This is a genomic window from Aeromonas bivalvium (genome assembly GCF_000819765.1).
Lineage (GTDB): Bacteria > Pseudomonadota > Gammaproteobacteria > Enterobacterales > Aeromonadaceae > Aeromonas > Aeromonas bivalvium.
This window is the reverse complement of record NZ_CDBT01000015.1, coordinates 1-48499: the sequence shown is the minus strand read 5'-3', so window position 1 is coordinate 48499 and position 48499 is coordinate 1. Positions and strand designations below refer to the sequence as shown.

Here is a 48499-nt window from a genome sequence, read left to right as displayed (position 1 = left end):
TGCCGGCGATCTCGCTGACGGTGGCACCCATCTCGTGGATGGCGGTGGCGACCTGGACGGTGCGATCCCGCTGGGCGGTGCAGTTGTGCTGGGTGAGCTGGGCCTGCTCGGCGACCTGGGCCGCTGTGCTGGCCAGCTGGCGGGAGTTGCTGGCCACCTGCTCGATGGCACCGTGGATGCGGGCCACGAACTGATTGAAGCTGCGGGCTATCTCGGCCAGCTCATCCTTGCCCTCGATCTGGGCCCGGCTGTCCAGGGCCAGATGGGTCGCCGCTTCGCCGATATGGTGCTGCAGGAAGCTGACCCTGCGTCGCAGGCTGGTGAGGATCTGGCTGGAGACCAGCAGGGAGATGAGGATGGCGGCCACTATGATGGCGATCATCTGGTTGCGGCCGCTGCCGTAACTCTCCTCGCTCAGCTCGTTCCTGTGCCTGGCCTGGGCGATGAGGCCGTCGAGCAGGGCATTGGCCCCCTTGCGCATCTCGCCATAGGTCTGGCTGTAACGGTCGCGATAGAGGGTGCGGGCCACCTCCATCTGATTGTTCTCCAGGGCCTGCAGCATGGGGGTCAGCTCGTCACGCTCCATCCGCTCGAACTGGCCGAGCAGGCGTTCTGCCTCGGCCCGGGCGGCGGGATCGACCTGGGCCGTCACCGCCTGCTGCATGGCCTGGCGCATCTCGGGAATGTCTTCCTCGCGGGTCTCCTTGACCCGGGTCAGCACCCCCTTCTCATCCCGCAGCGAGGTGTCTTGCAGCAGCATCATGTCGATGCCGACCCGCATGCGCGGGATGCGGGAGGCGACCTCCGCCATGGCGCGCATGGGGGTGGCCGTGTTCTGGTAGAGCTCATCGGCCTGCAACTTGATGTGGCCCATGCTGCGCAGGCTGGCGCCGCCGACCAGCAAGAGGGCGACGCAAGGCACTGTGACGGCCAGGATGAGCTGGGATTTCAGGGTGATCTTTCCTGCAAGCATGATGGCTCCTTGATGTGTTGCTATGTCGCTAATGTAGCGGCTTGTCATGACGATTTGCCGTCATGGCCGGACCGACACTCCTTGCCTGTCCGGTCGAAAAAGAGCGCCGAAGCGCTCAGTCACGTCACAGCCGGAAGTTGCCCACCAGCTGATCCAGCTCGCCGGAGAGCTGCTGCAGGCTGCGGCTCGAGGCGGTGAGCTGGTGGGCTATGTCCGCCGTCTCCATGGTGAGCTGGTTGATGTCTTCCACGTTGCGGTTGATCTCACCCACCACGCTGGATTGCTCCTCGGTGGCGGTGGCCACCTGGATGTTCATGTCGCTGATCTGGGTGATGTGGGCGGTGATCTGGCCCAGGGCCTCGTTGGCCGCATCTGCCTGGTTCACCACGGTCAGGCTCTGGCCGTGTCCCTCGGCCATGGCGCTCACCGCCCGGGCCGACTGGGCCTGCAGGCCGTCGATCATCTTCTGGATCTCCTCGGTGGAGGCGGCGGAGCGGCTGGCGAGGTTGCGCACCTCGTCGGCCACCACGGCGAAACCGCGCCCCTGCTCGCCGGCCCGGGCCGCCTCGATGGCGGCGTTGAGGGCCAGCAGATTGGTCTGCTCCGAGATGCTGCGGATGGTGTCGAGTATGCTGCCGATGGCATCGGTCTGACCGGCCAGTGAGCCGATGACCCCGGAGACCGATTCCAGCTCGTCGGAGAGGCCGACGATGCCGTGGCGGGCCTGGGCGACGACACCGGCCCCGGCATCGGCCTGCTCGTTGGCCTGGCGGGCGACGTCGGCGGCCAGGGACGCATTGCCGGCGATCTCGCTGACGGTGGCACCCATCTCGTGGATGGCGGTGGCGACCTGGACGGTGCGATCCCGCTGGGCGGTGCAGTTGTGCTGGGTGAGCTGGGCCTGCTCGGCGACCTGGGCCGCTGTGCTGGCCAGCTGGCGGGAGTTGCTGGCCACCTGCTCGATGGAGCCATGTATCTTGGCGACGAAGTTGTTGAAGCCTCTGGCAACCTCGCTCAGTTCATCCCGCCCGTCCACCTTGAGACGCTGGGTCAGGTCGCCGTCACCGCTGCCCAGTTCCCGGAACAGGCGTGCCAGTTCGTTGAGGGGGCGGCTGACGGAGCCTGCCAGCACCATGCCGAGCAGGCCCATGCCTACGGCGATGGCCAGGCTGACCAGCAGGATATGGAGGCGGGCCTGGTCGAGCTCGGCATAGATTTCGGCCTCGGGCACCTGGACCACCAGATACCAGTCGAGCAGCGGAATATAGCTGGTGGCGAGTACCACCTTCTGGCCGTCCACCTCGGCGTGGCTGGCGGAAAACTCCTGCTTGCCGAGCAGGGCCGGGGCGACAGGGCCTGCCAGTTGATTGAGATTGTCACGGTCGATGCGGGCGGCATCCGGGTGCAGCTTCACCTTGCCGCTGCCATCGGTCATGAAGACGAAGCCGCTGTCACCGACCCGGAAGTTGGAGAGGGTGGCGACCATGGTATCCAGGGACTTGGCGAGCCCGGCCAGGCCCCGGCCACCCAGCTGCTGGAAGTTGACGAACAGCTTCATCTCGCCATTGCTCTCGCGAAAGATGCTGAGCATCAGGTCTTGCTGGCTCTTGGTATAGCCGTAGAACCAGGCATCCTGATCCGGGGTCAGGTTGCGCAAGAAACCATCCTGGTTGTAGTAGGCCGCGCTCTGGCGGTCGGCGAAGGAGGCGGTCACCAGGCCATATTGCGCCGTGAGATCCTTGAGCTGGCTGATGAGGATGCTCTCCTGCTCCCTGGGCATGCCGCGCTCGACCCAGTCCAGCACGAAGCGGTCATTGGCCAGCTGCCTGGCGGCGTTGGCCACCGAGTTGAGATCTTTTTCGATGTCCTTGCCGATGCGCTGGGTCAGGTTCGGCAGCTCCTGCTCGAACATGCGGCTCTCGATCAGCTGCTGGGCGGAGCGCTGACTGAAATAGCCCACCAGCAGGCAGGAGAGCACCACGGCCAGGGTGACGGTGGCGATTATTTTCTGTTTGAGGGTCAGGCTTGCGAGCATGATGTTGACTCAAGATCCGGTTGCAAGAGGGTCATGATAGTAGCGGCCGTCGGGATGAATTCTTGAGTGCCGGGCCGGGTTTTATTCAGGGTTTGCGTTTGCGCTCACGGCGCAATGGGAAGAGGGGTATCATCTGGATTCGATCCCGTGGCCAGCAGGATCCACGGCGGCTCACGGGACGGTTGCGGTTCCCCGCTTGCCCCTTATAGTAGGCTGCAATCATCGCAATGCGCCTGACTCATGGACACTCATATGCACGCTTCTCGCCGGGAATGGACCCGCCCCCTTCTTCTGCTGCTCGGCTGCCTGTCGCTGGCCCTGCTCTGCTCCCAGGCCATGGCGGCGGATCGCCCCAAGGTCGCCCTGGTGCTCAGTGGCGGTGGCGCCAAGGGATCGGCCCATATCGGCATCCTCAAGGTGCTGGAGCAAAAGCGCATTCCGGTCGACATAGTGGTCGGCACCAGCATGGGCTCCTATGTGGCGGGCATGTACGCCATGGGGCTCAGCGCCGAGGAGGTGGAGCGCATGACGCTGGCCATCGACTGGAACAAGGGATATCAGGACAAGGTGGGACGCAACGAGCTCTCCTTGCGCAAGAAGCAGCAGAACGAGCAGTATCAGCTGCGCACCGACATCGGCGTCAATGGCAATACCACCCAGCTGCCGGACGGCTTCTTCCAGGGCCAATCCATGGCGAGCCTGTTGCGTCACGCCACCTCCAACCTGCCGGTGCAAAAGAGCTTCGACGATCTGCCGATCCCTTACCGTGCGGTCGCCACCGACATGGAGACGGTGACCCCCTATGTGCTGGACCACGGCAGCCTGGCCAAGGCGATGCAGGCTTCCATGTCCATCCCTGGGGCCCTCAAGCCGGTGGAGTGGGAGGGGCGCATTCTGTCCGATGGCGGTTCGGTCAACAACATGCCGGTGGATGTGGCCAAGGCCATGGGGGCGGATGTGGTGATCGCGGTGGACATCAGCGCCAGGTTGCGCACCCGGGAGGAGCTCAAGTCAGGGCTGGCCATGATTGATCAGCTCACCACCTACATGACCCAGGTCGGGACCGAGAAGCAGAAGGCCCTGCTGGGGCCCGGGGACATCTTGCTGACCCCTGAGTTCGGCAACATGGGCATCGCCGACTTTGCCCTGATGCCGGAGGGGATCAAGCGGGGCGAGCGGGTGGCCGAGGCGGCGTCGCGCCAGCTCGACGCCCTCTCCCTCTCCAAGGCGGACTACGCCGCCTATCGCAACCAGAAACTGAGCCGCCGTGCCGAGCGCAGTGGCCAGCCCGCCTACTTCATCGACAAGGTGGAGCTGGTCAACAAGTCGCGCCTCTCCGACGAGACCATGATAGCCACCCTCAAGGTGCGTCCCGACAAGGTGCAGACCAACGAGAGCCTGGAGGAGGGGATCCGTCGCCTCTATGCCCTGGAGTCGTTCGACCGCATCACCTACCAGGTCGAGGAGCGCAATGGCGAGAACGTGCTGGTGGTGGATGCCAGCGAGAAGAACTGGGGGCCGGGCTACCTCAACTTCCAGTTCGGCTTCTCCGACGATTTCCAGAGCGACTCCAATTACAACGTCGGCATGTCCTACACCCTGACCAATGTCAACGAGCTGGGGGCCGAGTGGCTGACAGAGGCCTCGCTCGGCACCGCCAAGCACATCAAGACCGACTTCTATACCCCGCTGGAGGCGTCGCAGACCTTCTATGGCGAGGCGAGCTTGGGATATGACAAGACCCAGCGCCGCATCTTCTTCGCCAGCGGCGATGAGCCCAACCTGCCGGTCGACTATGTGGAGTCCGAGTACAGCTTCTTCAGCGCGGATCTCTCCCTGGGCTGGAATCAGCAGCCCTGGAGCCGCCTCTCCCTGGGGCTGAACGGCAAGGTGGGCACCATAGATCTGCAGGTGTTCAAGGACGCCTCTGTGGATGCCACCGCCTGGGGCCCCTATGTGCGTTTCGAGCACGATACCCTGGACAGCCGCTACTTCCCCTACGCCGGGGTCTATTGGGACGCCAGGGCGGGTTATACCCGGGTCTCCATTGACGATGGCTCCGGGATAGATGGCAATGACAGCTCGGCCGGGGCCAGCTATCACCTGAGCCTGGTCAAGCCCTGGTCCTGGGACAGGCACAGCGTCAACCTGCTGCTGGAAGGGGGCGGACTGGACACCGACGAGGCGGTTCCCCTCGACATTCAGGATCTCGGCGGCCTGTTCCGCCTCTCCGGTTTCCAGCGCTATCAGCTCTCCGGGCGCTACAGCCTGTTTGGCGGCCTGCGTTACATCTATCGGGTGGCGGACAACGACTTTGGCGCCCTGCGGGCTCCCCTCTATCTCGGTGGCTCCATCGAGCAGGGCGGGGTCTGGAACAAGGGGGCGGACATCGATTTCCAGAGCTCCCTCACCGCGGGATCCGTCTATGTGGGGATAGAGAGTTTCCTCGGCCCCGTCTTCCTCGGCTATGGCATGGCCGAGGGGGGCAATGATGTGTTCTACCTGCAGTTAGGCAGCACCTTCGAATAGCATGAAAATGATGACAACTTGTTAAGTTGAATTTCCTGTCTTTTCTGTTAACAGGCAAAACATCAGCAAGTTTAATTGGTTAGCTATGGCAGATGAATATGTGTGCAGGGATTGGATTTTAATTACTCGTTAAAACTTATATAGTGGGGAGCACCCTAAGGGTGTCCCGCAAGGACGATCGCCGCCAGCCTGGGCGAGCCCCAAAAAAGACCAAAGAGGAATTAGTCGTGCTTGAAACCTACCGTAAACACGTCGAAGAACGTGCCGCCGAGGGCGTGGTTGCCAAACCTCTGGATGCAGAGCAAGTCGCCGCACTGGTTGAACTGTTCAAGAGCCCCCCCGCCGGTGAAGAAGACTTTCTGAAAGAGCTGTTGTCCTCCCGCGTCCCGCCCGGTGTCGATGAGGCCGCCTACGTCAAGGCCGGCTTCCTCACCGCCGTCGCCAAGGGCGAAACCCACTCTCCCATACTGACTGCCGCCGAGGCGGTCGAACTGCTCGGCACCATGCAGGGCGGTTACAACATTCAGCCGCTGATCGATCTGCTGGACGACGCGACCCTGGCTCCTCTTGCTGCCAAGGGCCTCTCCCACACCCTGCTGATGTTTGACTCCTTCCACGATGTGCAGGAGAAAGCCGAGGCGGGCAACGCCTTCGCCAAGCAGGTGCTGCAATCCTGGGCCGATGCCGAGTGGTTCCTGAACCGCCCCGCCCTGGCCGAGAAGATCACCGTCACCGTGTTCAAGGTGACCGGCGAGACCAACACCGACGATCTGTCCCCGGCACCGGACGCCTGGTCCCGTCCCGACATTCCGCTGCACGCCCTGGCCATGCTGAAAAACGCCCGCCCCGGCATCACCCCGGACAAGGACGGCGTCATCGGTCCCATCAAGACCATCGATGCCCTGAAAGAGCAGGGTTTCCCCCTGGCCTACGTCGGCGACGTGGTCGGTACCGGCTCTTCCCGCAAGTCCGCCACCAACTCGGTGCTCTGGTTCATGGGGGATGACATTCCCTTCGTGCCGAACAAGCGCGCCGGCGGTGTCTGCCTGGGCGGCAAGATTGCCCCCATCTTCTTCAACACCATGGAAGATGCCGGCGCCCTGCCCATCGAAGTGGACGTCGCCAAGCTGAACATGGGCGATGTCATCGACATTTTCCCCTATGAGGGCAAGATCTGCCGCCACGACACCGACGAGGTGCTGGCCGAGTTCACCCTCAAGACCGACGTGTTGATCGACGAGGTGCGCGCCGGTGGCCGCATTCCGCTCATCATAGGCCGCGGTCTGACCGACAAGGCCCGCGAGGCCCTGGGGTTGCCGTTCTCCACCGTGTTCCGTCGCCCGCAGCCCGTGGCCGACACCGGCAAGGGCTACACCCTGGCCCAGAAGATGGTGGGCAAGGCGTGCGGCGTGGAGGGCATACGCCCCGGTACCTACTGCGAGCCCAAGATGACCACGGTCGGCTCCCAGGACACCACGGGTCCCATGACCCGCGACGAGCTCAAGGATCTGGCCTGCCTCGGCTTCTCCGCCGATCTGACCATGCAGTCCTTCTGCCACACCGCGGCCTATCCCAAGCCCATCGACGTGCAGACCCACCACACCCTGCCGGACTTCATCATGAACCGCGGCGGTGTCTCCCTGCGCCCGGGTGACGGCGTCATCCACTCCTGGCTCAACCGCATGCTGCTGCCGGATACCGTGGGTACCGGCGGTGACTCCCACACCCGTTTCCCCATCGGCATCTCCTTCCCGGCGGGCTCCGGCCTGGTGGCCTTCGCCGCCGCCACCGGCGTCATGCCACTGGACATGCCCGAATCCGTGCTGGTGCGCTTCAAGGGCGAGCTGCAACCCGGCATCACCTTGCGTGATCTGGTCCATGCCATCCCCTACGCCGCCATCCAGAAAGGGCTGCTGACCGTCGAGAAAGCGGGCAAGAAGAACATCTTCTCCGGCCGCATCCTCGAGATCGAAGGTCTGCCGACCCTGAAGGTGGAGCAGGCGTTCGAGCTGGCGGATGCCAGTGCCGAGCGCAGTGCCGCCGGTTGCACCATCAAGCTGGATCAGGCTCCCATCGCCGAGTACCTCAAGTCCAACATCGTCATGCTCAAATGGATGCTGTCCGAGGGCTATGGCGACGTGCGCACCATCACCCGCCGCATCAAGGGGATGGAAGAGTGGCTGGCCAATCCTGTGCTGATGGAAGCGGACAAGGATGCCGAGTACGCCGAAATCATCGAGATCGATCTGGCCACCATCAAGGAGCCTATCCTGTGCGCGCCGAACGATCCGGACGATGCCCGCCTGCTGAGCGACGTGGCCGGTGACAAGATCGACGAGGTGTTCATCGGTTCCTGCATGACCAACATCGGCCACTTCCGTGCCGCCGGCAAGCTGCTGGACAAGTTCCAGGGTTCCCTGCCGACCCGGATGTGGATAGCGCCCCCCACCAAGATGGACAAGGATCAGCTGACCGAAGAGGGCTACTACGGCATCTTCGGCCGGGTCGGTGCCCGCATCGAGATCCCGGGCTGTTCCCTGTGCATGGGCAACCAGGCGCGGGTAGCGGAAGGGGCCTCGGTGGTTTCCACCTCCACCCGCAACTTCCCGAACCGTCTGGGCAAGGGGGCCAACGTCTACCTGGCCTCCGCCGAGCTGGCCGCGGTGGCCGCGATCATCGGCAAGATCCCGACCGTGGCCGAGTATCTGGAGTACGCCAAGACCCTGGATGCCACGGCGGCAGACACCTACCGTTACCTCAACTTCAACGAGATCGCCTCCTACACCCAGAAGGCCGATGCGGTGATTTTGCAGCAAGCGGTATAAGGCTGGGCGCCGATATGGCGCACTCAGCATGAAGACGAGCCCCGGCCCTGTGCCGGGGCTTTGCTTGTTGTGGCCAGCGAAACGGGGGACGAACAGGTCGGTGAGTATGTGAGTAAAAAATGATCTGGATCCTGAATGGCGCGGCGGACAGCCATTATCATGTCTTCCCCGGCTGCGATCGGATGTTTGCAGCTTGTCATCCAGGTGAGGCGATACAGCCATGATGGCTATCCTCTCAGCCCCATGGTCTGGCCACACTATGTTTCTGTTCAGTCTCGATCTCTCTCGCCCTGGTTGGCGCCTGCTGAGTGCGGTTCTGGTCTTTGCCCTGCCCCTGTCGGTGGGGCTGTGGGAGTTGCACGCCAACTATCTGCGCACCCTGGATAGGCAGTCCGAACAGGCCGCGACCCAGGCGGTGCAGCTGATGGAGGTGATGCTTGACCATGTGGAGGAGGCCAATCGTACCGTGGCCCCCCTGATCAGCCATCCCTGCCAGTCCAACCTGCTCACCCTGCGCAAGCAGGTGGCGCTGGTGCCCTTCGTGCGAACCCTCAATCTGATCGATGAAAATGGCATCTATTGCAACTCTGTGATGGGCAAGGTGAGCTGGCAGGATGAGCCTGACACCTACCATGAAGGTTTCCTGCGGCTGCTGCCTGGCCATGCCGAGCTGAGCAGTCAGCCCATGCTGGCGGTGCGCACCGAGAGCCAGCATGGCGCCGTGCTCAGCACCATTGACAGGGAGTATCTGAAGATGATACTGACCCTGAGCGCGCCCCATGGCGGCGAGGTCCTGCTCCATGTCGGGGAGGAGTGGCTGGATCACCTGGGGGAATTGATGGGCAGGGAACCCAGCCTGCCCACCCTGGCCAATCACAGTGTCCAGTCGAGACGCTACCCCCTCTCCATCTACGCCGGCCTGGTGCTGCCATCCAGCTGGCATTCCCTCTGGCAGGTCAGACGGGTGACCATGCTGATGCTGCTGGGATTCTCCCTCGGCATCTCCCTGCTGGTGTGGTGGCTGCTGGGTCGCCCCGGCTCCATGGAGGGGGAGCTGAAGCGGGCGTTGCGGGCCAAGGAATTCGTCCCCTATCTGCAACCCCTGGTGGCCGGCGAGGGGGGCAAGGTGATGGGGGCCGAGGTGCTGATGCGCTGGCAACACCCCTCATCCGGTCTTGTCCGTCCCGATCTCTTCATTCCCCAGGCGGAGGAGTGCGGCGTGATAGTGCCCATGACGGCGCGCCTGATGCAAACGGTCGCCCAGCAGCTGGCGGGCTGGCAGGACAAGCTGCCTGATGGTTTTCATATCGCCTTCAACATCAGCGCCGTCCACTGCCGGGACTTCTCCCTGCTGGCGCAGTGCCGTGCGTTTCTCTCCCACTTCCTGCCGGGGCAGGTGGTCCTGGTGCTGGAGCTGACCGAGCGGGAACTGCTGGTGGCCGATCCCCACACCCTCTCCCTGTTTCGGCAACTGGACGATCTGGGGGTCAGGCTTGCCATCGATGACTTTGGCACCGGCCACTCCAGCCTGGTCTATCTGCAGCAGTTCCATGTGGATTACCTCAAGATCGACAAGTCCTTCATCGGCCGCATCGGCACCGAGTCCCTGTCCGAGCACATAGTGGACAACGTCATCGACCTTGGCAGCCGGCTCGGCCTGGCCCTGATCGCCGAAAGGGTCGAGACCCGGGAGCAGGCGGAATACCTCAAGGGCAAGGTGACCTATCTGCAAGGCTACCTGTTTGGCCGCCCAGTGCCGCTGCGCCAGTTCTGCCGGGAGTTGGCGCCCTCGACGCCTGCGAAGGCCCCCTGCACCAGTCTCGCCCTCTGCTCCTGACCAGAAGGCGGCGTACACAGCCCATTACGGCTGCTCATCTTTTGAACGATTAGGCTCCGGTTCAGCAGGGGCTTGCTAGCATGGATCTCCTTTCATGAGCGGGAGCCACCATGCGTTATTGCAACGATGTCGATACGGCCAGACCCAGAACGAGAGTGTTGATCACCTTGCTGGTGTTCGTGCTGCCCATGCTGCTCGGCAACTGGGCGCTGCTGGTGCGTTATCGTGCCGATCTGCGCTGGGAGTCGAGGCAGGCGGCGAGCCATACCCTGGGTCTGATGGAAACCATGCTGGCCAATGCCGAGCAGGCCAACGACCAGGCCTTGCCATTTCTGGGCAAGCCCTGCACCGCGGCGATGCCGACCCTCAGATCCCTGGTCGCCATGGTGCCCTTCGTGCGTTCGGTCAACCTGGGAGCGGGGGGCCAAATCTATTGCACCTCCCAATTTGGCCTGCGGGAGATCCCCTATGTCGCCGATGCCTACAGCCAGGGTCGCCTGAGGCTGATGGCGGGCAATCTGGTGCGGCGCCAGCATCCTCTCCTCTCGGTGCGTGCCGCCTCGCCCCGGGGAGCCGTCCTCACCCTGATCGATGGGGACTACCTCAACTTCATGCTGAATCTTACCCAGAGCGCCATGCCCATCATGCTCAGGGTCGGCGATTGCTGGCTCGACGAGGAGGGCCATTTCTTTGCCGCCGAGCCTCCCCTGGCGAGCCAGGACCATGTGCGGCTCCAGGCTGCTGGTTACCCTCTTTCCATCTATGCGGGCTACTCCTCCCAGCCTACGCTCCTGGGGATGTGGCGGCACCGTGACTTCGGGATCTGGCTGTTGCTTGGCTTTTGTGCCGGGTTTGCCGCCATCATGTGGTGGCTGCTGGGTCGCCCCCGTTCCCCCACCAGCGAGCTGGCCCGGGCCCTGCGGGCCAAGGAGTTCGTGCCCTACCTGCAACCCCTGGTGGAGAGCGGCAGCGAGCGCATCATGGGGGTCGAGGTGCTGATGCGCTGGCAGCATCCCGATGTGGGGCTGATCCGGCCGGATCTCTTCATCCCCCAGGCGGAGGCGTGCGGGCTGATCGTGCCCATGACCAGCCTCATCATGGGGGAGGTGGGTCTGCGGCTGGCCGCCGAGCAGGAGCGGTTGCCCGATGGCTTTCATGTCGGTTTCAACATCAGCGCGGCCCACTGCCGGGATGACAGCCTGCTGGAGGATTGCCGCCGATTCCTCGCCCATTTTGTGCCGGGCAAGGTGACGCTGGTGCTGGAGCTGACCGAGCGGGAGCTCCTGGTTGCCGATCCCCACACCCTGGCACTGTTCCAGGCGCTGGACGAGCTGGGAGTCAAGCTGGCCATGGATGATTTTGGCACAGGCCACTCCAGCCTGGTCTATCTGCAGCAGTTCCACGTGGACTACCTCAAGATCGACCAGTCCTTCATCGCGCGCATCGGTACCGAATCCCTGTCCGAGCACATCGTCGACAACGTGATCGATCTCGGCCATCGCCTCGGTCTGGCCCTGGTGGCCGAAGGGGTCGAGACCCGGGATCAGGCGGAGTATCTCGAGGGCAAGGTGACCTATCTGCAGGGCTACCTGTTTGGCCGCCCCGTGCCCGTGCGGCAGTTCTGCGACGAGCAGCTGGGGCGGGAAGGGTTGCCTGCGACGGGCGTCAAAGAGGCGCTGCTCGAACCAGCCTGAACTTGCCCTGTCAGCAGGCCTCCTCACGGCCGTGGGTGACAGCCCTATCCCCTGGTAAGCAAGCCCCGGCGAGTGCCGGGGCTGTTGTATCCGACATCAAATGGAGATTCAGGCGGAGAAGCCGCCGTCTATGGTCAGACTGGCGCCAGTGACATAGCCTGCTTCAGGCCCCGCCAGGTAGGCGACGAAGCTGGCGATCTCCTCATCCTTGCCGTAGCGGGCCAGTGCCATCATCCCCTTGAGCTGCTCTGCCGATTCCCCGTCAGCCGGGTTCATGTCGGTATCGACCGGGCCTGGCTGCACGTTGTTGACCGTGATGCCCCGCGGGCCCAGATCCCGTGCCATGCCTTTGGTCAGGCCGACCAGGGCCGACTTGCTCATGGCGTAGACGGATCCGCCCGCCATGGGGATGCGATCGGCATTGGTGCTGCCAATGTTGATGATGCGTCCCCCCTGGCTCATGTGGCGAGCCGCTTCCTGGCTGGCCACGAACACGCTGCGAATGTTGACGGCCAGGGTGCGATCGAGATCGTCCAGGGTCAGCTCTTCAATACTGCCCCATACCAGCACCCCGGCGTTGTTGACCAGGATGTCCAGCCGCCCGAAGTGGGTGACGCTCTGGCGGATGGCGTGCTGCACGGCCGCGGCATCGGCGCTGTCGGCCCGGATGGCCAGGGCCTTGCCGCCCGCCGCCGTGATGGTCGCGACAACTTCCTCTGCCTGGCTGGCGGAGGAGACATAGGTGAAGGCCACGGCGGCACCATCGCGAGCGAGGCGTTTCACAATGGCGGCACCAATGCCGCGGGAACCACCTTGTACGAAGGCAACGTGTCCACTGAGGGGTTTGACGGTCAACATCTGGTCTCTCCTGTCTGGTGATAAGGTAACGTCTGAGCGAGTTGGGAACTCAAGGCTCTCCGAGCCACCCCAGGCAAGGGGTGGTGTTGAATGAACCTGTTTATAGTGTGATTGATTCCTGTAGATTGATTAAGTAGCTATTATTCCAATCTCTAATTCCCTCAAGGACCTAATGGATGGCAGTACAGGATCCCTTTCTGAGTGTGAGGCATTTTGTCGCCGTGGCGCAGTCAGGCAGTTTCACCGTGGCGGCGCTGGCGTTGGGGCTGACTGGCTCGGCGCTGAGCAAGAGCATTGTGCGTCTGGAGGCACGGTTGGGGGTCAAGCTGCTGCACAGAACAACCCGTCGGGTGAGCCTGACTCCGGAGGGGGAGGCATATCTGGCCAGCTGCCTCCAGGCTACCCGGGTACTGGAAGAGGCGGAACAGAGCCTTGCATCGGGAAAGCAGAGCCCGTCGGGGCGCGTGCGCATCGATCTGCCCGCTGCGTTTGGTCGCAGGCACGTGCTGCCTCTCCTGCTGGAACTGGCTGGCCAGCATCCACAGCTGGATCTCTCGGTGACCTTCAACGAGCGCAAGGTCGATCTCATCGAGGCCAACATCGATCTGGTGGTGCGCATAGGAGCGCTGGACGACCAGGGGGATCTCGTTGCGCGCCGCCTGGGTGAGCAGCGGCTGATCATCTGTGGTGCCCCCTCCTATCTGGCCAGGCGCGGGGTGCCCTTGACCCCGGACGAGCTGTCACGGCACGACTGCATCATTGACTGGCGAGCCGGACATCGTCATGGCTGGCTGCTCGGCAATGGGGCGGGCAAAACGCAAGTCCGTGACATTCCGGTTCGCTACGAGATGGGGGATGGGGAAGCCGTGCGGGCAGCGGCACTGGCCGGCCTTGGGCTGGCACAGGTGCCGACCTGGCTGGTGAGCGAGCAATTGGCAGCGGGCACCCTCGTCTCTGTGCTCGATGATCACGCCGGCGGCGAGATGCCGATCAATCTCCTCTGGGCCAGGAGCCAGCACATGGCGCTCAAGGTGCGCGTCGTGGTCGATGCCTTGCTGCTGGCGGCGCAACAGGGGGGCAGTGCCTTTCGGGCCGGCTGAGCCGGGTGCCGTGCACTCCCCTGGCTCAAGATAGCCGCGCGGGTGAGGGGCGGCGAGGGCTCAGCTCAGGTGATGCAGCCAGTTCGCCAGCGTCTCGTGGGGGCTGCCGGGCTCGGGTTTGGCGGGGGCGAGCAGGTGATAGCCGCTGCCATCCGGGACGAAGCCGAGGGGGGCGGCCAAGAGCCCAGCCTCTATGTCGTCGCACACCTGCCGATAAGGGCCGATGGCGACGCCAAGGCCCGCCACCGCGCCCTGCAGGCTGAAGTAGAAGTGCTCGAAGCGCTGGCCCGGCACCTCCTCGTCGGCAGACATGCCTGCGTGCTGCTGCCACTCCAACCAGGCGCCCGGACGGGTCTTGGTGTGCAGGCGGGGGGCCGAGGGGCGCAGGGCCCAGCCCTCTTCCCGTCGTTCGAAAAACTGCGCCACCTTGCCCGGCTGGCAGACAGGGCCGGTCCGTTCCTCGAACAGCAGCTGGCTGTGCAGCTCCTCGGGCCAGTGGAAGTCGTTGCGCCGGATGGCGAGATCGATGCCACTGTCGAAGCTGAGGGCGCCGCCCCCCGCCATCAGATGCACATCCAGCTCGGGGTGCAGGGCCTGGAAGGCGGGCCAGCGCGGGATCAGCCAGCGCATCAGCAGGGTGGGCTCGCAGGAGAGCACCAGCGACGAGGGACGGCTCTGCTGGCGCAGGGCCTGGGCCGTCTGGCGGATGCCGCCCAGCCCCTCCCTGACCGCCCGATAGAGCCGCTCGCCTGCCTCGGTCAGAAAGACCCGACGCTGGCGCCGCTCGAACAGCCTGACCCCCAGGTCTTCCTCCAGCAGGCGCACCGCCCGGCTGATGGCGCCATGGGTGAGGTGCAGCTCGTCGGCGGCGCGGCCGAAGTGCTCGGTGCGGGCCGCCACCTCGAAGCAGCGCAGGGCCGTCAGGGAGGGAAGCGATAGACTTTTTTGTGAGTTATTTTCACCATTCATGTCAGAAATCATCGTTCGTTATTGGTGCAATGGCCAAATAAAATAGCCGATATCCCCTCTAATCAGGACTATTTTCATGACCGAACTGTTCGCCGTTGTTGCCATTACCCTCTTTGCCGTCATCAGCCCCGGGCCCGACTTTGCCATGGTGTCGCGCAACAGCCTGCTGCTCTCGCGCCGCACCGGCGTGCTGACGGCGCTCGGCATCGCGGCCGGGGTCTGTGTCCACGTGAGCTATACCCTGCTGGGGGTAGGCCTGCTGATCCAGCAATCCCTCTGGCTGTTCAACCTCATCAAGCTGGCGGGGGCGGCCTACCTCATCTTCCTCGGCATCAAGATGCTGCGGGCCAAACCGGCCGCCGCTGAGGAGAGCCTCAGCCAGCCCGCTCTCTCCAGCCTGGGGGCGCTGCGCACCGGTTTTCTGACCAATGTGCTCAACCCCAAGACCACCATCTTCATCGTCAGCCTCTTCATGCAGGTGGTGCAGCCGCAGACGCCGCTGGCGGTCCAGCTCGGTTATGGCGCCTTCATCGCCCTGGCTCACGCCCTCTGGTTCGGCGCCGTGGCGCTCTTCTTCTCCAGCGCCTCGGTGCGGGTGCGTCTGCTGGCGGTGCGTCACTGGATCGATCGGGTGTTTGGCGCTCTGCTGGTGGGATTCGGCATGTTGCTGGCGCTGACCCAGCCCTCGCGCTGAGGAGAGGAGGAGAGGCGCGCCTTATCCACCCCCGACTGTAGGGGCTTGTTTTTCATGCCTTGGCGCTCGCTTTTCGGTAGAATCGCCGCTCATTTTGAAGGCAGATGAGGCGCGGTATGACGGTTCAGTTCCAGGCATTTCACAGCATCAAGGCGATTGGCAATCGGGAGGTGCTGTTCAACTGGTCGCGAACCAACCCCCTCGGCGCCCTGGATCAGGTGTGGCGCCCGACGAATCGCGACGAGCTGCAACAGCTGCTGCGCAAATACCCCGAGCGCAAGCTGCGGCTCATCGGCTCCGGCCTCTCCTTTGAACCCATCCACAGCGTCTATGCCGAGGGCAGCCAGGCGCTGCTGGTGGACCTGCACCACCTGCGCGGCCAGCTGGACAAGACAGCCGATACCGTGACCTACCTGGCGGGGACGCCGCTCGATACCGTCTATGCCGATCTCATCGCCATGGATCGCATGCTGCCGGCGTCCCCCGGGGTCATCGGCATTCAGACCCTGGGCGGCGCGCTCAGCACAGGTACCCATGGCCAGGGGCTGCACCAGTCCGCCCTGTGCGATGCGGTGGAGGCCCTCACCATCATGCTGGCCAATGGCGACATCATTGGCGTGGATCGCACGGATCCCCGCTTCGGCGCCTTCGTGATGGGCATGGGCATGCTCGGCATCCTGCTGGATGTGCGCCTGCGCACCGTGCCCAACCGCATCATGCGCTGCACCAAGTTCACCACAGACTACCCCTTCCTGCTGGAACACAACGAGCGGCTCAACCGGGAGCACGGCTTCGTGAAGAGCTGGTGGTTCGCCTGGACCGGGGAGAGCCACATCTGGCTGGTGGATCCCGCCTCCGATGACGAGGTGGCCCGCTACCGCGCCGGCGGCAGCGAGCCCCTGCTGCTGGAGGGAGACATGGACGAGCGCATGAACCTGGCCCTCAATGCCACCATAGATGCCACCCTGCAGAAGATGGCGCGGGACACCAAGGACGAGGCCCGGGCCGGGGAGCACTTCGAGACGGTGCGCCGCTTCAAGGATGCCTCTGACTTGGTGGGCAACGTCTACCAGATCCTCTGTAAGGGGATACCGGCCCCCCAGATCAACTGCGAGGTGGCCGTGCCCCTGGCGCGCATGGGGGAGGCGCTGGAGATCCTGCAGGCCTGGCAGGAGCGCAACCCGGGGGCGCTGCACTACCCCTTCATCCTGCGCTGCACCGGCCCCTCCGAGGCCTGGCTCAGCGCCGCTTATGGCAAGTCGGTGTGCTGGATAGGATTCCTGGTCTATCTGGCGGCGGACGGCACCTTCGTCGGTGGCTCCATGGAGCAGATGCGCGAGTTGCAGCAACTGCTGGTGCCCCTTGGCGGCATTCCCCATTTCGGCAAGCATCTGGCGATGGATCTCTACGACTTCCCGGCCCTGCTGCCACGCTGGCACGACTTCCTGGCCTTGAAGCGCGAGCTCGACCCCCACGGCCGCTTCGAGAACCGCTGGCTCGGCGAGCTGTTTGCCAACCGGTAAGGAACTGACATGACGGATATGCAAGACACCCGCTTACTCATCACACTGCCGACCAGAGGGGAGTCATCCCTATGACAGACATGCAAGACACCCGGATCCCCGTGACCCTGCTGACCGGCTTTCTCGGCAGCGGCAAGACCACACTGCTCAACCACTGGGTCAAGCAGCCCGAGCTCGGGGAGTGCGCCGTGCTCATCAACGAGTTCGGCGCTGTGGGGCTGGATCACCACCTGGTGCAGCAGGTGGACGAGCAGGTGGTACTGCTCGATTCCGGCTGCATCTGCTGCTCGGTGCAGGGCTCCCTGGTGGAGGCGTTGCAGGGGCTCTTCATGAAGGCGATCCAGCGCAAGATCAAACCCTTCAAGCGGCTCATCATCGAGACCACGGGTCTGGCGGATCCCGCCCCTGTGCTGTTTACCCTGAAGGAGGAGGGCTTCATCGCCCAGCGCTACCGCTTCGACGGCACCGTCACCGTGGTGGACGCCGGCCATATCGAGCAGCAGCTGGCTGCCCAGTACGAGGCGGTCAAACAGGTGGCCCTGGCGGATCTGCTGGTGCTGAGCAAGGGGGATCTGGTGGAGGCGGAGCAGCTGGATCGGGTGGAGGCCCGGCTGGCGACCCTCAACCCGGCGGCGCCCGTCGAGCGGGTCAGCAATGGTGTGCTCTCCCCCGCCGTGCTGGAGAAGCTCGGTGCCTACAACGAGGCGGCCGGTCGGGACGTGCGCCAGCTGCTGGCCTGGCTGCGCACCGAGTCCCCGAAACAGGGGCTGGCATCACCGATGCAACCCAAGATGCAGCCGTTTGCCGCCAAGGTGGGGGCCGCCGCCCCCACCCATTTTGACCATGGCAACATAGAGAGCTTCTCCCTGCGCATCGGTGAACCCCTCAAGCCGTCCCGCCTGCTGGCCGCCATCGATGCTGTGCAGGCGCAATACGGCGACGCCCTGCTGCGGCTCAAGGGCATATTGCAGCTGGAAGGGGAGAGCCAACCCGTGGTGATCCACGGGGTACATGGCCAGCTCTATCCGTTGCAGACCCTGCTGGACTGGCCGGAGGGACGTGCCCAGTCCCGGTTGGTATTCATCGTCAGGCGCGCCGACAAGGCCGCTATCGAGGCCCTGTTCCTGGCGACCCTCAAGGCCCCAGAGCCGAGCCTGGAGCAGCGGCTGAAGGCGATGCTGGGGTCGCCGGACGCCTGACTGGCGGTGCCGGGAGCCTCGGGCCTGCGTCTCAGCCTGTCTGCCCCAGGGGCGGTCTCTGCTGGCGGTCCGCCTCCTGGCTGGCTGCCTGGCCGCGCAGCAGCAGGAAGGCGGCCGGCGCGAAGTAGAAGGAGAGCAGGGTCGCCAGGGCCGTGCCCCCGGCGATGGCGATGGCGAAGGGAGGCCAGAAGCCGCCGCCTCCCAGCAGCAGCGGCAGGAAGCCACCGACCGTGGTGATGGTGGTGGAGACGATGTGGCGGCTGCAACCGGCCACCAGGTTGCGGATCTGTGCCCTGTCCCCCCTCATGGCCAGGGGATCCGCCTTGAGCTCCGCCAGTATGACGATGGCGGCGTTGATGGCGAGTCCCATCAGGCCGAGCAGGGCTATGATGACGGTGAAACCGAAGGGGTAGCCGAGCAGCCAGACCCAGAGCAGCCCCAGCCCGCACGATTGCAGCGCCACCAGCATGATGACCCCCGCCATGCGAAACGAGTTGAAGCTGAGCACCAGCACCGCCAGCAGCAGCACGGCGATCAGGCCCACGTGGGCCATCAGGTTGCCCACGGACTCGTCCCGCTTGGCCGACTCGCCCCCAATCTCCAGCCGATAACCCGCCGGCAGCGCCAGTTGCCCCTCATCCAGTCGCTGACGCACCTGGTTGAGCACCGTCTGGGGCAGCACCCCCATCCTCAGGTAGGCCTCCAGCACATTGACCCGCTCGCCGTCCCGGCGGCTGATCTCCCCCCAGCTCGGGCTCAATGTGGCGCTGGCCAGGTTGCGCAGGGTCAGCCCAGTGCCCCCCTCGTCATTCCTCAGGGGCTGGTTGAGCAGATCCTGGATATCCTGGCGCTCGCTTGCCGCCAGCCGCACCCGGACAGGGATAGACTCGGTGCCCTCCAGCACGGCGCCGCCGACGCGGCCATCCAGGGCCGCCTCCAGCCGGGTCGCGAGCTGGCCCAGGTTCATGCCCGCCAGCAGGCTGGCCTCCTCGTCCACCGTCAGCCACAGCTTGGGCACCCCCGCCTGCAGGGTGGCCCGGGTCTGGATCACATCCGGGGTCTCGGCGAGCAGGGCGCGCACCTCTTCCCCGAGGCGGTGGAGCTGGTGCAGGTCCGGGCCGAACAGGCGCAGCTCCACCGGGGCGTTGAAGGGGGGGCCCTGTTCGAGCTTGCGCACCAGGATCTGGGCCTGGGGGAAGGCCGTGTCCAGATCTTGCTGCAACCGGGGGATCAGGCGGTTGGCGCTGGCGAGATCCCGAAACCGTATCATGCCCTGGGCATAATCGACCCGGCCCTGCTGACGGGGCACCAGGTTGTAATAGAAGCTGGGGGCGTTGTCACCTATGACCCAGTCCTGGCGGACCAGCTCGGGGTAGCGGGCCAGGGTCTGCTCCATGGCGGCCACCAGGGTGCGGGTGTGGCCCAGGCTGGCCTGGGGGGAGAGACTCACCTCTATGTGGATCATGTCCCTGTCCGCCGGTGGGAAGAACTGCTCGGTCAGGCGGCTGGCGGCCCAGAAACCGGCCAAGGGCAGCAGGCAGACCAGCAGCAGGCTGGTGCGGGGACGGGCCAGGGCCCAGGCCAGGCTGCGCTCGAAGCGGGCGGCCAGGGCGGGCAGGTGCAGGCCATCCCGATACCAGGCGCTGCCTCCCCGAGGGGCGACCCAGCGCGCCGACAGACCGGCCACCAGGGTATGGGAGATGAGGTAGGAGCCGATCAGGGAGAAGATCACCGCCCAGGCGATGCCGCCGACGAACTCACCGGCCGGGCCCGGCATCAGTATGATGGGCAGGAAGGCGAGCAGGGTGGTGAGGGTGGACCCCAGCAGCGGCAGCCAGAGGTGGCCGATGGCCTCCATGGCGGCGGCGGTCACCCCCATGCCGTGGCGGCGCTGATGCTGTACCCGATCCGCCATGACGATGGCGTTGTCCACCATGATGCCGAGGGCCACCACCAGGCCGGTGACCGACATCTGGTGGATGGGCAGGCCGATGAGGTTCATGCAGGCGAAGGTGAAGGCCACCGTCAGGGGCAGGGAGAGGCTGACGATGAGGGCGGCCCGCACCCCCAGGGTCACCAGCAGCACCCCCATGATGATGGCGAACCCCTGTCCTATGTTGACCAGCAGATCCGAGAGGCGGCGCTCGGTATATTGGCGCTGATCGAAGCTGGTGGTCAGGGCGATGTTGTCCGGCAGGCTCAGGGCAAGGTCGGCCAGCATGGCATCGAGCTGGGCCGACCAGAGATCGATGCGCCTGTCCTGGGCCATGCGGATGCCGACCACGATGGCCCGCTCCCCGTTGGCGAAGGCGAGCTGGCTCTCGGGCTGGCGGATGCCGTGCTTCACCTCGGCGATGTCGCCAAGGCGCAGGGTCCGGCCCTGCTCGTCGGTGCGCAGGGGGATCTGGCGGATGCGCTCCAGGGTATCGAGGGAGCCTCGCAACTCGATCAGCAGCCGGTTGTTGCGCCCCTGCAACTCCCCGGCGCTCACCTTGGCATCGGCCCCCCGCAGGGCCTGGGCCAGGGTGGGGCCATCGAGCCCGGCGGCGCCCAGGGCCAGGGGATCGAAGATGACCTCTATCTCCTCCTCGGGGGCACCGGTGCGCTCCACGTACTGGGTGCCGGGCAGCATGCGTGCCCGCCGCTCCAGCTCGGCGCTGTAGCGGGCCAGGCGATCCAGCTGGATGGGGCCGGGCCCGCGCCAGCTGAGGTTGACCAGCCGGGTGAAGGGGTAGCCCTTCTCGTCGTTGAGCTGGGGAGCGCCGGCCCCGTCGGGCAGCTCGGAGGCGAGATCCCCGAGCCGATCCCGGATCCGGGACCAGACGGGCACCACCTCGGTCACCTCGTCCCTGAGCTCGACCTGGATGATGGAGAGACCGGGGCGGGAGTGGGACTCGATGAGCTTGACCTCGCTCTGGGCCCTGAGCCGGTTCTCTATGGGCTCGCTCACCAGGGCCTCGACCCGCTCGGCACTGGCGCCGGGCAGGGGGGTGACCACGCTGGCGAAGCGGCTGATGATCTGGGGATCCTCGGTGCGGGGCAGGCTCTGGAGGGCGGCCAGCCCGGCGGCGATCAGCAGGGCTACCGCCAGCAGGGCCAGTCGGCCGTTGTCGATGAAGGCGCGGATCATGGGGTCGCCTCCTGCACCGTCACCCGCTGACCCGGCACCAGCTTGTGCAGGCCGTCCATGACGATGCGCTCATCCCCTTGCAGGGCCCCCTCTATCCAGGCGCGCTCTCCATCCTGCTGCAACAGGCGCACATCCCGGCTGACGATGGTGGGCTCCGGGGTGCGGGTGGCCACATAGAGGGTCCAGCCGCCCCGGATCCCCTGGGTCAGGGCGGTCAGGGGCACCACATAGGCGTCGATGGCGCTGGGGGTCTGGTGCAGCAGGCTGATCAGCTGGCCCTCGGCCAGCATGGCGGCGTCCTCTCCCAGGGCGAAACGGGCGCTGCGGGTGTGGGTGTGGCCATCGACCCGGATCCCCAGGTTGACCAGGCGGGCGGTGAAGGTGCGATCCGCCGCCTGCAGCGGGTAGGTTTGTCCCGGGCTCAGGGTGGCGGCCAGCTCGGCGGGAATGCCGATGTCCGCCTCCCAGTGACCGGTACGGATCAGGGTGAACAGGGGCTGGCCCGCGCTCACCACGGCGCCGAGGGGCTGCTCCCGGCTCACGACGGTACCGCTGAAGGGGGCCAGCAGGCGGGACTTCTCGATACGGACCTGATTGGCCTCTTGCGCCGCCGCTATCTGGCTGGCGCTCGCCTCCAGCATGCGGGTCTTGCCCTGCCACTCGTCTATCTCCTGATCCGAACTGAACTGGCGCTGGCGCAGGGTGGTGAGCCGGGTGAGCGTCTGGCGGGCCAGGGTCAGCTCGGCCCGGTTCTGGCCGAGGCGGGCGGCCAGCTCGCGGGCTTCGACCTCCAGCAGCCGGGTATCCAGGGTGGCGAGCAACTCTCCGGCGGCGAAGGTGTCGCCCCGCGCCTTGTGCAGGGAGGCAATCCGCCCCGCCAGCTCGAAGCCGACGGCCCCCTCCTGGGGTGCCACGACCCGGCCGGTGTAACGGCGCAGCTCCGGATAGTGATCGCTCGATTGCAGGGGGAGGGCGGTGACCCGGGTCGGGGTGGGGGTCGCCACTTCCTGACTGACCGGACCGCAGCCGGCGAGCAGCAAGAGCGCGAGTAGCAGAAGCGCCATGACATCATCCTTGTGTTGATTTAGTATTCAAACCATACCGTACAGTCTAGTTTTATCGGTACTAGACTGTCCAGTTTGATTTGGAGGCAAAATGAACAATTCACCGCGCAGTCAAAAGAAGCGGGCAGCCATATTGGAAGCGGCGGGGCAGCTGTTCTGCGAGCAGGGCCCCCATCAGGTCAGCATGGACATGGTGGCCAGCGCCGCCGGCGTCTCCAAGCAGACGGTCTACAGTCACTTCACCAGCAAGGAGCTGCTGTTCGCCGAGGCGGTGGGGGCCAAGTGTCACAATGACGAGCTCTCTGCGGCCCTGCTGGAGCAGGGCGGCTCGGTGCGCGAGAGCCTGCTGCTGTTCGGGCGCGGCTTTCGCCGCCTGGTGCTGAGCGAGCAGGCGATCAACATCTTTCGCACCTGCGTTGGCAGCAACGATGAACAGTTGTCCGCGCTCTTTTTCGAGGCGGGACCGGTGCAAGTGCTCGGGATCCTGGCACAGTGGCTGGAGCGGCAGAAACAGCTGGGCCTGCTCCACCACCCCGACAGCCAGGACGCCGCCCTGCAACTGCTGCTGATGTGGCAGGGCAAGGACAGGATCCGCCGCGAGCTGGGCCTGCCCCTGATGGAGAGCCCGGCCCAGCAGGAGGCCTGGCTGAACAGCTGCATCGACCTGTTTCTGAGCGCCTCAACCCCCCAATCCTGACGGAGACACCATGACGCAGCCACACCCGGAACTCTCAGCGGCCCAACTCAAGTGGCTGCCCTGGCTGACCGCGGTCGGCTTCTTCATGCAGACTCTCGATGGCACCATCCTCAACACGGCGCTGCCGAGCATGGCACAGGCCCTGGGGGAGAGCCCGCTGCAGATGCAGTCCGTGGTCATCGCCTATATGCTGACGGTGGCGCTGCTCATCCCCGCCTCCGGCTGGCTGGCGGACAGATTCGGCACCCGCCGCGTCTATCTGTGGGCCATCGCCCTGTTCAGTCTGGGCTCTCTGGCCTGCGCCCTGGCCAATACCTTGCCGCTGCTGGTGGCGGCCCGGGTGCTGCAAGGGGTGGGCGGCGCCCTGCTGATGCCGGTGGGGCGGCTCGCCGTGTTGCGGGCCTTCAGCAAGCGGGATCTGCTCAGGGTGATGTCGTTCGTCACCATCCCCGGGCTGGTGGGGCCCCTCATAGGCCCGGCCCTGGGGGGCTGGCTGGTGGAGGTGGCGAGCTGGCACTGGGTGTTTCTCATCAACCTGCCGGTGGGGCTGCTCGGCTTCATCGCCAGCTGGTACTACATGCCGGAGATGCGACGGGAGACGCCCAGATTCGACTGGCGCGGCTTCGTGATGTTCAGCGCCGGCATGGTGCTGGTGTCGGTCGGTCTGCAGGGGCTGGGGGAGCACAGCCTCTCCACCGGCTGGTCCCTGCTGCTGCTCATCACTGGCCTGGCGGCCATGGCGAGCTACTGGCTCTATGCCGCGAACGCCGAGCGCCCCCTGTTCAGTCTGGCGTTGTTTCAGACCAAGACCTTCGCCATCGGGGTCTGGGGCAACCTCTTTGCCCGCCTGGGCAGCGGCGCCATGCCGTTTCTCACCCCGCTGTTTCTGCAACTGGGTCTGGGCTATTCGCCGAGTGCGGCGGGCATGACCATGATACCGACCGTGCTCGGCGCCATGCTGACCAAGACCCTGGTCAACAAGCTGATCCCCCGCATCGGCTATCGTCGCATCCTGGTGGGCAATACCCTGCTGCTGGGGGCCCTGATCGCCAGCTTCGCCCTCATCGACAACGACCTGCCCTACTGGGCGCTGCTCGGCTGGCTCGGGGTGTTCGGCGCCATCAACTCGCTGCAGTTCTCCGCCATGAACACTCTCACCTTGCAGGATCTGAGTGCCGAGCACGCCAGCAGCGGCAACGGTCTGCTGTCAGTCGTGATGCAGCTCTCCATGAGCCTTGGGGTTGCCATCGCCGCCAGCCTGCTCGGGCTCTTTGCCGCCTCGAGCAGCGAGCAGTGGCTCCATGGCTTCCACCTCACCTATCTCTGCATCGGCCTGATGGCCATGCTGGCTGCGATGATCTTCGCCCAGCTCGCCAAAGACGATATGAAGGAGCGTCGGCGCGAAGGTTCGGCCTGATGGTGATGGGCGATGGGGGCGGCGATGCTCATCGTCCAGCTCGCCAGGGACGATGTGAAGGGGCGTCGGCGCGAAGGTTCGGCCTGATGGTGATGGGCGATGGGGGCCGCGATGATCGTCGCCCAGCTCGCCAGGGACGATATGAAGGAGCGTCGGCGCGAAGGCTCTGCCTGATGGTGATGGGCGATGGGGGCGGCGATGATCGTCGCCCAGCTCGCCAGGGACGAGGTGAAGGGGCGTCGGCGTGAAGACCCGGTCTGATGGGGTGGGAGGAAAAAAGAGAGGGCGGCCCTGGCCGCCCTCTCTTCATATGGGATCTGGGGATCAGACCCTGAACTGATCGGCCGCCCGGTGGAGCAGGCTCGCCTGCTCGGCCACGTTCTGACTGGCGCGGCTGTTCTGTTCGGCCTGGGTCAGGGCGTCGTTGGCGATGTCGCGGATCACCACGGCGTTGCGATTGATCTCGCTCGCCACCGAGCTCTGCTCCTCGACCGCGGTCGCTATCTGGGTGCTCATGTCCATCATCTGGTCCATCTGGCGGGTGATGTTGGCGAGCTGGGTGCTGGCCTCCCCGGCGGCCTCGACGCTGCGCTCCCCCTGGGTGCGGCACTCGCCGATCAGGGTGACCACGCTCTGGGTGCGGGCCTGCAAGCCGGAGACGATGGCGGCAATCTCGCTGGTGCTCTGCTGGGTGCGCATGGCCAGGTTGCGCACCTCGTCGGCAACCACGGCGAAACCTCGCCCCTGCTCGCCGGCCCTGGCGGCCTCGATGGCGGCGTTGAGGGCCAGCAGGTTGGTCTGCTCGGCGATGGCCTGGATCACCTCCAGCACGTTGCCGACCTGGCGACTCTCCTCGGCCAGGGCGATCACCTCCTGGCCCGAGGCCTCCAGCTTGGTGGAGAGGGAGTGGATCACCGCCATGGTGGTCTCCACCCGCTCCCGGCCCTGCTGGGCGCTCAGGTTGGTGGTGCGGGCGCTCTCGGCGGCGCTCTCGGTGTTGCTGGCGATCTCCTGCACCGTGCTCTCCATCTCGGTGGCGGCGGTGGCGACCAGGTCGCTCTCCTGCAACTGCTGCTGGGTGCCTTCCCGAGCGGCATTGGCGTTGCGCTGCAGCTGGGCGGTGAGCTGCTCCAGATCCGTGACCGAGGCGACGACCTGGCCTATGACCTGATTGAAGTGCTCCAGCATGGTGTCGAAGTCGCGGCCCATGGCGCCAAACTCGTCCCTGGAACCGATGCGGGCGCGCAGGGTGAGATCGCTGCTGGCGGTGACCCGGCGCATGGTGTCTGCCAGCCGTTGCAGCCCCGCCATGACGTCGCGGCCGATCAGCAGATTGAGGCAGAGCGCCACCACAATGCCCAGGGAGCAGAGCAGCCCCATGATCCAGAGGATGCGGCTATGGTTGGTCTCGGCCTCTCTGGCCAGATCCTGAGCCAACACTATGCCAGCCTGGCGCATCTGCTCGGCGCTGCGGTTGAGATCGGCGCGCAGCCCCTCTTCGGCACTCAGACCCAGCCGTTGTTCTTCCGCCACCAGGGCGGTGAAGTTCTGACGGTAGCGTTCCAGCAGGGTGGCGAGGGCAGGTTCACCGGCGAGGGCCTGGGCCAGGGGGGCCAGGTTCTGTTCGAACTTGGCGAGATAGCCGATGTCGCGGCGCAGCATGAAGTCCTTCTCGTCCCGGCGCAGTTGCAGCATCAGCAAACTCTCCTGCTGCTGACCCCGGGCCTTGAGTTCCTGCTCCAGGGCATGAATGGCCTGACGCAGGGCGCCATAATGGCCGCTGGTCGGGGTGAGGCCTATCTTCTCCTGCTGGGCGCGCAGGGCTTCGAATTGGCGGGCATAATCCTGCAACAGGCTGGCGAAGGTGAGGATGTCGCCCTGCTGGCGCCCCTCGTGGTGGCTGGCCATGTCGGCGAGCAGGCGGCTGGTTTCATCCCGCAAGGCCGCGAAGGCGGTGGCCGCAGCGGGATCCCTGCGTAGCAGAAACTCTTTCTCTTTCAGGTTCAGGGCGATGAGATCGGCCTCAGCCTGCTTGGTCAGCAACATCTCGGCGCTGCTGCGCGATTCCTGCTCCGAGAAGTAGAACACGACCCCCATGACGATGGCCTGGATCCCGGCCACCAGGATGGCGGACAACACGAGTTTCTGTTTGACGTTCACGACGACCTCAAGGGGCAAAGGAGATGGTCAGTGTATCGGCGCTGAAGGTGGATACTGAAGGCTGCTTTAGCCTTTTCTTCTGCCAGGGGCGGGCCAGGGATTCGAAGGATTCTGTCATCCCGTCATCCCGTCATCATGCAGGGAAATAGTCTGAGGCTCCCCCGATCGGGAGAGGGGAGGGCCATGCTGCGCGGATCAGGCCCGGGTATCGGCCAGGACGCCGCTCGGCGTCCAGTCGAAGGGGATGGGGGTGAGGCGCTGGGAAGCCTTGTCATAGCCGGCCCAGAGGGCGGCCATGGTCTCGCCGTGCAGGGGGTGACGCAGGGTCGGCGCCAGCTCGGCCAGGGGCCAGAGCACGAAGGCATTGGTCACTATCTCGCCGCGGGGCAGCACCAGGGGGACGTCGCAGACCAGATTGCCGTAGAGCAGCAGGTCCAGATCCAGGGTGCGGGGAGCAAACTTCTTGGCATCGGGCTCGCGGCCGTGGGCAAACTCCAGCGCCCGCAGCTGCTGGCAGAGGTCGTTCAGGGCCAGCCCTGTGTCGGCGCCGACCACCAGGTTGTAGAAGGGGCGGCCATTGAAGCCCACCGCCTCGCTCTCGAATACCCGGGAGACCTGGAGCGGCCCCAGCAGCCCATGCAGGGCATCCAGCCCGGCACGGATATGGCGCTCGCGATCAATGTTGGAGCCCAGGCTGATGTAGATCCGGGTCATCAGAGCTCGCTCGCGGCCGGGGTGCGGTGGCGCAGTATCTCGACCCCCACGCCGGCGGCATTGGGTACGGCACCCGGCTTGGTCAGGGTCACCTTGACCCACTGCACCCGAAAGTCGCTGAGGATGAGGTGCGCGACCTGTTCGGCCATGGTCTCCACCAGTTCCACCACCCTGGTGCTGGCATATTCCGACACTTTCTGGGAGAGGGTGGCGTAATCCAGCGCCAGATGGATGTCGTCGCCGGCGGCGGCGGGGCGGTTGTCGAAGCCCATCTCGAGGTCGAAGCAGAGTTTCTGGCGTATGCCCTTCTCCCACTCATACACCCCGATAGTGCTCAAAACCTCGAGTCCACGAATAAACACCTTGTCCATGACAGTACTTCTTCTTTACTCTTGATGGGCTGTGAAACAGCGCAGGGATGCTGGCCTGGCAGATCACGTGCCATTGGCGAACGGCCCGGGTAGCCCGAGCCGGAGAATGTGGCCCGCATCATACCCCATTCATATCGTGGTAAAAACGACCAAGATGACGGCCCTGACGATTTTGATGATTATTCTGGCCTATCTGGGCGGATCCCTGTCCAGTGCCGTGCTGGTGTCGCGCACCACAGGCCTGCCGGATCCCCGGGATCATGGTTCCCATAATCCGGGGGCGACCAATGTGTTGCGCCTCGGTGGTCGCGGCGCCGCCCTGGCCGTGCTGCTGCTCGACATGCTCAAGGGCACGGCCCCCGTCTATCTCTCCTGGTTTCTCGGCATCAAGCCCGTCTATCTCGGCTTTATCGGGGTGGCCGCCTGTCTCGGCCACATCTATCCCCTGTTTTTCCATTTTCGCGGCGGCAAGGGAGTGGCGACCGCCCTGGGCACCATGCTGCCCATCGGCCTGGACATGGGGGCCCTGGTGGTGGCGAGCTGGCTGCTGGTGGCCCTGATCAGCGGCTACTCCTCTCTGGCGTCCATAGTGACAGTGCTGCTGGCGCCCCTGTTTGCCTACCTGCTCAAGCCGGAATATACCTTGCCGGTCTCCCTGCTCTCCTGCCTCATCCTGATCCGCCATCACGAGAATATTTCCCGCCTGCTCAAGGGGGATGAGCCCAGATTGTGGCGCAGGGGCGGGGTCGACGAGGGATGAGTCTGGCGGGGAATTGCACAAAAAGAGGTTTGTTGTGCAAAAAAGAGACGAACGAGACAAAAAGTAAAATTTCCCGTTGACCCCCAAGGGCAAAATCCGTTTAATAGCGGCCACGCCCAGATAGCTCAGTCGGTAGAGCAGGGGATTGAAAATCCCCGTGTCGGCGGTTCGATTCCGTCTCTGGGCACCAAGATTTGGTGCCATGAAGTAAAAATATGTTCATGCACAATGGTTTGAGTGTGCCGGCTTAGCTCAGTAGGCAGAGCAACTGACTTGTAATCAGTAGGTCACCAGTTCGATTCCGGTAGCCGGCACCATTTAGCCCAGATAGCTCAGTCGGTAGAGCAGGGGATTGAAAATCCCCGTGTCGGCGGTTCGATTCCGTCTCTGGGCACCAAACAAAGGACGTCGGGATAGCGATATCCAGTCTCCGCAGTACAATTCCTCCTTAGTTCAGTCGGTAGAACGGCGGACTGTTAATCCGTATGTCACTGGTTCAAGTCCAGTAGGAGGAGCCAACACAAAAGCCCAGCAGCAATGCTGGGCTTTTTCTTTGGCGTTTTGTCGCCCCGGCCGGACGACAAGGAGGGAACCCAGTCCCCTGGGGCGCAGATCGCCGACGGAGCATCTCGCGCGATTCCTGACCGGAGCCTGTGCATGTTCCCGGTGACGCTTCTTCTGAAAAAGGCAGTATAGTGAGCGACGCCGCCAGCGAGGCGGCGAGCCCAGCCTTTATCGAGGAGCCTTCATGAATCGTGAATTTACCGCCCAGTTTATCAAGATGCTCGCCAACCTGGACCGACTGCTGGTCAAGGCGGCGGCCCACGCCGAGGCCAAGGGATACGATGTTGACAACTTCTTCGGCGATCGCCTGATCGTCGACATGTTCCCCCTGAGCAAGCAGGTTCTGATCTGCTGCGAATCGGCCAAGGCCTGCGTGGCGACCGCCAGCCACGGCGACAATCCGGGCTTTGCCGACGAACCCCACACCATGGCGGATCTGCGCGGGCGCATCCAGGCCACCATCGACTTTCTCACCAGCCAGCTGGATGCCGACTACAGCGCGTTCGAGAGCGGCAAATACGCCCCCTACTGGGCCCATGGCAAGTGGATGGATGGCAAGACCTGCTTCTACGAGTACGCACTGCCCAACTTCTACTTCCACCTCACCATGACCTATGCCCTGCTGCGCCGGGCCGGGGTCGAGCTGGGCAAGGGGGACTATCTGGGGGCCCTGGCGTTTCATCAGCCCGAGTAAGGGCTCATCGGTTTGACGGCATATCAGCAGAAGGGGCCTGCCGGGGTGGCAGGCCCCTTCTCATTGGGGAATGTTCAGCGGGCCAGCGGCAGGTAGACGTGCTGGTGGGCCAGGGCCAGGGCGCTGTAGAGCAGCAGGGTGGCCATCAGCAGATTGAAACAGCGAAACCAGCGAGGGTCCTGGAGCTGGCGCCCGACCAGGTTGCCAGCCACGGAATAGCTGCCGGGGGCGCCGGCGGCCAGCAGGCCCAGCAGCAGAGACCAGGGCAGCAGGCTCCAGCCGTGGATCTGCGCCGCCGGGAACTGGATGCTGGTGATGGGCAGGGTGGCGATCATGGCCTTGGGATTGAGCAACTGGATGACGAAGCCGCTGCGCACCCCAAGAGGGCGGACGGGGGCCGTCCGGGCAAGCGTCTCGCCACTGTCGCTGGCTATCTTGACGGCGAGATAGACCATATAGAGGCACCCCACCAGGCTGGCATAGATCAGTATCTCCTCTCGCACCAGGCGGGTGCCCAGCCAGCCAAAGAGCAGCAACAGCATGAACATCGCCATGCCGACTCCGAGGAAGAAACCGAGGCTGGCCCGGGTGCGACCACCCAGGCCGGCATTGAGGCCGATGAGGTTGACGGGGCCTGGGGTATACATGATGCCGATGGCATAGGCGAGGATCTCAATCATGGGGTCTTCCTTGGGCTCAGCGGATCAGGCTGGCGCTGTATTGGGTCGGGGTCATGCCATAGATGCGCTTGAAGCGGCGGTTGAGGTGGCTCAGATCGGTGAAACCGTAGCGGTACACCAGATCCTGGGCCGACTCGCCGCAGGCCAGGGCACGCCGGGCGGCATTGACGCGGCAGTTGATCACGTATTGATGGGGTGTGATGCCGAGCTGCTGGCGAAACAGGCGCAGAAAGTGGTACTTGGAGAGGTTGGCCGCCGCGCTGATGTCGGCCAGGGAGATATCCTGCTGGAAGTGGGCGTGGATGAAGTCCCTGGCCTGCAACAGGAGGCGATCGACACGGCTCACCCGGCCATCGGGTTCAAATCGTCCCGCCTGCTGCATCACCCGGGCGGCGAGGCGGTAGAGGGCAAACTCCTGCTCTATGCTGCCGGCCCGGCCGCGCACCGCCTGGACCAGCGCCAGTATGCAGGCGCTCAGCTCCCCATCCTGCACCAGGGACGGCAACAGGGGGGCCGTCTGCGTCGCCCGTTCCCCCGCGGCATTGGCAAACAGCGGGGTGAGCTCATGGGGCGGCACATAGAGCATGGCGTAGTCGAGGCTGGCGTTGTCCCCCGCATGACCGTCGTGAACATCCCCGGGATTGAACTGGATGACGCTGCCCGCCGGGCTGGAGTGGAAGTCGCCACGACAGAAGAAGTTCTGGCGCCCGGCCAGGGTGACCCCGAAGGAGTACTCCTCGTGGGCGTGACGGTCGTAGCGAAACGCCGTCATGTTGACCCGCAGCGCAGTCAGGCTCGCCAGGTGCTGGCTGTGTGCGAATATGAACTGGTTGTCCTGGCTCATCCTTCCTCCTCTGCTCGGCAGCCATCCCAATCTAGCCTCCAGGAGGGCGTCATCGCTTGGACAATCTTGCTGTTTATCGGATCTGCCGCGCCCCGGGCGCGACAATAAGCGGCGCAGCGGATGACGAAAACGGCCTCTTCTGGCCATCTTCCCCCTTCGTCATATGGCGGTCATCAGGATCGGGCTAGCTTATGGAGGCGTGTCACTCAACATAAGGATGTCCACATGGGATGGTATGAACTCAAGCTGGCCAAAAGCGACCAGTATCACTTCGTGTTGAAGGCGGGGAACGGGGAGGTGATCCTCAGCAGCGAGCTGTACAACAGCAAGGGGGCGGCCCAGAACGGCATCGCCTCGGTACAGAGCAACGCCCCCGAGGCGGGGCAGTACGAGCTGAAAGAGGCGGCCAACGGCAAGTATCACTTCAACCTGAAGGCGAAGAATCATCAGGTGATAGGGTCGAGCCAGATGTATGCCAGCCAGGCCTCGGCCCAAAACGGCATCGCCTCGGTGCAGAGCAACGGCCCCTCCGAGACCATCAAGGATCTGACCCTGGGCTCCTGATCTCTTCCGGCGCCGCCGCGAAGGGGAGGCGGAACACCTCCCTGGCGGCGCCCGTCCCGCCCATATTCACACTCCCCTTGTGCTCACCCGGGTTTGCGGGACGATCCCTTGCTGCCGCCCGCCAGCGCCTGCTTTCTGGCCTTCTGCTTCTGTGCCCCCTTGCTGGCGCGGCGCGGTTCGGGGTTAAAGCGGGTCAGATCCGGCTCAAAGCCCGGGAACCACTGCTGGGGCAATCGGGTGTCGAGCACGGCTTCCACCTTCTCCAGCAATGGCGCATCCTCCGGGCTGAACAATGTGACGGCGAGTCCCTTGTTGCCGGCGCGGCCGGTGCGACCGATACGGTGAACGTAATCCTCTGGCTGATAGGGGAACTCCAGGTTGATCACATGGTTGAGATCGCTGATATCGAGGCCGCGGGCCGCCACGTCGGTGGCCACCAGGGCCTGCAGGGTGCCGGCGCGAAACTCGAGCAATACCTTCTCCCGCGCGCCTTGCGACAGATCGCCGTGGAAGGCGAGCGCATGGATGCCTGCCTTGCCAAGCTGCTGGGCCAGCTTGTCCGCCCCTTGCCGGGTGCGGCTGAAGATCAGCGCCGGTGCCCAGCCCTTCACGGTCAACATGTGTTCGACCAGGGCCAGCTTGCGATCCCCATCCACCGCATAGACCCGCTGCTCCACCTCGGCCGCCGTGGTGTTGCGCGGCGCCACTTCGATAAGCTCGGGGTCGCGCAAGAGCACCCGGCTCAAGGCAAACAGGTTGTCGTCGCAGGTGGCCGAAAACAGCAGGGTCTGGCGATCCGCCGGTATCTGTCTGAGCAGGGCCTTGATCTCGTCCATAAAGCCCATGTCGAGCATGCGGTCCGCCTCGTCGAACACCAGATGGCGCAGCGCAGCCAGACTCAGGGCCCCCTGGCGCAGATGGTCGAGCAGGCGGCCCGGGGTGGCGATCAGGATATCCACCCCGTCTTTCAGCGCGTCCACCTGGGCGGCGATGCTCACCCCGCCATAGACCAGGGCGCTGGTGAGGCCGGTGCCTTGCCCGTAACGCGCGACGCTATCAAAGACCTGCACCGCCAGCTCGCGGGTCGGTACCAGCACCAGGGCGCGGATGGGGCGGGGGGCATCGCTTGCCGGTTGCTTGAGCAACCGTTCCAGCAGTGGCAGCACGAAGGCGGCGGTCTTGCCGGTGCCGGTCTGGGCCCCCGCCATCAGATCCCGTCCCGCCAGAATAAGGGGGATGGCGCTGGCCTGAATGGGGGTAGGCGCGGCATAACCCAGCTCGGTCAGGGTCTGCTGCAGGCGGGGGGAGAGGGCCAGTTCGGCGAAAGAGACAATGGACATGGGGCACCAGTATGGGGTTATCCCGCCCCGTGGCCGGGACGGAAACAATCAGCGTGGCCGGGATGGTAACAGATAGCAGGGGAGCGGCAGAAGCCGGGTCGCTCAGGGAGCCGAATCGGCGCCTGGATCGCGGACAAGGCGGATGGTCTGCCCCTGGTAATAGGCGATATTGCGCTTGCCATGCTGCTTGACGTGATAGAGCAGATCGTCGGCCAGTTGCACCGCCTCGGCCACCGTCAGGTAATCGCGAATGCGGGTCACTCCGGCGGAGAAGGTGATGGGGGCGGGCAGCTCGGGGATGTGCAATGGCCGCTCCAGCAGACGGGCGGCGGAGCGATGCATCATCTTGTCATCGTCCATCCCCTTGAACAGCACGATGAACTCTTCCCCACCCCAGCGAATGGCGACATCGCCCTTGCGGATATTGGTCTTGAGGTGATTGGCGAAGGCGACGAGCGCCAGGTCACCCACCCCGTGACCATGGGTGTCGTTGACGGACTTGAAGTTGTCGATATCGAGGATCATCAGGTAGTCGTGCTCCCGCAGCAGGGCCTGATTGAGGATGTCACGGCGCGGCAGCCGGGTCAGCGCGTCGGTCTGTGCCTGAGTGCGTACACGAGTGATGATGCTTCGCCCCGTCAGCATCAGCAGCAGCAGGGCGATGAGATAGATCTTGAAGGCCGGCCCGAAGAGGACGGCCCGGGAAAAATCGCCGTAGCTGTATGACCACTTGAGGTTGAGGTCGCTGTCCGCCTTTGTGCGCATCAGCGGCGTGCTCAGGCAGAGGTGGAACGGACGACAGGGCTCGACCTCCTCGAAGGAGAGGACGGTCCGGGTCGGATTAAGGCTTTCGAAGGGCTGCAGCACTTCCTTGAACGCCCTGTCGACGGCGATGTCGATGCCCTTGAGCCCATAGCGGTAGTCCTTGATGACGGGCTCGTAATAGACGAAGGGAAAATAGAGGGTGATGGTATTCAGCCCGGTGAAGGTGTCGGTGTAGATCTCGGATACCCAGGCTTCATCCGTGCTGCAGGGGACATGGGTGGAGACGAAGAAGGCGCAACCGAAATAGTGGGTCCAGGGCTCGATGTCGTTGAGGTCGGTGTTGACCGGCAGCAACTGGTTTGGAAGCATCTCCTTGTTGGCGACCATGCCAAGCATGCGACGATCGTTATAGAGGGCGTAGAGGTTGAGGACCTCGGGGTTGGAGATGACGTACTGGTAGGCGAGGAGCATCTGGTTGGCAGGGGGCAACACGGGAATGACCGCCAGACGCTTCAGAGTGGGGAGATCATAGCCATAGGCATAGGCCGCCGCATCCCCGTGCTCGCTGAAGATGGGCATCTTGATGCTGCTGTTGTCGATGAAGTCAGCCAGTTTCTCTGGCGCCAGGATGCGGGCCCGCTGAGAGAACACCTCGAACAGATTGGGCTGCTTGGCGGTGATGAGCTGCATGTCGTGCCTGATACGGAGGTAGGTGTAGTTGCACACCAGCCCCAGTCCCGCTATCGCCAGGCAAAGCAGCCCCAATCGATTCAGCCACGAGCGGGGAACGATATGCCTCGGTGATCCAGCCATGCGATGAACGCTCCCGTGGTGACAGAGGCCATTCTTGTAACTGATTTTGCCGGGCATCACCAGATGAAGTTGGTGGGACGTTATCCGACATGCGGAAAAATGAGCCAACAATATCAAAAAGATAGACGATGAGGCGCCATTCGATGTCAGGCAGGGGAAAGGGGGGGCGACGGAAACAAGAGGGCATGGTGCCCTCTTGTGTGGAGTGTGGCGGGCGCCTTAGCGAGCCTGATATTTCGGCGAGTAGGGGCCATGGAGGATGCCGTTGGGCATGTCGGCGCTGAGCAGCCTGAAGCTGGTGATCCCGGCGATTTCATGGCCCTTGTCGGTGATGGTGTTGGCAATCTGGTTGACGACAGCCACCACCAGCATGCCGATGAGGCCGCCCCCCGAATTGGCCTGTTGCTTGATCCCGGCCTCCGCCTTGAGCTCTTCCATGTTGTCGCGATCCAGCACGCTGAAGCGGCCAGTCTGCTGCAGATGGGTGATCAGCACGGTTTTCGCCTGGCTGCCCAGTCGGTCCACGCCGTCGGAGAAGATGCCACGCATGTAGCTGGAACGGTTGTCGAACTTGCCGACGGCGATGGGGCTGCGCGTGCCCTGATAGTGGCTCTGATAGGAGGCGACCTTGGGCACTTCCAGGGTGCGTGACGACTCGCTAGCGCAGGCTGTCAACAAGCTAGTCACCAGGATGACACTGGATGAAACAACAAACTTCTTCATGTAACGTCCCGTTATTTAAGGAAAAAAACAACGGCGGGCTCTAGCATTCTTCGCTGCGAAGAAAGTGCCCCGTATGGGGGGCATACCCGCTCAATCTGTGTGCTTTTGGCGGGTTGTGGCAGGGATTGAGGGGGACTGGCTCTCCTGCTGGGACTGAAACACCTCCTCCAGGGCCGCCACCAGGGCGCGCATCCGCCCCGTCTTCTGCACATCCGGGTGCAGCACCATCCAGATGTCGATGGGGTCGTGCTGGTCGGGCTGCAGGCGCACCAGGCCCGGATCCTCCTCGGCGAGGAAGGTGGAGAGCAGGGCGATGCCGAGTCCCTGGCGGGCGGCCGCCATCAGCACCAGCTGGGCATTGCTCTGCAGCACCACATTGGGCTCATGGAGCGGTTCACCGCACAGACTCAGCCAGTGGCGGGCCACCAGCTCCCTGGGAAAGAGCAGCAGGTCGTGCTGTTGCAGCGCCTGACCCGATAGGGGGGTGCCGCGGCGGGCCAGGTAGTCGGGGGAGGCGTAGAGCCCCATCCTGATGGTGGCGAGCCGTTTGACCACCAGATCTCCCTGCTCTGGGCGCACGCTGCGAATGGCGAGATCCGCTTCCTGATTGGGGATGTCGCTCACGCTGACCGCGGTCAGCAGCTTGAGGCGGATGCCGGGGTGGCGCTGGCGCAGCAGACTGAAGGCCGGCAGCACGAAGCCCTGAGCCAGGGTGTCCGTGGTGGCGATGCAAAGCTCCCCCTCCAGCTCCCCCAGGCTCGCCGTGCGCGCCATGGCCAGAGCCGCTTGCGCCATGGCCTCGGCCTGGGGCAAGAGCGCCTCCCCCAGGGGGCTGGGCCGATAGTGTCTGGGGGTGCGGATAAACAGCTTGGCCCCCAGCTGCTGCTCGAGCAGGGTGATCCGCCGCCCGACGGTGGCCTGATCCACCCCGAGCTCGAGTCCGGCCTGGCGCAGGCTGCCCCGCCGTGCCAGGGCCAGGAAGAAGCGGGCGTCATCCCAGTTGTTCATGCTTGCTCCTCGCTCAAGCAGGGCGCCCGATTGGCGCCGCAATATTAGATGTCAGCGAGGATGGCAGCACAAGGGGCCAGGCCGGATCCGGCTCGTGCCTGTGGCTTCCCGGCCAATGGACGTGCCGCGCCGGTGTGATGCAAGTTTGAATCGCCATGATGCAGAACTGCCGCAGCCCGGGGCGGGCGGGATCGCTATGATGATGCTCCCGATAGCGGTTTTCCTGTCTGTAATTGGAGTCTTGATGTCATCCCCCTGCGCCCCAACTGCTGCCCACGGCAGCGAGGTCGATGCTCGCCCCCGCCTGCTCGGGTTTCTGGCCCTGGCCCTGATGTCGGCCCTGCTCAACAGCAGCGTGCCCACCCCGCTCTATCCCCATTACCAGGCGGCGCTGGCCCTGAGCGATCTCGGTCTCAGTCTCATCTATGGCGGCTATGCGGGGGGCGTGCTGATCGCCCTGTTCGGGGTGGGCAACCTGGCGGGAAGGGTGGCGGATCTGCGCATCCTGATCCTGCCCGCCCTGGTGGCGGTAGCGGGGGGCGCCCTGCTCTTTTCACTGGCCGACAGCTTCTGGTCCCTGCTGCTGGGGCGGGTCCTGGCCGGGATTGGCACGGGCACCCTGACCGGCGCCGCCAACGTGGCGCTGCTGCGCTTTGGTCCCCAGGATGGCGGCAGGCGAGCGGCGCTTAGCGCCACCCTCTCCTTTACCGCCGGGCTGGCCCTCGGCCCCGTGTTCAGCGGGCTGGCGCTGCAACTGGACTACTACCCGACCACCTTGCCCTTCCTGCTGATCCTGGGGATGGCGAGCTGCGCCATCGCGGGCCTGGTGCTGAGCTGGCCCAGAGGTGCCAGGATGGCGGCGCCCGCTCCGAGCGGGCAGGGTGGGGGATCCCTGGGGGAGGGGCTCAGGGCCACGGGGGCCGGGTTCTTTCTCTGCGCCCTGGCGCTCTTCACCGCCTGGGCGGTGGCGGCCAGCCTGCTGGCCATCGGCCCCAAGGTGGTGAGCGAGATGCTCGGCATGAGGGATCTGGGGCTGTTCGGCTATCTCGTCGCGGCCTATCTGGTCTTCTCCGGGCTTTGCCAGCTCTGGGCCCGTCGCCTCGATGCCCGCCATACCCTGCAAAGCGGCGTCCTGGCCCTGGCGCTCTGCGTGCTGCTGTTTGCCGGGGCCGTGCACGGTCTGCCGGGCTGGCTGGCGGGACTCGGGCTGCTGGTGGCGGGCTACGCCCAGGGGGCCGTGTTCGTGGGCAGCGCGACCCTTATCAATCGCATCGCCCCCCCGGCCAGCCACGCGCGGCTGCTCTCCCTCTTCTATGTGATCGCCTATGTGGCGAACTGGGTGCCCGTGCTGCTGGGCTGGGTGAGCGACGGTACAGGCCTCCTGGCGGCGCTGGATCTGCTGTTCGTCGGCAGCACGCTGACCAGCCTTGGGCTGGCCTGGGCGGTGTCACGGCATCGCTTCAATCCTGCTGTCTGACAGGGGCATCAGCCATCGACCAGGGCGACGCTGCCGGCATCCAGGTGGTGCATCCACTCCCGCAGGATCAGCAGGGCGGCGGCGAAACGGCGATCCTTCGGCAACTGGGCCGATGCCAGGGGATCCCCCTCCACCATGGCAACCAGCTGGCCGAACAGCCGCTCTATGTTCTCCCGGCTCTGCACCCGGCTGCCGAGGGCCTCGGCCAGGGGCACAGGGCTTTGCAGGCGCAGCACGGGGTGGGGCGGGATCCGGGCCGCGAGGGGCATCAGCACATCCTCCACCACCATGATGGCCTGCTCCAGCTTCAGGGGCGTCGGCAGATCCTCCGCTACCAGGATGGCCTGCTCCAGCTCCAGGGCGCTCGGCGTATCCTCCGCTACCAGGATGGCCTGCTCCAGCTCCAGGGGCGTCGGCGGATCCCGGCGAAAGGGACCCGGGGTCAGGGCATCGAGCTCCAATGCCAGTGAAAAGGTCTGGCTGGTGCCATCGGCTGCGGTGAGCGCTACCCGGCTTTGGGTATTGCCCAGGCTCAGCAAAATGGTGTCGTGATGCTCTCTGGTCATGGGGTGTGCTCCTGGCGTTGGATGCCCCATGGATACACCCGCACGGGGCGGATTGGCGAGTCATTTCGCCCCCCATTCGGGGAGATGGGGTTGCAAAGAAATCATTGAATGGCAATCTGGACGTCCAAACGTCTTGGAAGGAGCTCTGACATGGATATTCGTATCGTCCCCCGCGCCCTCGTGCTTGCCCTCTCCCTGGTGGGGGCTGGCGCCTTCGCCAGCGAGGCCCTGGTGTTCCAGACCGATTTCGGCCTCAAGGATGGCGCCGTCTCGGCCATGAAGGGGGTCGCCTTCGGGGTGGACCGCACCCTGCCGCTCCATGACCTGACCCACGAGATCCCGGCCTACAACATCTGGGAAGCCTCCTACCGCCTCTATCAGACCCTGCAATACTGGCCCGCGGGCACCGTCTTCGTCAGCGTGGTGGACCCCGGTGTGGGCACGGATCGCAAGTCGGTGGTACTCAAGACCAGGAGCGGCCACTACATCGTCAGCCCGGACAACGGCACCCTGACCCTGGTGGCGGAGCACTTCGGCATAGAGGCGGTGCGCCAGATCGACGAGAAGCGCAACCGCCTCAAGGGCTCCGAGAAGTCCTACACGTTCCACGGCCGCGACGTCTACGCCTACACGGGCGCGCGCCTCGCCTCCGGTGCCATCAGCTTCGAGCAGGTGGGGCGTCTGCTGCCCGCCGAGGTGGTGACCATCCCCTATCAGCCCGCGGTGGCCGAGGAGGATGGCACCTTGAAGGGCACCATCCCCATCCTCGATGTGCAGTACGGCAACGTCTGGACCAATATCGACGAGGCCCTTCTCGGCAAGGCAGGCATCCACAAGGGGGACAGCGCCTGCATCAGGATCAGCGAAGGGGATGCGCTCAAATACGAGGGCAAGGCCCCCTACGTCAGCAGCTTCGGCGACGTGCCACAAGGCCAGCCCCTGGTCTACCTCAACAGCCTGTTGCAGGTGTCGGTGGCCCTGAACATGGAGAGCTTCGCTGCAAAACATCAGGTGCAATCCGGTGCCAACTGGCATATCAGCCTGAAAAAATGCGGCTAGAGGCTGCCAGCTGCCAGCGGGCGCTATCCGGTACAAACGGGCATATCAGCCTGAAGAAGTGCGGCCAGGGCTAATCTCTCTATCAGCGATGCCTCTCCTGGGGCGGTGGGACTCGTGTCCACCGCCCCTTGTTCTGGGCGGTGGCGCCTTGCCGGGCCAGGCGGCTTATCCCATCCCTTGTCATCTTCGTTTAATAAAATGCCGCCATGCTGTGGCCGGACGCAGTGAGTGGCAAACCAGACAAGTGCAGATAACAAGGAAAAGCCGATGAGCCGTTTTGACGAGAGAGACAGTGCCAACCATCCCCGGGAGCAGGAGCCGGAGTTCAACCGCCTGATCGAAGCGGGCCTGAGCCGCCGGGGTTTCCTCAAGGGGGTGGGCGCCGCCAGCATGGTGGCGTTTTTTGCCGCCAATCCGGTGGCCCGCGCCGTGGCCGCCGCCACCCAGCCGCTGCTCGGTTTCCAGGCCGTGCCCGCCTCTGTGGCCGACACCATAGTGGTGCCGCCCGGTTACAAGGCCGAGGTGCTGATCGCCTGGGGGGATGCCCTGTTCGCCGATGCCCCCGCCTTTGCCCAGGGCAATGACGCCAGGGCCCAGGCCCGCCAGTTTGGCGACAACAACGACGGCATGAGCTTCTTCCCCCTGGGGCCGGATCGCGCCCTGCTCGCCGTCAACAACGAATACACTAACTACGAATATCTGTTTGCGGATGGGGGCAAGGCGCTCAATGCCGACGCCGTCGCCAAGGCCCAGGCGGCCCACGGGGTCTCCCTGGTGGAGCTGGTACGCAAAGATGGCAAGTGGCAGGCCAACCCCAAGGGGGCCCTCAATCGCCGCATCACCGCCACCACCCCCATGACATTGAGCGGCCCGGCGGCGGGCCATGCCCTGCTCAAGACCCAGGCCGACCCCGAGGGACGCACCGCCCTTGGCACCTTCAACAACTGCTCCAACGGCCAGACTCCCTGGGGCACCTACCTCACCTGCGAGGAGAACTTCAACGGCTACTTCGGCAGTGCGGGCAAGCCTGAGCTGGACCAGCGCGCCGCCCGCTACGGTCTGGCCGCCGAGGACGCGGGTTTTGGCTGGCATCAGTTTGACGAGCGTTTTGACCTCGCCAAACATCCCCAGGAGCCGCACCGCTTCGGCTGGGTGGTGGAAATCGATCCTCAGGATCCCGCCTCCACCCCGAAGAAGCGCACCGCCCTTGGCCGCTTCAAACACGAGAATGCGGCCTTCACCGTCAACCAGGATGGCCGCGCCGTGGTCTATCTGGGCGATGACGAGCGGGGGGAGCACATCTATCGCTTCGTCTCGAAGAACAAGGTGGCGCCGGGCAACGATGCCGCCAACCGGGATCTGCTGGACGAGGGCACCCTCTATGTGGCTCGTTTCGACGCCAAAGAGGGGGATCTCAAGGGTACAGGCCAGTGGCTGCCCCTGGTGCACGGCCAGCACGGCCTGACCCGGGAGAACGGCTTCGCCGATCAGGGGGAGGTGCTCATCTTCGCCCGGGAGGCGGCGACCCGGCTGGGTGCGACCACCATGGACAGGCCGGAATGGGTGGCCGTGCACCCCCACAGGGCCGAGGTCTACTGCACCCTGACCAACAACAAGAACCGCGGCCTCAAGGAGAACCAACCCCTGGACGGCGCCAACCCCAGGGCCGAGAACCCCTATGGCCAGATCATCCGCTGGCGCCCGGCCGCGGGCGATCACGGCAGTGACAGCTTCGAGTGGGATCTCTTCCTGCTGGCGGGCAACCCCGGCGTGCATAAAGAGGGCTTGATGGCGGGCAGTGCCAACATCACCCCGGACAACATGTTCAACAGCCCGGACGGCATCGGCTTCGACGAGGCGGGGCGGCTCTGGATCCAGACCGATGGCGACTACTCCAACGAGAAGCAGTTTGCCGGCATGGGCAACAACCAGATGCTGTGCGCGGATCCGGCGAGCGGCGAGGTGCGCCGCTTCCTGACCGGCCCGGTGGCCTGCGAGATCACGGGCCTCACCTTCAGTCCGGACTGGCGCACCCTGTTCGTCGGGGTGCAGCACCCTGGGGAAGAGCTGGCTCCCTCCCACTTCCCGGACGGCGGCACCAGCATTCCCCGCTCCGCCGTGCTGCGCATCACCCGGGACGATGGCGGCATCATAGGGGCCTGATGGCCACAGATGACCGCCTTGCCTTTGATGAACAGAGCCGCCTTCGGGCGGCTCTGTCGTTGGCGGCTTCAGCGGGCGGGGGTCGCCTGGATGCACGCCGCCGATCGCAGGGACATCGCAGCTGAACACCTTTCGCCCAGTCCATAAACAGAAATCGGCAAGAAGCGATTGATAATGATTAGCGTTTAACCTGATAATTGCCGGCTTGTCCGACCACTCCAAACAACACGATGAAACCCCTATTTCTGCTGGCCAGCCTGCTGGCCCTGAGTGCTTGCCATGACAACCGCAGCGAGGGCCAGGAGCCCGACGTGCCGGTCACGCCTCCCGTTGTCACCCCCCCGCCCGTCACCCCGCCGGTGACGCCACCACAGCAGACCCATACCCGGGCCGAGCTGACCCTGACCATTGATATCGGCGAGCGGCTGGCATCCGGGGCGACCCTGAGCCTGCGCCAGCGCGCCACCGGCATGGAGACGAGTGCAACCCTGAGCGGTCAGGGCAACCCGACCCTGACCCTGCCTGCCGGCCTGCTGTTGGCGGCCCCCCTTGAGCTGGTCGGGGAGCAGGAGGGATACATATTGAGGGCCAGCACGGCCCGGGTGGCGGATCTCGCGGCCGGTGAGTCCCGGGCCCGGCGCGCCACCCCCTCCCTGCGGCTCGACGAGGAGGAGACGGCGCTCTTCCTGCTGGCAGATCGCAACGGGAACGGGTTGCTGGAGATGGCGGAGTGGGGGCAGAGCGGCGAGATCCGCCTGCAACAGCAGGCCGACATAGAGGAGTATGCGGCCCTGCTGAGGGCCCAGCGGTTGGGGGCCGAGCTCAACTATCCCGACAGTTGGCAGATGCTGCTGGCCCTGCGGGACGACAGCGCCGCCCGCAACTGGTATCGCCGCAGCAACGGGGAGGCGATCCAGGCCGCCCGGTTGCAGCTCTATCCGGCCAGTCCCGTGATGCCGGAGGAGCCGGAGACCGCCGAACTGCTGCGACTGGATGAGCAGGGCCGCCTGCTGACCCGGGGGGCCTGGCACTGTCTGCACGATGCCCGTTCCGTCACCGGGGTCAAGGGCAGCCAATTCTGGCTGCCGGGGGAGGGCTTTGCCGCCTCGGCCCGTGTCACGAGAGCGGCGCTGGTGGCGCCGAGCAGTTGCGGCCAGCAGTCATGGCGCCTGCCGACCCTGGCCGAATTCGAGCGCCTGCTTGGCAGCGACAAGCTGGGGTGGCGCTATCCCAACACCTTCACCATCCCGTTGCCCGAGTGGATCTGGTTGCAGGATGGCACCGGGCTGGCGCGGCGCTACCAGCCGCTGACCAAGGCGTGGCGCGATGAGGGGGAGGCCAGCCTGCTCTGGTTCGCGCTCTCCCCCTATCCGGTACGCCCTTCGGTGGATCGCAGCAGCGAGATGCCGGATCTGCTCTCCCTGCGGGCACAATATGCCGGCGACCCGGGCCAGTGGCCGGCGGCCATGGTGGACGAGGGGGTGGAGTGGCAGGAGCTGGGCCCCCTGCCCGCCATGTCCTTCCCGGCCGACAACCCTTACCGCAGGGCCAAGGTGGTGCTGGGCCAGCAACTCTTCTTTGACAAGCAGCTATCCCAGGCCCGCGACATCAGCTGCGCCAGTTGCCACGATCCCCGCAAGGGATGGGGCGACGGGCTGAGTGTCTCGGTCGGTCATCTGGGGCAGAAGGGGACCCGCAATGCGCCGACCATCCTCAACGCCGGTTATGGCAGCAGCCAGTTCTGGGACGGACGGGTCGCCACCCTGGAGGAGCAGTCGCTCCATCCCATCAGCAACCCGGTGGAGATGGCCCTCGATCACGACGAACTGCTGGTGCGGCTGCGGGCAAGCAGCGACTACCCGGCCGCCTTTGCCGCCGCCTTCGGCGACGAGACCATCACCCTGGATCGGGTCGCCAAGGCCATCGCCACCTTCGAACGCACCATCATCAGCCGCGAGAGCCCGCTGGAGCGCTTCGTCAAGGGGGATGAGCAGGCGATGAGCGACAAGGCGCTGTGGGGCATGCACCTGTTTCGCACCGAGGGGCGCTGCATGAACTGCCACTCGGGCCCTCTGCTGAGTCAGCACAAGTTCGAGAGCCTGGGGCTGACCTATTACGGCCGCAACCTCGAGGACAGGGGCCGCTTCCTGCAGACCAGATTGAAGGCTGACATGGGGCTGTTCAAGACCCCCAGCCTGAGGGACGTGGCCTTCACCGGTCCCTATATGCACAACGGCGTCTTCCCCATCCTGGCCCAGCGTCTCGGTGGTTCGGTGCAGGGGGTGGTGGCCATGTACAACTTCGGCGTCACCAAGTGGAGCAGCGGAGTCGGCTTCCCGACCGGGGTGGACGTGCATGATCCCTTCTTCCCCAAGGCCTCGGATCGCCTTCATTCCCTGGGGCTCTCCAACGACGAGCTGGAGGCCATCGGCGAGTTCCTGCGCGCAGCCTCCCTCGAGCCGAGGCGCACCCCGGCCACCGTGGCCGAGCTGGGACTGAGCCAGGTGGATGACGAAGAGGCCGTCGGCGCCATCCCGGTCGAGCTGGTGGTGACGCCCGCCCAGCCCCGGCTGGAGGTGGGGCAGAGCCTCTCCCTGCAACCAGGCCTGCGGCTGAGTGATGGCAGTGAGACCCCGGTGCTTGAGGCCGTCCAATGGCGCAGCGATCACCCCGAGCGGCTGAGGGTCGATGGCAGTGGCGTCATCACGGCCCTGGCCGTGGGGTCTGCCAGCGTGCAGGCAAGCGCGGGGAGCCACACCCTCAGGGTGGCGGTGCAGGTGGTGGATGCCCAGCCCGATTTTGGCCTGGGTTGCCATCAACCCGAGCTGGCGGCGGGGGCGCTCTCCTTCCTCTGCCCGCTGACCCGCAGCGAGGCCGACCGGATCGGCATCGACTACGATGGCAGCGCCAGGGATGAGGACGGGGACTACAACCCCTTTGCCATCGACTATGTGGTGATGAGCCAGGGGCGGGCGCGAGAGTACTGCCAGCAACTGGTGGCCCGCGGTCACGATGACTGGCGCCTGCCGGGAGCCGATGAGCTGGCGAGCCTGTTTACCACCTATCATCAGGCCGGCGAAGAGATGAAGCTGCTGACGGAGCATGGCTGGCCGCTTTACAGCCGGGTCTGGAGCAGTGACGCACCCAATGACGAGGGGGAGGCTCCCTTGCTCGATCTGGGTTACGGCGAGGCGATGGGCGATCTGCCAGAGGAGGCCCACGGGGCCGTCTGCGTGCGGGCCGGCTAACCCCGACATGTCAGGATGACGAACAACGGGCGCCGCGGCGCCCGTTGTTTATGGTCGGCCTGGACTCAGAACTCGTTGGAGAGCGCCTTGTAACCCTTGACCAGATCGATGTTGGTGTGGGCCACGTCCTCGGAGAACTCGGTGGCGTCCACGGTGACGCGGGGGATCTGGGCCAGGTCGCTCTGCTGGTTGATGCGGGTGGTGGAGGGCACATAGAAGCCGGGGGGAATATCGCAGCCGTCGACCACCGAGTTGTGGCGCACCACGGATCCTTCGCCTATGTGGCAGTTGAACAGCACGCTGTTGAAGCCGATGAAGACCCGGTTACCCACTTCGCAGGGGCCGTGCACTATGCTGCGGTGGGCGATGGAGCTGAACTCGCCTATGGTGACGGCGGCGCCGGATTTGGAGTGGATCACCACCCCATCCTGGATGTTGGAGTTGGCGCCGATGACGATGGGCTCCATGTCACCGCTCTCGTCCACCTCGTCTGCACGGATCACGGCGTAGGGGCCGACAAAGACATTTTCCTTGATGATCACCTTGCCACAGATGATGGCGGTCTTGTCGATATAGGCGGATTCGTCGATAACGGGCAGGTGACCTGAGGGATTCTTGCGGATCATGTTACGTCCTGTTGCTGATGAAATCGGGGGAAAAGTGGCGCGTCATGAAGGCCCGCCGGAGAGCCAGCTTACGCCTCTGATCCGGACGGGGAAACCCTTTACTGGTCTGACCCACTCTTGATAAGGGCATTTGGCATGGTTGTTCTTTGACTCCCTTGTATGGGAGCATGGACCCTGGCGCCGTGGAGAACACGCCGCGCCAGAAAGGGGCTGTTCACTGTGATGGAGGTTGAATGATGAAGCAGATCATGGTGTTGCTGATGGCCACTCTGTTGTGGACCCAGGCAGCGCAGGGCAAGGGGCAGGCAGGGGATTTTGACTACTACGCCATGGCGCTCTCCTGGTCGCCCGAGCACTGCGCCATCAAACCGACCGATCGGGAGCAGTGCAGCCGCCAGCTGGGTTTCGTGCTGCACGGGCTCTGGCCCCAATATCTGAAGGGCTATCCGTCCGAGTGCGGTACCGAGCGGCTCGCAGGGGAGGTGGAGCGTGATTTTCCCGGGCTCTATCCCAGCCGCTTCCTCTATCGCCATGAATGGCGCAAACACGGCACCTGCTCCGGTCTTAGCCAGTTCGCATTTCATCAGCTGGCGAGCGACCTGCGCCAGAAGGTGCAGATCCCGGCCGCTTACCAGGCGCCGCCGCAGCCGCTGCGCAAGAGCCGCTTCCAGCTCAAGGCGGATCTGGCCGCTGCCAACCATTGGCTGGCCCCAGATAGCATCACAGTAGCCTGCGCCGACGGGGGGCGTTTCCTGCGGGAGATATACATCTGTTTCAACAAGGCAGGGACGGATGCCATCCCCTGTCCGGACGAGATGCAAAAACGGGAGCGTCGCTCCTGTGGTCAGCCGGATTTCCTGCTGCGCAGCGTGCGTTGACCCCTCTCTGTGTCGAGCGGGCCCGTGCGGGCCTGATGTACAAAGACAGCCATCGCAAAGGAGTTCTGCAATGACCGACGTGAAAGAGTTTTCGCCACGGCAGCGCAACTTGCTGCTCGAGGTGAAAGGGGTGGGCCCTACCGTCATCGGACGGATCGAACAGCTGGGGTATCACAGCCTGGAGGCGCTGGCCGAGGCTGATACAGGTCACATAGTCCGGCTGGTGGCCAACATGCTGGGCTCCACCTGCTGGCAGAACAGCCCCCAGGCCCGAGGGGCCATCGACGGCGCCATCGCGCTGGCCCGTAGCCATACACACCATGACAGACAGGAAGCCGCCTCATGACGATCTTTGCCGAACTGGGAATGCGCTATCCCATCATCCAGGCGCCCATGGCGGGTGTGCAGAACGCTGAGCTGGCCATGGCGGCGACGAGGGCGGGGGCCCTGGGATCCTTGCCGGCGGCCATGCTCGGCCCGGCCGAGCTGCGTCAGGCGCTGGAACAGTTGGCAGCCAGTGGCCCCGGGCCCTTCAACATCAACTTCTTCTGCCATCGACAGAGCGAACCTGAACCGGCCGAGGAGCGCCGCTGGCGAGAGGCGTTGGCACCCTATTATGGTGAGCTCGGGGTAAGGGCCGATGCCACGACGACGGCGCCCGGTCGTGCCCCCTTCAACGCCGAGCATGCCGCCATCCTGACCGAGTTCAAACCCGCCGTGGTGAGCTTTCACTTCGGACTGCCAGACCCCGAGCTGCTGGCCAGGGTAAAAGCCACGGGGGCAAAAGTGTTCGCCAGTGCCACCACTGTGGCCGAAGCCCAGTGGCTGGCGCATCATGGCGCCGACGCCATCATAGCCCAGGGGCTGGAGGCCGGTGGTCACCGTGGCCACTTCCTGAGCGAAGATCTCGCGCTGCAACAAGGCACCTTTACCCTGCTGCCCCAGATAGTGGCGGCCGTGGATCTGCCTGTCATCGCCGCCGGAGGCATAGTCGATGGCAAGGGGATACTGGCTGCCCTGGCACTGGGGGCGAGCGCCGTGCAGATGGGAACGGCGTTTCTGTGCTGTCCCGAGGCGACGATCTCGTCCCTGCATCGTGCCGCCATCCAGGGGATACATGGTCAGCATACGGCCCTGACCAACCTGTTCAGCGGTCGCCCCGCCAGAGGCATAGTGAACCGCTTGATGCGCGAGCTTGGCCCCTTCTCGGCGCTGGCCCCGACCTTTCCCCATGCCAGTCGTGCACTGGCTCCGTTGCGAGCGGCAGCCGAAAAGGCGGGGGAGAGCGGCTTCTCGCCGCTCTGGGCCGGGCAGAATGTCTCCGGCTGTCGCGACCTGCCTGCCGCCGAGTTGATCGCCCTCTGGGTCACAGAGGCAGGGCTGAGATGAGCCCTTCTTTATGTAGGTAAGCGATATAGACGAGTGGATGCGTTCGCCATCATGGGCAACCAGGCAGGCTGCACCGGGGAAAACGGGCTCAGGGGCATGGTGAACGAGCCGTCCTGCGGCGTTTTTGTGGATAAGTTTGTATAAAAGCTGTGATTGGTTATGAATAACTAAAGAAAGGCAGATTTTTGCAATTTTATTGCATTAAGGGGCTTGCCAGAGAGATCAATCTCTCTATAATGCGCCTCCATCGACAGGGCAAGCGGCAACGCAAACAAGCCGGTCGGTGCCTCGAAAAAGCCTTGTAAAATAAGGCTTGACTCGAGAAGGCGGTTGAGTAGAATGCCACTCCCGCAGCGACGAAACGTTGCAACGCTCTTTAACAATTTGAATCAAGCAATCTGTGTGGGCACTCACAGCATCGAGCATCAAAATTAATTTTTGATTTTCAATGTCTGGTGAAGTGACCAAGACGATTTCTTAGCAATAAGAAGTCGAACAGTTTATTTCAGCAATTCATTGAGCCGCTGAACTACCTCGGTAGCGACGCAA

Annotated in this window: 36 protein-coding genes, 4 tRNA genes and 1 pseudogene; 24 read left to right on the top strand and 17 right to left on the bottom strand. The window is 64.6% G+C overall.

Annotated elements, in window-relative coordinates; all coding sequences use genetic code 11:
* Both BN1119_RS05450 and BN1119_RS05445 read right to left on the bottom strand, forming a co-directional pair.
* The coding region (locus tag BN1119_RS05450; protein WP_157438633.1) for an MCP four helix bundle domain-containing protein at window positions 1-973 on the bottom strand (973 nt) is incomplete at its 3' end.
* Between the two features lie 124 nt (window positions 974-1097).
* Window positions 1098-3008 (bottom strand): methyl-accepting chemotaxis protein, encoded by a 1911-nt coding sequence (locus tag BN1119_RS05445; protein ID WP_041995052.1) that lies wholly within the window; start codon window positions 3006-3008, stop codon window positions 1098-1100.
* A 252-nt stretch (window positions 3009-3260) separates the two neighbouring features.
* On the opposite strand from BN1119_RS05445, the gene BN1119_RS05440 reads away from it, so the two are divergent.
* From BN1119_RS05440 to BN1119_RS05425, 4 genes are all read left to right on the top strand, one after another.
* Window positions 3261-5537 carry a patatin-like phospholipase family protein gene (locus BN1119_RS05440; RefSeq protein ID WP_041995050.1) on the top strand — a complete coding sequence of 759 codons (2277 nt, stop codon included), beginning with the start codon at window positions 3261-3263 and terminating at the stop codon, window positions 5535-5537.
* 227 nt (window positions 5538-5764) lie between these two features.
* Entirely contained in the window at window positions 5765-8362 is a 2598-nt protein-coding gene (gene acnB, locus BN1119_RS05435; RefSeq protein WP_041995049.1) for a bifunctional aconitate hydratase 2/2-methylisocitrate dehydratase, read from the top strand.
* A 259-nt stretch (window positions 8363-8621) separates the two neighbouring features.
* Entirely contained in the window at window positions 8622-10199 is a 1578-nt protein-coding gene (locus BN1119_RS05430) for an EAL domain-containing protein (RefSeq protein ID WP_041995047.1), read from the top strand.
* 110 nt (window positions 10200-10309) lie between these two features.
* Complete coding sequence (locus tag BN1119_RS05425) at window positions 10310-11893, top strand: EAL domain-containing protein (RefSeq protein WP_041995045.1); 1584 nt, start codon at window positions 10310-10312, stop codon at window positions 11891-11893.
* A gap of 108 nt (window positions 11894-12001) precedes the next feature.
* Here BN1119_RS05425 and BN1119_RS05420 read toward each other — a convergent pair whose 3' ends face one another.
* Window positions 12002-12751: a 3-oxoacyl-ACP reductase family protein gene (locus BN1119_RS05420; protein WP_041995043.1), complete on the bottom strand. Its 750-nt coding sequence runs from the start codon at window positions 12749-12751 to the stop codon at window positions 12002-12004.
* Between the two features lie 176 nt (window positions 12752-12927).
* Between BN1119_RS05420 and BN1119_RS05415 the strand changes: the two genes are divergently transcribed.
* Window positions 12928-13851, top strand: a complete 924-nt coding sequence (locus tag BN1119_RS05415) for a LysR family transcriptional regulator (protein ID WP_041995041.1) — start codon at window positions 12928-12930, stop codon at window positions 13849-13851.
* A gap of 60 nt (window positions 13852-13911) precedes the next feature.
* Here the strand turns inward: BN1119_RS05415 and BN1119_RS05410 are convergent, their stop codons facing one another.
* On the bottom strand, window positions 13912-14820 hold the full coding sequence (locus BN1119_RS05410) for a LysR family transcriptional regulator (RefSeq protein ID WP_041995040.1): 909 nt from the start codon (window positions 14818-14820) through the stop codon (window positions 13912-13914).
* Window positions 14821-14896: 76 nt separating this feature from the next.
* Here BN1119_RS05410 and BN1119_RS05405 point away from each other — a divergent pair, with 76 nt between their 5' ends.
* The 3 genes from BN1119_RS05405 to BN1119_RS05395 all read left to right on the top strand — a co-directional run bounded on the left by BN1119_RS05405 (window position 14897) and on the right by BN1119_RS05395 (window position 18236).
* Window positions 14897-15514, top strand: a complete 618-nt coding sequence (locus BN1119_RS05405; protein ID WP_041995038.1) for a LysE family transporter — start codon at window positions 14897-14899, stop codon at window positions 15512-15514.
* Window positions 15515-15630: 116 nt separating this feature from the next.
* Window positions 15631-17037, top strand: a complete 1407-nt coding sequence (locus tag BN1119_RS05400) for a D-arabinono-1,4-lactone oxidase (protein WP_041995036.1) — start codon at window positions 15631-15633, stop codon at window positions 17035-17037.
* 71 nt (window positions 17038-17108) lie between these two features.
* Window positions 17109-18236 carry a CobW family GTP-binding protein gene (locus BN1119_RS05395; protein ID WP_041995034.1) on the top strand — a complete coding sequence of 376 codons (1128 nt, stop codon included), beginning with the start codon at window positions 17109-17111 and terminating at the stop codon, window positions 18234-18236.
* 31 nt (window positions 18237-18267) lie between these two features.
* Here BN1119_RS05395 and BN1119_RS05390 read toward each other — a convergent pair whose 3' ends face one another.
* Window positions 18268-21366 (bottom strand): efflux RND transporter permease subunit, encoded by a 3099-nt coding sequence (locus tag BN1119_RS05390; RefSeq protein WP_041995032.1) that lies wholly within the window; start codon window positions 21364-21366, stop codon window positions 18268-18270.
* Window positions 21363-22430: an efflux RND transporter periplasmic adaptor subunit gene (locus BN1119_RS05385; protein WP_041995031.1), complete on the bottom strand. Its 1068-nt coding sequence runs from the start codon at window positions 22428-22430 to the stop codon at window positions 21363-21365. The genes BN1119_RS05390 and BN1119_RS05385 overlap by 4 nt, the downstream gene beginning before the upstream one ends.
* Before the next feature lie 91 nt (window positions 22431-22521).
* On the opposite strand from BN1119_RS05385, the gene BN1119_RS05380 reads away from it, so the two are divergent.
* Both BN1119_RS05380 and mdtD read left to right on the top strand, forming a co-directional pair.
* Window positions 22522-23127, top strand: coding sequence for a TetR/AcrR family transcriptional regulator (locus BN1119_RS05380; protein ID WP_041995029.1), 606 nt, complete (start codon window positions 22522-22524; stop codon window positions 23125-23127).
* 10 nt (window positions 23128-23137) lie between these two features.
* Window positions 23138-24544: a multidrug transporter subunit MdtD gene (gene mdtD / locus BN1119_RS05375; protein ID WP_041995026.1), complete on the top strand. Its 1407-nt coding sequence runs from the start codon at window positions 23138-23140 to the stop codon at window positions 24542-24544.
* Between the two features lie 324 nt (window positions 24545-24868).
* On the opposite strand, the gene BN1119_RS05370 is transcribed toward mdtD, so the two are convergent.
* The 3 genes from BN1119_RS05370 to folB all read right to left on the bottom strand — a co-directional run bounded on the left by BN1119_RS05370 (window position 24869) and on the right by folB (window position 27789).
* Entirely contained in the window at window positions 24869-26704 is a 1836-nt protein-coding gene (locus BN1119_RS05370; protein ID WP_041995024.1) for a methyl-accepting chemotaxis protein, read from the bottom strand.
* 195 nt (window positions 26705-26899) lie between these two features.
* Window positions 26900-27418: a 2-amino-4-hydroxy-6-hydroxymethyldihydropteridine diphosphokinase gene (gene folK, locus BN1119_RS05365; protein WP_041995022.1), complete on the bottom strand. Its 519-nt coding sequence runs from the start codon at window positions 27416-27418 to the stop codon at window positions 26900-26902.
* Window positions 27418-27789 carry a dihydroneopterin aldolase gene (gene folB / locus BN1119_RS05360; protein ID WP_041995020.1) on the bottom strand — a complete coding sequence of 124 codons (372 nt, stop codon included), beginning with the start codon at window positions 27787-27789 and terminating at the stop codon, window positions 27418-27420. The genes folK and folB overlap by 1 nt, the downstream gene beginning before the upstream one ends.
* A 154-nt stretch (window positions 27790-27943) precedes the next feature.
* Between folB and plsY the strand changes: the two are divergent.
* The 6 genes and pseudogenes from plsY to BN1119_RS05330 all read left to right on the top strand — a co-directional run bounded on the left by plsY (window position 27944) and on the right by BN1119_RS05330 (window position 29807).
* Window positions 27944-28616, top strand: a pseudogene (plsY, locus tag BN1119_RS05355) (glycerol-3-phosphate 1-O-acyltransferase PlsY).
* Window positions 28617-28663: 47 nt separating this feature from the next.
* Window positions 28664-28739: transfer RNA gene (locus tag BN1119_RS05350), tRNA-Phe, on the top strand.
* A gap of 51 nt (window positions 28740-28790) precedes the next feature.
* A tRNA-Thr gene (locus BN1119_RS05345) sits at window positions 28791-28866 on the top strand.
* 4 nt (window positions 28867-28870) lie between these two features.
* Window positions 28871-28946: transfer RNA gene (locus BN1119_RS05340), tRNA-Phe, on the top strand.
* A gap of 45 nt (window positions 28947-28991) precedes the next feature.
* Window positions 28992-29067, top strand: a tRNA-Asn gene (locus tag BN1119_RS05335).
* Between the two features lie 230 nt (window positions 29068-29297).
* Window positions 29298-29807, top strand: coding sequence for a DUF1993 domain-containing protein (locus BN1119_RS05330; protein ID WP_041995016.1), 510 nt, complete (start codon window positions 29298-29300; stop codon window positions 29805-29807).
* A gap of 74 nt (window positions 29808-29881) precedes the next feature.
* On the opposite strand, the gene BN1119_RS05325 is transcribed toward BN1119_RS05330, so the two are convergent.
* Together BN1119_RS05325 and BN1119_RS05320 are read right to left on the bottom strand one after the other, a co-directional pair.
* Window positions 29882-30487, bottom strand: coding sequence for a LysE family translocator (locus tag BN1119_RS05325; RefSeq protein ID WP_041995014.1), 606 nt, complete (start codon window positions 30485-30487; stop codon window positions 29882-29884).
* Window positions 30488-30503: 16 nt separating this feature from the next.
* Window positions 30504-31331: an AraC family transcriptional regulator gene (locus BN1119_RS05320; protein WP_041995012.1), complete on the bottom strand. Its 828-nt coding sequence runs from the start codon at window positions 31329-31331 to the stop codon at window positions 30504-30506.
* 225 nt (window positions 31332-31556) lie between these two features.
* Here BN1119_RS05320 and BN1119_RS05315 point away from each other — a divergent pair, with 225 nt between their 5' ends.
* Window positions 31557-31895 (top strand): YegP family protein, encoded by a 339-nt coding sequence (locus BN1119_RS05315; RefSeq protein WP_041995010.1) that lies wholly within the window; start codon window positions 31557-31559, stop codon window positions 31893-31895.
* A gap of 83 nt (window positions 31896-31978) precedes the next feature.
* Here the strand turns inward: BN1119_RS05315 and BN1119_RS05310 are convergent, their stop codons facing one another.
* From BN1119_RS05310 to BN1119_RS05295, 4 genes are all read right to left on the bottom strand, one after another.
* The gene (locus BN1119_RS05310) at window positions 31979-33235 is read right to left on the bottom strand and encodes a DEAD/DEAH box helicase (RefSeq protein WP_041995008.1); all 1257 of its coding nucleotides are present in this window, start codon (window positions 33233-33235) and stop codon (window positions 31979-31981) included.
* Between the two features lie 102 nt (window positions 33236-33337).
* A complete protein-coding gene (locus tag BN1119_RS05305) occupies window positions 33338-34765 on the bottom strand; it encodes a GGDEF domain-containing protein (protein WP_244463684.1) in 1428 nt (475 codons plus the stop codon).
* A 267-nt stretch (window positions 34766-35032) separates the two neighbouring features.
* Window positions 35033-35491 carry a GNA1162 family protein gene (locus BN1119_RS19825; RefSeq protein WP_244463683.1) on the bottom strand — a complete coding sequence of 153 codons (459 nt, stop codon included), beginning with the start codon at window positions 35489-35491 and terminating at the stop codon, window positions 35033-35035.
* Between the two features lie 135 nt (window positions 35492-35626).
* Entirely contained in the window at window positions 35627-36544 is a 918-nt protein-coding gene (locus BN1119_RS05295) for a LysR family transcriptional regulator (protein ID WP_041995004.1), read from the bottom strand.
* 241 nt (window positions 36545-36785) lie between these two features.
* Between BN1119_RS05295 and BN1119_RS05290 the strand changes: the two genes are divergently transcribed.
* On the top strand, window positions 36786-38021 hold the full coding sequence (locus tag BN1119_RS05290) for an MFS transporter (protein ID WP_084205303.1): 1236 nt from the start codon (window positions 36786-36788) through the stop codon (window positions 38019-38021).
* An 8-nt stretch (window positions 38022-38029) separates the two neighbouring features.
* Here the strand turns inward: BN1119_RS05290 and BN1119_RS05285 are convergent, their stop codons facing one another.
* Entirely contained in the window at window positions 38030-38587 is a 558-nt protein-coding gene (locus tag BN1119_RS05285) for a hypothetical protein (protein ID WP_041995000.1), read from the bottom strand.
* A gap of 150 nt (window positions 38588-38737) precedes the next feature.
* On the opposite strand from BN1119_RS05285, the gene BN1119_RS05280 reads away from it, so the two are divergent.
* From BN1119_RS05280 to BN1119_RS05270, 3 genes are all read left to right on the top strand, one after another.
* Complete coding sequence (locus BN1119_RS05280; RefSeq protein WP_041994997.1) at window positions 38738-39646, top strand: SAM hydrolase/SAM-dependent halogenase family protein; 909 nt, start codon at window positions 38738-38740, stop codon at window positions 39644-39646.
* 267 nt (window positions 39647-39913) lie between these two features.
* Entirely contained in the window at window positions 39914-41809 is a 1896-nt protein-coding gene (locus BN1119_RS05275; RefSeq protein WP_041994995.1) for a PhoX family protein, read from the top strand.
* A gap of 230 nt (window positions 41810-42039) precedes the next feature.
* Window positions 42040-45057, top strand: a complete 3018-nt coding sequence (locus BN1119_RS05270) for a cytochrome c peroxidase (RefSeq protein ID WP_041994993.1) — start codon at window positions 42040-42042, stop codon at window positions 45055-45057.
* A gap of 65 nt (window positions 45058-45122) precedes the next feature.
* On the opposite strand, the gene BN1119_RS05265 is transcribed toward BN1119_RS05270, so the two are convergent.
* Window positions 45123-45683, bottom strand: a complete 561-nt coding sequence (locus BN1119_RS05265) for a gamma carbonic anhydrase family protein (RefSeq protein WP_041994991.1) — start codon at window positions 45681-45683, stop codon at window positions 45123-45125.
* 236 nt (window positions 45684-45919) lie between these two features.
* On the opposite strand from BN1119_RS05265, the gene BN1119_RS05260 reads away from it, so the two are divergent.
* From BN1119_RS05260 to BN1119_RS05250, 3 genes are all read left to right on the top strand, one after another.
* Entirely contained in the window at window positions 45920-46561 is a 642-nt protein-coding gene (locus BN1119_RS05260) for a ribonuclease T2 family protein (RefSeq protein ID WP_041995232.1), read from the top strand.
* Between the two features lie 70 nt (window positions 46562-46631).
* A complete protein-coding gene (locus BN1119_RS05255) occupies window positions 46632-46907 on the top strand; it encodes a helix-hairpin-helix domain-containing protein (RefSeq protein ID WP_041994988.1) in 276 nt (91 codons plus the stop codon).
* Window positions 46904-47950: an NAD(P)H-dependent flavin oxidoreductase gene (locus tag BN1119_RS05250; RefSeq protein WP_041994986.1), complete on the top strand. Its 1047-nt coding sequence runs from the start codon at window positions 46904-46906 to the stop codon at window positions 47948-47950. The genes BN1119_RS05255 and BN1119_RS05250 overlap by 4 nt, the downstream gene beginning before the upstream one ends.
* Window positions 47951-48499 lie beyond the last annotated feature (549 nt).

Bases quoted from the DNA above. Each gene is read 5' to 3' on its own strand.
- BN1119_RS05445 (WP_041995052.1), bottom strand. From the start codon at position 3,008: ATGCTCGCAAGCCTGACCCTCAAACAGAAAATAATCGCCACCGTCACC.
- BN1119_RS05440 (WP_041995050.1), top strand. From the start codon at position 3,261: ATGCACGCTTCTCGCCGGGAATGGACCCGCCCCCTTCTTCTGCTGCTC.
- BN1119_RS05430 (WP_041995047.1), top strand. From the start codon at position 8,622: ATGTTTCTGTTCAGTCTCGATCTCTCTCGCCCTGGTTGGCGCCTGCTG.
- BN1119_RS05425 (WP_041995045.1), top strand. From the start codon at position 10,310: ATGCGTTATTGCAACGATGTCGATACGGCCAGACCCAGAACGAGAGTG.
- BN1119_RS05420 (WP_041995043.1), bottom strand. From the start codon at position 12,751: ATGTTGACCGTCAAACCCCTCAGTGGACACGTTGCCTTCGTACAAGGT.
- BN1119_RS05415 (WP_041995041.1), top strand. From the start codon at position 12,928: ATGGCAGTACAGGATCCCTTTCTGAGTGTGAGGCATTTTGTCGCCGTG.
- BN1119_RS05410 (WP_041995040.1), bottom strand. From the start codon at position 14,820: ATGAATGGTGAAAATAACTCACAAAAAAGTCTATCGCTTCCCTCCCTG.
- BN1119_RS05405 (WP_041995038.1), top strand. From the start codon at position 14,897: ATGACCGAACTGTTCGCCGTTGTTGCCATTACCCTCTTTGCCGTCATC.
- BN1119_RS05400 (WP_041995036.1), top strand. From the start codon at position 15,631: ATGACGGTTCAGTTCCAGGCATTTCACAGCATCAAGGCGATTGGCAAT.
- BN1119_RS05395 (WP_041995034.1), top strand. From the start codon at position 17,109: ATGACAGACATGCAAGACACCCGGATCCCCGTGACCCTGCTGACCGGC.
- BN1119_RS05390 (WP_041995032.1), bottom strand. From the start codon at position 21,366: ATGATCCGCGCCTTCATCGACAACGGCCGACTGGCCCTGCTGGCGGTA.
- BN1119_RS05385 (WP_041995031.1), bottom strand. From the start codon at position 22,430: ATGGCGCTTCTGCTACTCGCGCTCTTGCTGCTCGCCGGCTGCGGTCCG.
- BN1119_RS05380 (WP_041995029.1), top strand. From the start codon at position 22,522: ATGAACAATTCACCGCGCAGTCAAAAGAAGCGGGCAGCCATATTGGAA.
- mdtD (WP_041995026.1), top strand. From the start codon at position 23,138: ATGACGCAGCCACACCCGGAACTCTCAGCGGCCCAACTCAAGTGGCTG.
- folK (WP_041995022.1), bottom strand. From the start codon at position 27,418: ATGACCCGGATCTACATCAGCCTGGGCTCCAACATTGATCGCGAGCGC.
- folB (WP_041995020.1), bottom strand. From the start codon at position 27,789: ATGGACAAGGTGTTTATTCGTGGACTCGAGGTTTTGAGCACTATCGGG.
- BN1119_RS05330 (WP_041995016.1), top strand. From the start codon at position 29,298: ATGAATCGTGAATTTACCGCCCAGTTTATCAAGATGCTCGCCAACCTG.
- BN1119_RS05325 (WP_041995014.1), bottom strand. From the start codon at position 30,487: ATGATTGAGATCCTCGCCTATGCCATCGGCATCATGTATACCCCAGGC.
- BN1119_RS05320 (WP_041995012.1), bottom strand. From the start codon at position 31,331: ATGAGCCAGGACAACCAGTTCATATTCGCACACAGCCAGCACCTGGCG.
- BN1119_RS05315 (WP_041995010.1), top strand. From the start codon at position 31,557: ATGGGATGGTATGAACTCAAGCTGGCCAAAAGCGACCAGTATCACTTC.
- BN1119_RS05310 (WP_041995008.1), bottom strand. From the start codon at position 33,235: ATGTCCATTGTCTCTTTCGCCGAACTGGCCCTCTCCCCCCGCCTGCAG.
- BN1119_RS05295 (WP_041995004.1), bottom strand. From the start codon at position 36,544: ATGAACAACTGGGATGACGCCCGCTTCTTCCTGGCCCTGGCACGGCGG.
- BN1119_RS05285 (WP_041995000.1), bottom strand. From the start codon at position 38,587: ATGACCAGAGAGCATCACGACACCATTTTGCTGAGCCTGGGCAATACC.
- BN1119_RS05280 (WP_041994997.1), top strand. From the start codon at position 38,738: ATGGATATTCGTATCGTCCCCCGCGCCCTCGTGCTTGCCCTCTCCCTG.
- BN1119_RS05275 (WP_041994995.1), top strand. From the start codon at position 39,914: ATGAGCCGTTTTGACGAGAGAGACAGTGCCAACCATCCCCGGGAGCAG.
- BN1119_RS05270 (WP_041994993.1), top strand. From the start codon at position 42,040: ATGAAACCCCTATTTCTGCTGGCCAGCCTGCTGGCCCTGAGTGCTTGC.
- BN1119_RS05265 (WP_041994991.1), bottom strand. From the start codon at position 45,683: ATGATCCGCAAGAATCCCTCAGGTCACCTGCCCGTTATCGACGAATCC.
- BN1119_RS05260 (WP_041995232.1), top strand. From the start codon at position 45,920: ATGAAGCAGATCATGGTGTTGCTGATGGCCACTCTGTTGTGGACCCAG.
- BN1119_RS05255 (WP_041994988.1), top strand. From the start codon at position 46,632: ATGACCGACGTGAAAGAGTTTTCGCCACGGCAGCGCAACTTGCTGCTC.
- BN1119_RS05250 (WP_041994986.1), top strand. From the start codon at position 46,904: ATGACGATCTTTGCCGAACTGGGAATGCGCTATCCCATCATCCAGGCG.